General features: G+C 68.6%; 52 protein-coding genes, 5 tRNA genes and 1 pseudogene (1 of these 58 running past the window's edge). 32 read left to right on the top strand and 26 right to left on the bottom strand.

All coding sequences use genetic code 11. From position 1 onward, the window contains the following. Positions 1–120: 120 nt before the first annotated feature. Positions 121–747: a ParB-like protein gene (locus WT26_RS10970; protein ID WP_069272868.1), complete on the top strand. Its 627-nt coding sequence runs from the start codon at positions 121–123 to the stop codon at positions 745–747. A 7-nt stretch (positions 748–754) separates the two neighbouring features. Next, entirely contained in the window at positions 755–2,473 is a 1,719-nt protein-coding gene (locus tag WT26_RS10975) for a SulP family inorganic anion transporter (RefSeq protein WP_069272869.1), read from the top strand. Between the two features lie 5 nt (positions 2,474–2,478). Here WT26_RS10975 and WT26_RS10980 read toward each other — a convergent pair whose 3' ends face one another. The 12 genes and pseudogenes from WT26_RS10980 to WT26_RS11035 form a co-directional block, all read right to left on the bottom strand. Beyond that, positions 2,479–3,549, bottom strand: a complete 1,071-nt coding sequence (locus tag WT26_RS10980; protein WP_069270118.1) for a hypothetical protein — start codon at positions 3,547–3,549, stop codon at positions 2,479–2,481. 46 nt (positions 3,550–3,595) lie between these two features. After that, entirely contained in the window at positions 3,596–5,083 is a 1,488-nt protein-coding gene (gene zwf / locus WT26_RS10985) for a glucose-6-phosphate dehydrogenase (RefSeq protein ID WP_069270119.1), read from the bottom strand. Beyond that, entirely contained in the window at positions 5,080–6,018 is a 939-nt protein-coding gene (locus WT26_RS10990; RefSeq protein WP_069272870.1) for a carbohydrate kinase family protein, read from the bottom strand. The genes zwf and WT26_RS10990 overlap by 4 nt, the downstream gene beginning before the upstream one ends. Positions 6,019–6,130: 112 nt before the next feature. After that, the gene (locus WT26_RS10995; RefSeq protein ID WP_069272871.1) at positions 6,131–7,075 is read right to left on the bottom strand and encodes an ABC transporter substrate-binding protein; all 945 of its coding nucleotides are present in this window, start codon (positions 7,073–7,075) and stop codon (positions 6,131–6,133) included. 81 nt (positions 7,076–7,156) lie between these two features. Further along, positions 7,157–8,194: an ABC transporter permease subunit gene (locus WT26_RS11000; RefSeq protein ID WP_059526386.1), complete on the bottom strand. Its 1,038-nt coding sequence runs from the start codon at positions 8,192–8,194 to the stop codon at positions 7,157–7,159. A gap of 40 nt (positions 8,195–8,234) precedes the next feature. Further along, a complete protein-coding gene (locus tag WT26_RS11005) occupies positions 8,235–9,788 on the bottom strand; it encodes a sugar ABC transporter ATP-binding protein (RefSeq protein WP_059526383.1) in 1,554 nt (517 codons plus the stop codon). Beyond that, positions 9,775–11,023 (bottom strand): annotated as a pseudogene (locus tag WT26_RS11010) (ROK family protein). Before WT26_RS11010 ends, WT26_RS11005 begins: the two are co-directional and overlap by 14 nt. A gap of 467 nt (positions 11,024–11,490) precedes the next feature. Next, positions 11,491–11,577, bottom strand: a tRNA-Leu gene (locus tag WT26_RS11015). 60 nt (positions 11,578–11,637) lie between these two features. Continuing rightward, positions 11,638–12,471, bottom strand: a complete 834-nt coding sequence (locus tag WT26_RS11020) for an ABC transporter ATP-binding protein (RefSeq protein WP_069270122.1) — start codon at positions 12,469–12,471, stop codon at positions 11,638–11,640. Beyond that, positions 12,464–13,528 carry a FecCD family ABC transporter permease gene (locus WT26_RS11025; protein ID WP_059740180.1) on the bottom strand — a complete coding sequence of 355 codons (1,065 nt, stop codon included), beginning with the start codon at positions 13,526–13,528 and terminating at the stop codon, positions 12,464–12,466. The genes WT26_RS11020 and WT26_RS11025 overlap by 8 nt, the downstream gene beginning before the upstream one ends. Further along, positions 13,525–14,490: an alpha/beta hydrolase gene (locus WT26_RS11030; protein WP_230461619.1), complete on the bottom strand. Its 966-nt coding sequence runs from the start codon at positions 14,488–14,490 to the stop codon at positions 13,525–13,527. The genes WT26_RS11025 and WT26_RS11030 overlap by 4 nt, the downstream gene beginning before the upstream one ends. A gap of 1 nt (position 14,491) precedes the next feature. Further along, positions 14,492–15,613, bottom strand: coding sequence for an ABC transporter substrate-binding protein (locus tag WT26_RS11035; protein ID WP_060226797.1), 1,122 nt, complete (start codon positions 15,611–15,613; stop codon positions 14,492–14,494). Between the two features lie 231 nt (positions 15,614–15,844). Between WT26_RS11035 and WT26_RS11040 the strand changes: the two genes are divergently transcribed. From WT26_RS11040 to WT26_RS11085, 11 genes are all read left to right on the top strand, one after another. Next, entirely contained in the window at positions 15,845–16,765 is a 921-nt protein-coding gene (locus WT26_RS11040) for a helix-turn-helix transcriptional regulator (RefSeq protein ID WP_080402377.1), read from the top strand. A 146-nt stretch (positions 16,766–16,911) separates the two neighbouring features. Next, positions 16,912–19,059: a TonB-dependent receptor domain-containing protein gene (locus WT26_RS11045; protein WP_059804192.1), complete on the top strand. Its 2,148-nt coding sequence runs from the start codon at positions 16,912–16,914 to the stop codon at positions 19,057–19,059. Positions 19,060–19,118: 59 nt separating this feature from the next. Beyond that, complete coding sequence (locus WT26_RS38400) at positions 19,119–19,301, top strand: hypothetical protein (RefSeq protein ID WP_230461620.1); 183 nt, start codon at positions 19,119–19,121, stop codon at positions 19,299–19,301. 86 nt (positions 19,302–19,387) lie between these two features. Then, positions 19,388–20,215, top strand: a complete 828-nt coding sequence (locus tag WT26_RS11050) for an isochorismate synthase (RefSeq protein ID WP_230461621.1) — start codon at positions 19,388–19,390, stop codon at positions 20,213–20,215. After that, positions 20,215–21,828: a (2,3-dihydroxybenzoyl)adenylate synthase gene (locus tag WT26_RS11055; protein ID WP_069273733.1), complete on the top strand. Its 1,614-nt coding sequence runs from the start codon at positions 20,215–20,217 to the stop codon at positions 21,826–21,828. Before WT26_RS11050 ends, WT26_RS11055 begins: the two co-directional genes overlap by 1 nt. 57 nt (positions 21,829–21,885) lie before the next feature. Next, positions 21,886–22,770: an isochorismatase family protein gene (locus tag WT26_RS11060; RefSeq protein ID WP_155123096.1), complete on the top strand. Its 885-nt coding sequence runs from the start codon at positions 21,886–21,888 to the stop codon at positions 22,768–22,770. Then, positions 22,767–23,087: a DUF2218 domain-containing protein gene (locus tag WT26_RS11065; RefSeq protein WP_059531134.1), complete on the top strand. Its 321-nt coding sequence runs from the start codon at positions 22,767–22,769 to the stop codon at positions 23,085–23,087. The genes WT26_RS11060 and WT26_RS11065 overlap by 4 nt, the downstream gene beginning before the upstream one ends. A 70-nt stretch (positions 23,088–23,157) precedes the next feature. Beyond that, positions 23,158–27,048 (top strand): non-ribosomal peptide synthetase, encoded by a 3,891-nt coding sequence (locus tag WT26_RS11070; protein ID WP_230461622.1) that lies wholly within the window; start codon positions 23,158–23,160, stop codon positions 27,046–27,048. A 31-nt stretch (positions 27,049–27,079) separates the two neighbouring features. Continuing rightward, positions 27,080–27,856, top strand: coding sequence for a 2,3-dihydro-2,3-dihydroxybenzoate dehydrogenase (locus WT26_RS11075; RefSeq protein WP_069270124.1), 777 nt, complete (start codon positions 27,080–27,082; stop codon positions 27,854–27,856). 34 nt (positions 27,857–27,890) lie between these two features. Beyond that, complete coding sequence (locus WT26_RS11080; RefSeq protein WP_080420472.1) at positions 27,891–28,994, top strand: 3-deoxy-7-phosphoheptulonate synthase; 1,104 nt, start codon at positions 27,891–27,893, stop codon at positions 28,992–28,994. A gap of 52 nt (positions 28,995–29,046) precedes the next feature. Beyond that, entirely contained in the window at positions 29,047–30,276 is a 1,230-nt protein-coding gene (locus tag WT26_RS11085; protein ID WP_069270676.1) for an MFS transporter, read from the top strand. A 105-nt stretch (positions 30,277–30,381) separates the two neighbouring features. On the opposite strand, the gene WT26_RS11090 is transcribed toward WT26_RS11085, so the two are convergent. After that, positions 30,382–30,468, bottom strand: a tRNA-Leu gene (locus WT26_RS11090). A gap of 226 nt (positions 30,469–30,694) precedes the next feature. Between WT26_RS11090 and WT26_RS37255 the strand changes: the two genes are divergently transcribed. Then, positions 30,695–31,255 (top strand): hypothetical protein, encoded by a 561-nt coding sequence (locus WT26_RS37255; RefSeq protein WP_155123097.1) that lies wholly within the window; start codon positions 30,695–30,697, stop codon positions 31,253–31,255. 74 nt (positions 31,256–31,329) lie between these two features. Here the strand turns inward: WT26_RS37255 and WT26_RS11100 are convergent. Next, positions 31,330–31,416 (bottom strand) — tRNA-Leu (locus tag WT26_RS11100). Between the two features lie 244 nt (positions 31,417–31,660). Here WT26_RS11100 and rnr point away from each other — a divergent pair. Beyond that, positions 31,661–34,114 (top strand): ribonuclease R, encoded by a 2,454-nt coding sequence (gene rnr, locus WT26_RS11105; protein ID WP_069272872.1) that lies wholly within the window; start codon positions 31,661–31,663, stop codon positions 34,112–34,114. Between the two features lie 148 nt (positions 34,115–34,262). Then, entirely contained in the window at positions 34,263–35,006 is a 744-nt protein-coding gene (gene rlmB / locus WT26_RS11110; protein ID WP_069272873.1) for a 23S rRNA (guanosine(2251)-2'-O)-methyltransferase RlmB, read from the top strand. A gap of 139 nt (positions 35,007–35,145) precedes the next feature. Here the strand turns inward: rlmB and WT26_RS11115 are convergent, their stop codons facing one another. Continuing rightward, positions 35,146–36,831, bottom strand: a complete 1,686-nt coding sequence (locus WT26_RS11115) for a long-chain-fatty-acid--CoA ligase (RefSeq protein ID WP_069270126.1) — start codon at positions 36,829–36,831, stop codon at positions 35,146–35,148. A 225-nt stretch (positions 36,832–37,056) separates the two neighbouring features. Here WT26_RS11115 and WT26_RS11120 point away from each other — a divergent pair, with 225 nt between their 5' ends. From WT26_RS11120 to WT26_RS11135, 4 genes are all read left to right on the top strand, one after another. Then, entirely contained in the window at positions 37,057–37,929 is an 873-nt protein-coding gene (locus tag WT26_RS11120) for an N-acetylmuramoyl-L-alanine amidase (RefSeq protein ID WP_069272874.1), read from the top strand. An 84-nt stretch (positions 37,930–38,013) separates the two neighbouring features. Continuing rightward, positions 38,014–38,718: a ribose-5-phosphate isomerase RpiA gene (rpiA, locus tag WT26_RS11125; RefSeq protein WP_069272875.1), complete on the top strand. Its 705-nt coding sequence runs from the start codon at positions 38,014–38,016 to the stop codon at positions 38,716–38,718. Between the two features lie 252 nt (positions 38,719–38,970). Beyond that, complete coding sequence (locus WT26_RS11130; RefSeq protein WP_059526363.1) at positions 38,971–39,687, top strand: FadR/GntR family transcriptional regulator; 717 nt, start codon at positions 38,971–38,973, stop codon at positions 39,685–39,687. A gap of 101 nt (positions 39,688–39,788) precedes the next feature. After that, the gene (locus WT26_RS11135) at positions 39,789–40,775 is read left to right on the top strand and encodes a Gfo/Idh/MocA family protein (RefSeq protein WP_069272876.1); all 987 of its coding nucleotides are present in this window, start codon (positions 39,789–39,791) and stop codon (positions 40,773–40,775) included. A gap of 23 nt (positions 40,776–40,798) precedes the next feature. Here WT26_RS11135 and WT26_RS11140 read toward each other — a convergent pair whose 3' ends face one another. From WT26_RS11140 to WT26_RS11170, 7 genes are all read right to left on the bottom strand, one after another. Further along, positions 40,799–41,491, bottom strand: a complete 693-nt coding sequence (locus tag WT26_RS11140) for an amino acid ABC transporter permease (protein ID WP_006484207.1) — start codon at positions 41,489–41,491, stop codon at positions 40,799–40,801. A gap of 122 nt (positions 41,492–41,613) precedes the next feature. Continuing rightward, positions 41,614–42,408 (bottom strand): cystine ABC transporter substrate-binding protein, encoded by a 795-nt coding sequence (locus WT26_RS11145; protein WP_059526357.1) that lies wholly within the window; start codon positions 42,406–42,408, stop codon positions 41,614–41,616. A 92-nt stretch (positions 42,409–42,500) separates the two neighbouring features. Further along, positions 42,501–43,538, bottom strand: coding sequence for a quinone-dependent dihydroorotate dehydrogenase (locus WT26_RS11150; RefSeq protein ID WP_069272877.1), 1,038 nt, complete (start codon positions 43,536–43,538; stop codon positions 42,501–42,503). A gap of 98 nt (positions 43,539–43,636) precedes the next feature. Continuing rightward, a complete protein-coding gene (locus tag WT26_RS11155; protein ID WP_059663948.1) occupies positions 43,637–44,467 on the bottom strand; it encodes an arginyltransferase in 831 nt (276 codons plus the stop codon). 33 nt (positions 44,468–44,500) lie between these two features. Next, complete coding sequence (gene aat / locus WT26_RS11160; RefSeq protein WP_059901559.1) at positions 44,501–45,265, bottom strand: leucyl/phenylalanyl-tRNA--protein transferase; 765 nt, start codon at positions 45,263–45,265, stop codon at positions 44,501–44,503. Between the two features lie 11 nt (positions 45,266–45,276). Further along, positions 45,277–45,822 (bottom strand): NUDIX hydrolase, encoded by a 546-nt coding sequence (locus tag WT26_RS11165; protein ID WP_021161562.1) that lies wholly within the window; start codon positions 45,820–45,822, stop codon positions 45,277–45,279. Between the two features lie 156 nt (positions 45,823–45,978). Next, positions 45,979–46,055: transfer RNA gene (locus WT26_RS11170), tRNA-Met, on the bottom strand. Between the two features lie 197 nt (positions 46,056–46,252). Between WT26_RS11170 and WT26_RS11175 the strand changes: the two genes are divergently transcribed. From WT26_RS11175 to WT26_RS11185, 3 genes are read left to right on the top strand one after another with little or no spacing between them, the layout of a single operon-like run. Further along, a complete protein-coding gene (locus tag WT26_RS11175; RefSeq protein ID WP_069272878.1) occupies positions 46,253–46,750 on the top strand; it encodes a heme-degrading domain-containing protein in 498 nt (165 codons plus the stop codon). A gap of 3 nt (positions 46,751–46,753) precedes the next feature. Beyond that, a complete protein-coding gene (locus WT26_RS11180) occupies positions 46,754–47,092 on the top strand; it encodes a DMT family transporter (protein WP_021161565.1) in 339 nt (112 codons plus the stop codon). A 29-nt stretch (positions 47,093–47,121) separates the two neighbouring features. After that, positions 47,122–48,264 carry an enoyl-CoA hydratase/isomerase family protein gene (locus WT26_RS11185; protein ID WP_069272879.1) on the top strand — a complete coding sequence of 381 codons (1,143 nt, stop codon included), beginning with the start codon at positions 47,122–47,124 and terminating at the stop codon, positions 48,262–48,264. A gap of 96 nt (positions 48,265–48,360) precedes the next feature. Here WT26_RS11185 and WT26_RS11190 read toward each other — a convergent pair whose 3' ends face one another. After that, positions 48,361–48,789: a hypothetical protein gene (locus WT26_RS11190; protein ID WP_069272880.1), complete on the bottom strand. Its 429-nt coding sequence runs from the start codon at positions 48,787–48,789 to the stop codon at positions 48,361–48,363. A gap of 340 nt (positions 48,790–49,129) precedes the next feature. Between WT26_RS11190 and ssuD the strand changes: the two genes are divergently transcribed. From ssuD to WT26_RS11230, 8 genes are all read left to right on the top strand, one after another. After that, positions 49,130–50,287, top strand: coding sequence for an FMNH2-dependent alkanesulfonate monooxygenase (gene ssuD, locus WT26_RS11195; RefSeq protein ID WP_069273734.1), 1,158 nt, complete (start codon positions 49,130–49,132; stop codon positions 50,285–50,287). 17 nt (positions 50,288–50,304) lie between these two features. After that, the gene (gene ssuC, locus WT26_RS11200; protein ID WP_069272881.1) at positions 50,305–51,117 is read left to right on the top strand and encodes an aliphatic sulfonate ABC transporter permease SsuC; all 813 of its coding nucleotides are present in this window, start codon (positions 50,305–50,307) and stop codon (positions 51,115–51,117) included. Continuing rightward, a complete protein-coding gene (locus tag WT26_RS11205) occupies positions 51,114–52,079 on the top strand; it encodes an ATP-binding cassette domain-containing protein (RefSeq protein ID WP_069272882.1) in 966 nt (321 codons plus the stop codon). Before ssuC ends, WT26_RS11205 begins: the two co-directional genes overlap by 4 nt. A 55-nt stretch (positions 52,080–52,134) precedes the next feature. After that, positions 52,135–52,350 carry a TOBE domain-containing protein gene (locus WT26_RS11210; protein WP_006476104.1) on the top strand — a complete coding sequence of 72 codons (216 nt, stop codon included), beginning with the start codon at positions 52,135–52,137 and terminating at the stop codon, positions 52,348–52,350. 141 nt (positions 52,351–52,491) lie between these two features. Next, entirely contained in the window at positions 52,492–52,689 is a 198-nt protein-coding gene (locus tag WT26_RS11215; protein WP_027787628.1) for a hypothetical protein, read from the top strand. Between the two features lie 38 nt (positions 52,690–52,727). Then, on the top strand, positions 52,728–52,982 hold the full coding sequence (locus tag WT26_RS11220) for a hypothetical protein (protein ID WP_069272883.1): 255 nt from the start codon (positions 52,728–52,730) through the stop codon (positions 52,980–52,982). Positions 52,983–53,102: 120 nt separating this feature from the next. Beyond that, positions 53,103–54,074 carry a tRNA dihydrouridine(20/20a) synthase DusA gene (gene dusA / locus WT26_RS11225; protein WP_069272884.1) on the top strand — a complete coding sequence of 324 codons (972 nt, stop codon included), beginning with the start codon at positions 53,103–53,105 and terminating at the stop codon, positions 54,072–54,074. 75 nt (positions 54,075–54,149) lie between these two features. Continuing rightward, positions 54,150–54,225, top strand: a tRNA-His gene (locus tag WT26_RS11230). Between the two features lie 86 nt (positions 54,226–54,311). Here the strand turns inward: WT26_RS11230 and WT26_RS11235 are convergent. After that, positions 54,312–54,614 (bottom strand): hypothetical protein, encoded by a 303-nt coding sequence (locus tag WT26_RS11235; RefSeq protein ID WP_069270128.1) that lies wholly within the window; start codon positions 54,612–54,614, stop codon positions 54,312–54,314. Positions 54,615–54,636: 22 nt separating this feature from the next. Next, the gene (locus tag WT26_RS11240; protein WP_069270129.1) at positions 54,637–54,999 is read right to left on the bottom strand and encodes a hypothetical protein; all 363 of its coding nucleotides are present in this window, start codon (positions 54,997–54,999) and stop codon (positions 54,637–54,639) included. Here WT26_RS11240 and WT26_RS11245 point away from each other — a divergent pair. Further along, positions 54,998–55,825: a patatin-like phospholipase family protein gene (locus tag WT26_RS11245; RefSeq protein WP_069270130.1), complete on the top strand. Its 828-nt coding sequence runs from the start codon at positions 54,998–55,000 to the stop codon at positions 55,823–55,825. The two genes, WT26_RS11240 and WT26_RS11245, sit on opposite strands and share 2 nt — an antisense overlap. On the opposite strand, the gene WT26_RS11250 is transcribed toward WT26_RS11245, so the two are convergent. Beyond that, on the bottom strand, positions 55,789–56,246 hold the final stretch of the coding sequence (locus WT26_RS11250) for an acyltransferase family protein (RefSeq protein WP_069270131.1). 652 nt of this gene lie beyond the right edge of the window; only the last 458 of its 1,110 coding nucleotides appear in the window; its start codon lies beyond the right edge, outside the window; it ends in the stop codon at positions 55,789–55,791. The two genes, WT26_RS11245 and WT26_RS11250, sit on opposite strands and share 37 nt — an antisense overlap.

Here is a 56,246-nt window from a genome sequence, read left to right on the forward strand (position 1 = left end):
CGAGCATCGGCGTGCGGTTGTCATGGATCGTCAAATCCGGGCAGGCGAGGGATGCGCGGTATTAACGCCGTGCAGGATCAGGAGTATCGTTGCCGGAATTTGTCGACAGAGGGCTCGATCATGTCACTCGGCCGCGATGTTCACCTGATTCCCGTCAAGCTGGAAGAACTGCGTCCCACGCAGATGACGGTCGGCTATCGCGAAGTCAAGGCGAAGCGCAAGCACTGGAAGGGGCTCAGCAAGCGCGCGCGCAAGACCGCGATCGAATCGCACTGGTTCCCGGCCGTGCTCGGCCCGGGCGGGCTGCACTACATCACCGATCATCATCATCTCGGCCTCGCGCTGATCGAGGAGGGCGAGGCGCGCGTGAACGCGATGCTGCTGAAGGACCTGTCGTGGCTCGACGACACGATCTTCTGGCGGATGATGGAACACAACCAGTGGGTGCATCCGTTCGGCGCGGACGGCACGCGCCGCGACTACACGAACCTGCCGAAGGCGCTGACGGGGCTCGTGGACGATCCGTACCGCAGCCTCGCCGGCGAACTGCGCACCGCGGGCGGCTACGCGAAGGACGCGACGCCGTTCAGCGAATTCCTGTGGGCCGACTACCTGCGCCAGCACGTGTCGCTCGACCAGATCCGCAAGAACTTCGCGAAGGCGCTCGATATCGCGCTGCATCGCGCGCACGAGCAGGATGCCCGCTATCTGCCCGGCTGGTCAGGCGTCATCGCCGTCAGGCCCTGAGCACCTCATGACGACCGCCCCGATCCGCCCCGATGCCGGCCCGCAGCATGCCGAGCATTTCTCCGCGCTCGACGCGGCCTCGCCGCCGCCGACGCGGCGCATCGGCCTCGACGCGCTGGCCGGCCTGTCGATCGCGGGCCTGCTGATACCCGAGGCGGTCGCGTACGCGGGGCTGGCCAACCTGCCGCCGCAGGCCGGTCTCATCGCGTTGCTGTCGGGGCTCGTCGTCTATGCGCTCACCGGCAGCAGCCGTTTCGCGATCGTGTCGTCGACGTCGTCGTCGGCCGCCGTGCTCGCGGCGACCGTGCTCGCGGAGTCGGGAATGGCGCTTGCCGCGCAGCTCGCGCTCGCGGCGGCGCTCGTCGCGATGACGGGCGTGCTGTTCATCCTGGCGGGTGCCGCGCGGCTCGGCGGCATGTCGGATTTCGTCGCGCGGCCGGTACTGCGCGGCTTCACGTTCGGCCTCGCGCTGACGATCGTCATCAAGCAGTTGCCGAAGATTCTCGCGATTTCCGTGCAGCACAGCGATGCACCGCATGTCGCGCTCGACCTGATCACCGGCGCGCCGCACGCGAATCTCGCGAGCGTCGTGCTCGGTGCGACCGCGCTGGCGTTGCTGTTCGCACTCGGACGGAGCTCGCGGGTGCCCGCGACGCTCGTCGTGATCGTGCTGTCGATCGCGGCCGGTTATGCGATCGACTGGCAGCGGTACGGCATTGCGATCGTCGGCCATATCGACTTCAGGCATATCGAGTTCGGCCTGCCGACCCTCGACCGCAACGCGTGGATGCAGACCATCGAGCTTGCGTTCGCGCTGATGCTGATCCTGTATGCGGAGTCGTACGGGTCGATCCGCAACTTCGCACTGAAGCATGGCGACAGCGTGTCGCCGAACCGCGACCTCGTCGCGCTCGGCTGCGCGAATCTCGTGTCGGGCCTGCTGCACGGGATGCCGGTCGGCGCCGGCTATTCGGCGACCTCGGCGAACGAAGCGGCCGGCGCGCAGTCGCGCTTCGCGGGCCTGTGGGCGGCGGGCGTGGTCGCGCTGATCGTGTGGCTGCTGCTGCCGCAGCTCGCGCGCACGCCGGAGCCCGTGCTCGCGGCGATCGTGATCTTCGCGGTCAGCCACTCGCTGCATCCGTCGGTATTCCGGCCGTACTGGGCGTGGCATCGCGACCGGCTCGTCGTGATCGCCGCGCTGCTCGCGGTGCTCGTGCTCGGTGTGCTGCACGGGCTGCTCGCGGCCATCGGCGTGAGCCTGCTGCTGACGCTGCGCAAGTTGTCCGAGCCGAACGTCAGCGTGCTCGGCAGGCTGCGCGACAGCCATGATTTCGTCGACGTCGCGAGCCACGCCGACGCGAAGCCGGTGCCGGGCGTGCTGATCGTGCGGCCCGAGGCGCAGCTGTTCTTCGCGAATGCGGACCGGATGTTGAACCGTGTGCGCGCGTTGATGAAGGCCGCGCCGGACACGCATACCGTGATGCTGAGCCTCGAGGAAACACCGGATGTCGACGGCACGACGATCGAGTCGTTGCGCACCTTTGCGGCCGAATGCGCGGCGCGCGGCCAGCGCTTGGCGATGGTGCGGCTCAAGGTGCATGCGCTGCATGCGTTGCGTCGCGCGGCGGACGATACGCTGCACGACGATGCGATGTCGGAGCTGAGCGTCGACGAGAGCCTGCAACTGCTGCAGGCGTCGGGCCGCACGGCGACGGCCGACGCCTGACGGGGTCAGCGCGCATCAGGCACGTCGAGCACGTCGAGCAAGTCGAAGCGATACGCGATCTCGAGCGGCCGCGCCGGATCGAGCGTGACGGCGGTCGCGACGCCGCGCGCGTTGATCGGGTTCGGCGCGAGCGATGCCGCGCAACCCAGCTCGAATGCGCTCGCAACCGGCTCGACGCCGACGCAGAGATTGCGCCCGTTCCACGGCGCATGGGTCCTGCCGCGATTGCTGATCCACAGCAGCAGCGACGGCAGCACGGCGGCATCCCACGTCAGGCGGCAGGCCGTGCCGGCCACCTCGTCATGCAGCGTCACGCCGCCGTCGATCCCGCACAGCTGCACGATTTCCTCGGTCGCGTCCGCGAACGGCAGCCGGTCGAACGCGCGATGGCCGCCGTCGGCGAGCGGCACCCGGTCGAGGGTCTCGAACGTCGCGCCGGGGCGGCCGCGCGACACGCCGGGCTCCGGTCCGCCCGGATGCACGACGCCGAAGCGGAACGCGTCCGGCTCGATGCGAAACGCGCCCGCGAGCGCCGGCAGCGCGAGATTCGGATGCAGGCCGATGGGGCGGCGTGCACCGGCGCGCGCATCGATCCGCAGCACGACGTCGAGCGCGGGACGGTGCGGGTCGGCGCGGATCGTGCGCGTGAGCCGCGCGATCGGCGAGCTGGCCGGATAGTCGAGCGCGATCTCGATGTCGAGCGCGCCGCGCCGCACGCAGGTCCATTGGCCGATGCAGCCGTAGCCGTGCTGCAGGTCGTCGCTCGGGTCGAGCGGCGCGTCGTGCGCGGCGACGGGCGTCGCAACCGCGTCGCGCCAGCCGTCGGCGAGGCCGTCCACCGACGGCTCGGCGTCCGCATATGGCACGCCGAACGGCACGCACGCGAATTCGCTGCGCATCACGCCGAGCAGGCCGTCGGGCCGGGGCGCGGGTTCGTCGAGCCACGGCGGCTCGTAAAACGGCCGGACGATGCGATCGCCGACGACGAACGCGACGCCGCCGAGCATGCCGCCTTGCGCATGCACGTCGAAGGCGCCGTGCGCCCATTCGAGATGCCAGACAGATTCGGATTCCATGAGATCGATGCGTGAATGCTGAGAGCGTTGAAGGCGGCGCGGCCGGTCAGTTTTCTTCCTCGCGCCAGCACGTGCCGTGCCGCGCGAGCAGCGCGCTCGCCGGCGCGGGGCCCCAGCTGCCGGCCGCGTAAGGCTTCGGTGCGGGCGCGCGCTGCGCGGCGTCGGCGAGGATCGGCGCGACCCAGCGCCATGCGGCTTCCTGTTCGTCGCGGCGCACGAACAGCGCGAGGCGTCCCGCGATCACGTCGAGCAGCAGGCGCTGATAGGCTTCCATCCGGTTTTGCTGGAAGAAGCGGTCGAACGCGAGATCGAGATGCACGCCCTGCAGCGACATGCCGAGCCCCGGCTGCTTCGCGAGCGTGCTGAGCCGGATCGCTTCGTCGGGCTGCAGGCGGATCGTCAGCCGGTTCGAGCCGGGCCGCAGCGCCGCGGCGCCGAGCGCCGAATGCGGCACCGGCCGGAAGTTGACGACGATCTCGGCCACGCGATCGGCGAGCCGCTTGCCGGTGCGCAGGAAGAACGGCACGCCGGCCCAGCGCCAGTTGTCGACCTCGGCCTTCAGCGCGATGAAGGTCTCGGTGGCGCTGTCGGCCGCGATGCCCGGCTCGTCCCGGTAGGCCGGCACGGCCGCGCCGCGCACCGCGCCCGCGCGATACTGGCCGCGCACGACGCTGCGGGCAATGTCGTCGCCGGCGAGCGGCTTCAGCGCACGCAGCACGCGCAGCTTCTCGTCGCGCACCGCGTCCGCGTCCATCGATTGCGGCGGCTCCATCGCGATGATCGCGAGCAGTTGCAGCAGGTGGTTCTGCACCATGTCGCGCAGCGCGCCGGTCTGGTCGTAGAACGCGCCGCGCCCGCCGACGCCGAGTTCTTCCGCGACGGTGATCTGGATGTTCTCGATCCATTCGCGCCGCCACAGCGGCTCGAACATCACGTTGCCGAAGCGCAGCGCGAACAGGTTCTGCACCGCCTCCTTGCCGAGGTAGTGATCGATCCGGTAGATCTGCTCCTCGCTGAAGATCGTGCCGACCGCATCGTTGATCGCGGCCGACGACGCGAGATCGTAGCCGAGCGGCTTCTCGAGCACGACGCGCGAAGACGGCGGCGCGAGGCCCGCCGCCGCGAGCGAGCGGCAGATCGGCACGAACAGCGACGGCCCGGTCGCGAGATAGAAGATGCGCCGGCCCGGCATCGGCTCGAGCGCGTCGCGCAGGCGCGCGAACGCGTCCGGACGGCTCGCGTCGAGTTCGACGTAGGCGAGCCGTTCGACGAAGCCGCGCCATGACGCCGTGTCGAACAACGCGGCATCGACGTGCGGGCGCACGGACGCATCGACCCAGCGCAGGTAGCCGGCATGGTCGAACGGATTCTGCGCGACCGCGACGATGCGTCCGGCGCTCGCGAGCAGGCCGTCGCGATGCGCGGCGTACAGCGCCGGCAGGATCTTGCGCATCGCGAGGTCGCCGGTGCCGCCGAACAGCACAAACGCGAACGCGGACGGGTCGCGCGATGCGGATGCGTGGGCGGCGTTCATCGCGGCAGACTCGCGGCAATGCCCGACGCGTCGAGCTGTTCGGCCACTTCGGCCGCCGTCGGCGCATAGGCGCCTGCATGCGCACAGGCGACCGCCGCGCACGCGGCCGCGTAGCGCAGATGCTCGGCGGCCGGCGCGTCGGGGCGCGTGAGCAGGCTCGCCATCCAGCCGCCGATGCTCGCATCGCCGCAGCCGACGGTGTCGGCCACCTCGGTCGGGAACGCGGGCTGGAACAGCGTGTCGCCGCCGTGGAACAGCTGCATGCCGGCCGCGCCGCGCGTGACGAGCATCGTTGCGTCGGGCGCCCACGTGCGCAGTTGCGCGAGTGCGGCAGCTTCATCGAGTTCGGGAAACAGCCCGCGCAGATCCTCGTCGGACACCTTGATCCAGTCCGCGAGCCCGGCCAGCCGGCGCAGCGTGTCGCGATACGACTGCGCGGCCATCGGCGCACGGAAGTTCGGGTCGAACGAGATGCGCTTGCCGGCCGTCCGCGCGGCCTGCGCGACTTCGATCAGGCGCGCCGCGAGCGGCTCGCGCACGACGCCGAGCGAGCCGACGTGCACGATCTCGGCCGCATCGAGCGCACCGGGGGGCAGGTCCGCCGGATCGAACGCGAGATCGGCGCTGTTCTCGCCGATGAAGAAATAGTGGGGCGGCTGCTTCGACACGACCATCGCGAGCAGCGGCGCACGATCGACCTGCCGGATGAAGCGCAGGTCGAGCCCGGCGTCGGCACTCTTGCGCATCAGCTCGTCGCCGAAGATGTCGCGGCTGACCGTGCCGGCGAAGGCCGTCGGCACGCCGAGCCGGGCGCCGACGCGCGCGACGTTCCAGCATGAGCCGCCGGCGATGCTGTGCCAGTGCTGCGCGTCGTCGCGGATGAAATCGGTCAGCGCTTCGCCGAATACGATCAGGCGGGGGAACGTCGTCGTCATGTCTGGGCGTCACGCCGCGAGGTCGCGCCGTGCCTTGTTGCGGTTGTTCGGTTGACGGGAGCCGTCGTGCGGCCCGGCCGGCGCGGGCGCGGTGCGGCCCGCGCCGGGCGGGTCAGTGCGGCGTGCTCCACCCCTTGTAGGTCTTCACGTTGTCGCGCGTGATGAGCGTCGGCTCGATCAGGATCATCGGATTGGCCGGCTTCTGGCCGTTCATGATCCCGTAGCCGACGTTGACCGCCTGCTGCGCCATTGCCCAGGGGTCCTGGCTCGACGATGCCTGCACGAGCGTGTTGGACTTGAGCGCGACCTCGATGTCGGGTGCGCCGTCGACCGACGTGATCACGATGCCCGGACGGTTCAGCTGCTTCGCGGCGAGGTCGCTGCCGATCGCCTGCGGGTCGTTGATCGTGAACACCGCGTCGAGCTTCGGAAAGCGCGTCAGGTAGCCCTGCATCGCGTTCATTCCGCCTTCGCGCGAACCCTTGCCGTCCTGGTCGCTCGACAGCAGCTTGATGCCGGCGTTTTTCGCGAGCACGGTCTTGCAGCCGTTGACGCGATCGATCACGGCCGACACCTGCGGGCCATTCTCGATGATCACGTTGCCCTTGCCGTTGAGCTTCTTCGCGATGTAGTCGCACGCGAGTTCGCCGGCCTTCACGTTGTTGGTCTGCACGGTCGCGTTTGCGCCGGCCGCGGCGACGTCGACCGCGACGACCGTGATGCCGGCCGCCTGGGCCTTCTTCACCGCCGGCTCGATCGCCTTCGGGTCCGTCGCGTTGAGCAGGATCATGTCGACGTGCGCGGAGATGAAGTTGTCGATCTGCGTGAACTGCTTGTTCAGGTCGTAGTCGGCCGAGACGGCCGTGACCTTCGCATTCGGATTGAGCTGCCTGGCGCGTGCTTCGGCACCCTTGACGATCGTGACGAAGTACGGATTGCCGAGCGATCCGACCGTGACGCCGATCGATTTGAGCGGCTTGTCGGCCGCGTGTGCGGCGGAAGCGCCGAAGGCGAGGGCGCAGGCGACGGCGGTCAGGGCGGCTTTGTGCTTGAACATGTCGTTGTGTCTCCGAGAGGTCTGTTGGTGAACGGGCGCGGGCGAACCGGCCTGCGCCGCAAGGTTGATTCGACGGGAAGGTCAGGTGCGCGCCGAGTCGCGCTGGCGATAGCGATCGAGCGCAACGGCGCCGATGATCACGAGCCCCTTGATGATGTACTGCCAGATGTCGGACACGCCGAGCAGTACGAGGCCGTTCGTCAGTACCGCGATGATCAGCGCACCGATCAGCGTGCCGACGATCGAGCCGACGCCGCCGACGAAGCTCGTGCCGCCGAGGATCACCGCGGCGATCGCGTCGAGTTCGTACGACTGGCCGAGCTGCAGGCCGTTTGCCGCATAAAGCCGCGCGGCCGACATCACCGCGCCGAGCCCGGCGAGCAGGCCCGACGCCGCATAGACGAACATCTGGACCGCCCGCACGTTGATGCCCGACAGGCGCGCGGCTTCCGGATTGCCGCCCACCGAATAGATGCGCATCCCGAGCACCGTGCGGCGCAGGATGAACCACGAGATCGCGATCACCGCGCACGCGATGACGACGAGCCAGGGCACGCCGAGGATCGTGCCGTTGCCGATGAACGCGAACGGCAACTGCGGATTGAACACGGTGGTGTCGTTGCCGATCAGGCGCGCGACGCCGCGCACGGCCGTCATCGCGCCGAGCGTGACGATGAACGGCGGCAGGCGCAGGAACGAGATCAGGCCGCCGTTGATCGCGCCGAACACGAGGCCGACGACGAGCGCGAACGGCACGCCGAGCCAGCCCCAGCCCGGAATGGTCGACGCGAGCAGCGCCGCGACGGCCGCGGCGGCGAGCACCGAGCCGACCGACAGGTCGATGCCGCCCGTCAGGATCACGAAGGTCATGCCGGCGGCGAGCACGATGTTGATCGACGCCTGCTGCGTGACGATCGACAGGTTCTGCAGCGTGAAGAAGCCGTCGGTCAGGAAGCCGAAGCCGATGCACAGAACCAGCAGCACCGGCAGCATGCCGGCGGTGCGGATCAGCGACTGCATGCGGGCGCGGTGATCGGCGCCGCGCAACAGCGGCGTACGGTTGCCCACCGGATGGGCCGTCGCGGAAGCGAGGTTCCGCTGCTTGGTCGGGTTGATCATTTCGGTAACCTGAATGTAAGAGTGAACTGAAAGGGCGGGCTCAGTGCGCGTCGGCAAGTTCGGCCTGCGAGCCGGTGGCGAGCGCGATGATGGCTTCCTGCGTGATGGGCGTATGCGTGTGGCCGCCGAGTTCGCCCGCGATCTCGCCTTCGCGCATCACGAGCACCCGGTCGGCGACGCCGATGATCTCCGGCAGTTCGCTCGAGATCACGATCACACCGACGCCGGCTCGGGCCAGTTCGTTGATGATCCGGTAGATCTCGGATTTCGCGCCGATATCGACGCCGCGTGTCGGTTCGTCGAGGATCAGCACGCGCGGCTTCGTTTCGAGCAGGCGCGACAGCAGCACTTTCTGCTGGTTGCCGCCTGACAGCGCGCCGACGTTGACGTTCGCGTGGGGGACGCGGATCGACAGCGATGCAATGGCGTCGCGTGCACGTTCGGCGCCGCGCGCGAGGTCGAGCGCACCGAGCCGCGCATCGCGGTTGCAGACCGAGATGTTGATGTTGTCGCGTACGCTCATGTCGAGGAACAGGCCCTGGCGCTTGCGGTCTTCGGTCAGGTAGACGAGGCCGGCGTCGATCGCGTCACGCGGCGAATGCGCGCCGAACGTGCGGTCGCCCACCTTCACGTCGCCGCGCACGCGCGGTTCGGCACCGAAGATCAGCCGCGCGAGCTCGGTGCGGCCCGCGCCGACGAGCCCCGCGATGCCGAGCACTTCGCCGGCATGCAGGTCGAGGCTGCAGCCGCGCACGCGCGCGCCGTCGGCGATGTCGCGTACCGACAGCAGCAGGTGGCCGGGGTCGTACGGCGCGTGTTCCTTCTTGTAAAAGCCGGAGATGTCGCGGCCGACCATCATCGCGACAAGACGCTCGGCCGACAGCGATGCGCGCTCGAGCGTGCCGACATACGTGCCGTCGCGCAGCACCGACACACGGTCGGACAGCTCGTAGATCTCCGCCATCCGGTGGCTGATGTAGATGATTGCGAGACCTTCCTCGCGCAACTGGCGGATCAGGCGGAACAGGTGTTCGGTCTCGCGCGACGACAGCGGCGTGGTCGGCTCGTCCATCACGAGGATGCGTGCGCGGGTGTGCACGGCGCGCGCGATCTCGACGAGCTGCTGTTCCGCGATCGACAGCGTGCCGACCAGCGTGTCGGGCCCGAACGATGCGCCCAGGCGCGCGAGCACGTCCTCGCAGCCGCGTGCCATTGCCGCGCGGTCGATCGTGCCCCAGCGCCGGTTGCCGCGCCGCAATTCGCGGCCGATGTAGATGTTTTCCGCGACGCTCAGGTTCGGCGACAGGCACAGCTCCTGGTAGATCACCGCGACGCCCGCATCGCGCGCGGCGAGCGGGCCGTCGATGTCGATGCGCGCGCCGTCGATCAGGATCTCGCCGCCGGCGTCGGCGCGGTATGCGCCCGACAGGATCTTCATCAGCGTCGATTTGCCCGCGCCGTTTTCGCCCATCAGCGAGTGGATCTCGCCGGGATAGACGGTCAGGCTCACGTTGTCGAGCGCGCGCACGGCCGGGAACGTCTTGCTGATCCCGCGCATCTCGAGCAGCGGGCGGGGCGACTCAGATCGCGACATGGTTCACCTCCTGCGAGTCGGTGCGGGCGCCCTTGAGGATGCCGGCCCGCGGGGAAAAGTTGAAATACATCGGCAGCGTGGCTGCGCCGATCGCGCCGGCGTCGGCGCCGAACGTGCCGCGTACGAGCACCGGCGTGCCGCGCGCTTCGGGCGCGGTGGCCACGAGCGCGGCACGCAGGCGCGTTGTCACCGCATCGAGCAGGCCCGCGTCGGTATCGGCATCGAGCACGACCACCGGCGCATCGACCACACACAGCACCGCGCGCAACGCGGGGGCGAGCGCGTCGACGCAATCGTCGATCCATTCGTCGACGGCGGGTACGCCGCGAGCGATGCAGGCTTCAAGATCGGCCCGGTTGTCGACCGTCTCGCCGCGATGGCGCAGATGGCGCACGAGCGCATGCAGCGACGCGCGCGCGAGCAGGATGTCCCACGGGCCGCGCGGCGGCGGCGCGGACGCGAGCCGGCTCGGCGGCACGGGAATCACGGCGATGTCGCCCGCGTTGCCGGTCACGCCGCGCAGGCAGTCGCCGTCGATCGCGATGCCGCCGCCAATGGCCGGCCCGATGAACAGGTAGACGAAGTCGTCGCACTGCCGGCCGTAGCCGTAGAACAGCTCGGCGATCGCGGCCGAATTGCCGTCGTTTTCGCCGAATACCGGAAGCGACTGCGTGCGGCCGAGGTCGCTTGCGAAATCGACGTCTTCCCACGCGCGGAACGTGTCGGGTGCGAGGCCGAGTTCGCGCATCCAGGCGCCGAGGTTGTACGGCTGCGCGACGCCGATGCCGGTCAGGCGGGCGCGTTCGTGGTCGGGGAGCAGGGCCTGCATCGTTTCGATGTCGTGGCGGACGATCTCGAGCACGTCGGCGGGCGGAGGCAGCAGCGTGTCGTGCGAGCGGCGGCCGAGCACGTCGCCCGCGAAGTTGACGAGCGCCGTTTCGATGCGCATCCGGTCGAGATGGACGCCGATGCCGAACGCACCGCGCGGGTCGAGGCGAATCAGCGAAGCCGGCTGACCGCGCTGGCCTTCGGTTGCGGCCCGCGAATTCGATCAGCTTCGCGTCGGCGAGCGACGTGATGATGCTGCCGACCGCCGTGCCCGTCATGTTCGCAAGGCGGGCGAGGTCGGCCTTTGACGCGCTGCCTGCGCGGCGCAGCGTCTTCAGCAGCAGGCGCTCGTTGTAACGGCGCACGTTGGCCGAATTGCTGCCCTGGCCGAAGTGCGGGCTTCTCATGGCGTCTCCTTCCATGGTGCGCCGTGCGGCGGCGCATTAAATAAATCACGTTGATTTATTTAACCGCGTGAGCGCCGGCATGTCAGCCTAGGGAAATCCCGGGCATGGGGAGGGCGCGGCGGCGACAGGAAACTGCGTGGAGAAGATCGGCCCGTACGCGAAGATGGCGCGAGACGGTGTGCGAGATGAAGGAGGCCGGCATGCAGCCGGTTTTTCAGGGGGAGAGGGCTAGGACAAAGAGCGCGCAGGCGCTTTGCTTCCTGGGCTGAAAATGAAAAAAGGCCAGCTTGCGCTGACCTTTTTTGAAATCAAGTGGTGCCCAGGAGAGGACTCGGTCACACATGCGCGACCCCGGCTGCGCTTGCAAGCGCAGCCTTTCGAGTCCTCGCGCAAAGCGCGCAGGCGCTTTGCTTCCTGGGCCAGAAATGAAAAAGGCCGGCTCGAAGCCGACCTTTTCTAAAAACAGATGGTGCCCAGGAGAGGACTCGAACCTCCACGATGTTGCCACCGCTAGGACCTGAACCTAGTGCGTCTACCAATTCCGCCACCTGGGCACGTTTCGCTTGGTGCTGCATTCGCGAAAGACCGCAATTATAGAGCAGTTGCGAAGGCTGTCAACAGGTTTTTTGCACCCGCTCAAAAACCTCGGCGCGCGCGTCGGACGACGTCGCGCGTTCGGCGAGCGTCACGTAGTCGCCCGACACCGTGCGCTCGACACGCGCGTCGACGCGGTATGCGCGTCGCAGGTTCGCGGGCGTCAGCACGTCGGCGACGCCGCCATCGGCCACCACGCCTTCATGGCCGAGCAGCACGAGACGATCGCAGAAGCGGGCCGCGAGATTCAGGTCGTGCATCGCGACGAGCGCAATCGCACCGCGTCGCGTGACCGCATCCCGCATGGCCTCCAGCGCGAGCAACTGCCAGCGCAGGTCGAGCGCGCTCGTCGGCTCGTCCAGCAGGAGCAGCGGCGTGTCGCGCACCAGCACCTGCGCGAGCCCAACCATCTGGCGCTGTCCGCCCGACAGCCGGTCGAGCGGCGTCGTCGCGAGCGCATGCAGGTTCAGCTGCGCGAACACGCGTTCGAGGCGGGCATCCTGCCCGTCGGCCGACAAGCCGCCGCAGGTCGCGCGCAGCGCGCCGCGCACCGCCTCGTAGACGAGCAGCGACGTCGGCTGCGGCAGCGTCTGCGGCAGGTAGCCGACGCGGCGCATGTGGTCGCGGCGCGCGCCGCGCAGCAGGTCGTGCCGGTCGAGCGTCGCGGCGCCGCGCGCGGTGACGAGGCGGGCGAGCGCGCGCAGCAGCGTCGATTTGCCCACGCCGTTCGGGCCAAGCAGCGCGACGGCGCTGCCGGGCGGCACCGGCCGCAGCGACAGCCGCGCGAGGATCGTGCGCGCGCCGTACGCGACGTCGAGCCCGTCGATGCGCAGCGCGTGTGGCAGCTTATCCATCGAGCCTCCTGCGGCGGCTGATCAGCGTCATGAAGAGCGGCACGCCGACGAGCGCGGTGATGATGCCGATCGGCAGCACGACGCCCTCGACGAGCGTCTTGCTGAGCACCGATGCGGCCGACAGCATGATCGCGCCGGCGAGCGCCGCGCCGGGCAGGTAGTGGCGGTGGTCGTCGCCGACGAGCAGCCGCGCGACGTGCGGGCCGACCAGGCCGACGAAGCCGATCGTGCCGACGAACGACAGCGCGGTCGCCGACAGCAGGCTGATGCGCACGAGCGTGACGAGCCGCAGCCGCTCGACCGCGATGCCCATGCTGCGGGCCTGTTCCTCGCCGGCGCGCAGCGCGGTCATCGACGCGACGCCCGGCGCGCTCCACAGCATGCTGGCCGCGAGCACGCACGCGAGGATTGCGATCTTGCTCCAGGTCGCCCGCGCGAGGCTGCCCATGCTCCAGAACACGATCTGCTGGAGCGCGTTCGCATCGGCGATGAACTGCAGCAGCCACAGCAGCGCCTCGAAGCTGAACATCAGGCCGATGCCGAACAGCACGACGGTTTCGGTCGTCGCGCCGTGCCGCCACGCGAGCCAGACGATCAGGAGCGTCGCGGACAGCGCGCAGCCGAACGCGCCGAGCGACAGCGCGAGGTTTTCGTTCCACAGCACGAGGTGCCAGCCGGAGATCACGACCAGCGACGCGCCGACGCTCCCCGCCGCGGCGATGCCGAGCGTGAACGGGCTCGCGAGCGGGTTGTTCAGCACGGTCTGCATCTCGGCGCCGGCGAGCCCGAGCGCCGCGCCGACCAGCACCGCCATCAGCGCGTAGGGCAGGCGCACGTTCCACAGGATCACGCGCTGTTCGAGCGGCAGCCCATCCGGACGGAACAGCCCGGTCACGATATCCGCGACCGGAAACGACGACGGGCCGGTCGCGATGTCGACGACCAGCAGCGCGACGAGCACGCAGGCCAGCATCGCGAGCGCGCCGACGCGCCGCGCGGCGATCGCCCGGTAGCGGACCCGCAGCGAAGCGGACGGGACGGGGGCGGCTGCGCTCATGCGGCATCCTCGCGCTGGACCGGCGCGCACGCGACGCGCACCGCGAGCGCGGCGCTCGGCATCACGACGCCGCCATGATCCTCGCCGTCGATCAGCCTGAACGTCGCGGCGAGCCCCTGGCGGCGGCCCACGCGCTGCACGAAGTCGCGGGCCGAGCTGACCTGCTTGCGCGCCTGTTGCCGGCGCATGCGCTCGGGGTCCGGGTTCGGCGCGCCTTCCTCGAGGCTGCCCGCGGTCACGACGACGCGCAGCGCCGGGTCGAGCGGCGCCGCCTGCGCGGCGAAGCGGTCGGCATACGGCAGCAGCGCGCGCTCGCCCCACCAGATCGACGGGCTCGCGGCGACGTAGCGCCGGAACAGGTGCGGGCGCGTCAGCAGCGCATACAGCGTCAGCAGGCCGCCGTACGAGTGGCCGAACAGCGTCTGCCGGCCGGCGTCGATCGGCCACTGGCGCGCGAGCCACGGCTGCACGTCGTGCTCGATGAAGTCGAGAAAGCGGTCCGCGGCGAGACCCTGTCCGTCCGGCAGCGGCGCGAGCGTGTAGTCGTCGGCGCGCGCCTGCATGTCGTACGGCGCGTCGGTCGGATAGCCGATGCCGATCACGATCGGCGCGGGTTCGCGCGCGGCGTCCGGCCGCGCCGCGCGATTGCGCGCGAGCGGCGCGGCGAGCGGGAACAGCGCGTTGCCGTCGAGCAGGACCAGCACCGGATGCGGCCCGCTCGCCGAGCGCTCGGCCGGCAGCGCGACGAACAGGCGCCGGCTTCGGCCGGCGACCGTCACGTCGAACTGGTGGCTGGCGGGGAGCCGGACGAGCGGCGCGTCGGCGGCGGCCGGCCATGCCGACGCATGCAACACCTTTGATGCGGCGCCGGCGCACGCGCCGCGGGTCGCGAGCGCGCCCGCGAGGCCGGCGAACAGCAGGCCGCGACGCATGGGAAGCACGGGGGAGGGATGCCCGCTCATGTCACGATCCTTCCTGAATCCAGTACTCGCCGTTCAGCGCAACCGGCTGGAAGCGGCGCACCATCGTGTCGAACGTGCGACGCGGATCGAGATCCGCGAACAGGTCCGGATGCAGCCACTTCGCCATCGCCTGCACCGCGACGACATTGAACGGCGAGTTGTAGAAGTGATGCCAGATCGCATACGCGCGACGTTCGCGCACCGCGCGCAGCGGCGCGATCGTCGGGCGCTGGAGCGCGCGGTCGAACGAGCGCACGGCCGCGTCCCGCGACACGCCGGCGCCGAGCGCGATGCGCTGTGGTGCGCTCTGCAGCGTGCGGGCCGAGCCGATCCCGGTGCCGATGTAGAAATCGGGCTGGCGGCTCAGCAGGTATTCCGGGTTCAGCGTGCCGTGCTCGCCCGGCACGCGGCCCTTCGCGACGTTGTCGCCGCCGGCCGCGTCGAGCAGCTTGCCGAGCATGCCCGTCATCGTTTCGCAGCAGTCGCTCGACAGGCCGACGCGGCTTTCGAGGAACACCGTCGGCGCGGCGGGGCGGGCCGTCTTCAGGCGGGTGCGGACGAGGTCGAGCTGTTCCTGCCAGGACGCGTTGAAGTCAGCCGCGCGTTGCGGCGCGCCGAACACCTGGCCGAGCACCGCGATGCTGCGCGGCGTGTTGACGAGCGGATCGTGGCGAAAATCGACGAACACGATCGCGACGCCCGCGGCTTCGAGCCGCGCCAGCGTCTCGCGATCGCGCTCGCCGGGCCCGTGGCCGCCGCCGAGCCCGAAGATCGCGACCTGCGGCCGCAGCGCGAGCGCGCGTTCGTCGCTGAAACTGCCGGCCTGCGAGCGTCCGATGCGCGGGACGTCCTTCAGCCGCGGAAAGCGCTCGAGCCATTGCGCGTAGCTCGCCGGATCGAGCTGCTCGAAGTCGCCCATCATGCCGACGAGGCGGCGCGCCGGATCGCCGGCGTCGACGATCGCGAGCGCGGGCAGCAGCCGTCCTTCGCCGAGCAGCACGCGCTCGACGCGCGCGGGAACCCGCACCTGCCGGCCCGCGAGGTCGGTGACGGTCGTCGTGTCCGCATGCGCGGCGTGCATCAAGAGCCAGCCGCACAGCCAGATGCCGAGCGTGGCCCACATTCCGCTTGTCTTTCTCACGCTACTCCCGATACGATATAAATGAGAACGATTCTCATTTAATTGTAACCGAGAGACGGGGCCGGAGCGGACGCTGTCCGTTTGACCAAACGACTAAATAGTTTGCGCGAGCACCGACCGCGCACGGGGGTATCCGAGATGACTGCATGGGCGCCAGGCGCTTTCCCTTCCGATTGCCATCGACACGACGCGCATATTGCGCGGGTCCGCGAAGTGCGGCCCGGCCTGCGCGTGCACGCGGACGACGCGACCGACGAATTCGACGCGGTGATGTCGGGCCAGTGCACGCCGGGCCTGCATCTCGTGCTGCTGCTGGAAGGGGCGCTCGACGTGTCGTACGGCGACCGGCGCGTGCTGCTGACGACGGACGGCCGCAGCGCGTGCCGCGATGCCGCGGCCCGGCCCAATGCGACCCGATCGAGCGCGGCGCGGCCGCATGTGCGGATGCAGTCGTTCCTGCTCAATGCGCTGCAGCCCGACACGTTCCGCCGACGCCTGAGCAAGGGCGGCTATGCGCGGCGGCTCAGTCTCGCGATGTCCGACGAATGGCTCGCGCATCTGCAGGCCGCGAGCCGCGCGGCATTGCCGGAGCGGCTCGATTCGATGCTGTCCGCGCATCTCGCGATCCGCTTCTGGCAACCGACGCCGCGCGCGACCGCGCTCGCCGAGCAGATCGTGCGGCCGCCGTCCTACCAGCCGATGCTGCAGGCGATCTACCTCGAAAGCCGCGTGCTCGAACTGCTCGCCGAGGCGTTCGCGCCGCTCGAGGCGGAGGCGGCGCAGGCGTCGGATGCGGCGCTCGGCTCGCGCGACTATCGGCGGATGGCGGAGCTGCGCGCGTTTCTCGCGAGCGACGCCGCGCAGGACCTGTCGCTCGACGACATCGCGCGCCACGCCGGGATGAGCGCGAACGCGATGCAGCGCCAGTTCCGCGCCGCATACGGCACGACGGTGTTCGACTTCATTCGCGAGCATCACCTGCAGCGCGCGCGGCTCGCGCTCGAGCGCGACGCGGTGAGCGTCAAGCAGGCCGCGGCGCTCGCCGGCTACACGAGCGCCGCGAATTTCGCGACCGCGTACAAGCGCCGCTTCGGCGTGACGCCGACGCTCGCGCGGCGCAGCGATCGGCGCTGACCGGTGCTGATCGGTGCTGATCGGTGCCGATCCGCATCGCGGCGGCGCTCAAACAAGATCGAAGCTTTCGCAAAGATTTCAGCGTATGACAGGTTCCATAATGCAAATGAGAATCAATCACATTGTGGAGCAGCGAAAGCGTCATCATGTCGAGTCACGTTGCGAAGTTTGCGTTGAAGCCGGCCGTGGTCGCCGGCCTGTATCTGATGGGGGCATCCTGCGCGTGGGCGCAGCAGACGCCTGACAAGCAGGGCGATGCTGCTGCGTCGGCTGCGTCGGCCGCGTCCGGCGACCCGGCGGCGATGAAGGAAATCGTCGTGACGGCGAGCCGCCGCGAGCAGGCGATCAAGGAGGCCCCCGCCAGCATCTCGGTGATCACCCGCGACGAGATCGAGGCGAAGCCCTACACATCGGTCGCCGAGATCGTCGGCAAGGTCGAGGGCGTGAGCGTCGTCGGCGGGTCGCCGAACGATCAGGACATCTCGATTCGCGGAATGCCCGGCGAATACACGCTGTTCCTCGTCGACGGCCGCCGGCAGAACACCCGCGAAACGATGAACCGCGGCACCGCGGGCGTGCAGTCCAACCTGCTGCCGCCGCTTTCCGCGATCGAGCGGATCGAGGTCGTGCGCGGGCCGATGTCGTCGCTGTACGGCGCCGACGCGATGGGCGGCGTGGTCAACGTGATCACGCGCAAGGTGCCGAAGCGCTGGGGCGGCACGCTCACCGCGAGCAGCGTATGGCAGCTCGAGTCGAACCAGGGCGATACGCAGAGCGTCGATTTCTGGCTCGGCGGCCCGCTGAAGTCCGACGTGCTCGGGCTGCAGGCATCCGGGCGCCTGCTGCACCGGGGCGAGGACAGCCTCTACTACCCGGCGAGCGGGGCCAGCGGCGCGAACGGGCAGCGCATCGGCAGCTTCGACGTGAAGCTCGCCGCGAAGCCGACCCGCGACCAGGACATCAGCGTGAACGTTGGCCGCGAGCAGCTCACCTATCTCAGCACGCCGGGCAAGAGCGAGGCGCCGCTCACGCCGCGCACCGCGACCTCCGCGATCACCGAGACGCGTCACGTCCGCGACTACTGGGGCATCACGCACGACGGCCGTTGGGGCTTCGGCAACACGACGCTGTCGCTGTACGGCGAGCGCGGCGTGCAGGACCAGTGGACGCCGGTGGGGCGCTCGCCGGTGAAGCCCGCGCTGACGGATACGATCCTCGAGGGCAAGGTCGAGGTGCCGTGGTGGGGCGAGCGCAACATCCTGACCGTCGGCGGCCAGCACATCTGGTCGAGGCTGTCGGGCGTCGGCAGCCAGGACGCGGTGCCGAAGGGCCACGCGATCAATTCGGACCGCATCTCGCGCAACGCTTGGGCGCTGTTCGGCGAGAACGAGTACTTCTTCAACGACCGCTTCACGCTGACGACCGGCGTGCGGCTCGATCACGACGAGCGCTACGGCAGCCACGTGAGCCCGCGCGTCTACGGCGTGTACAAGCTCACCCAGGCGTGGACGGTGCGCGGCGGCGTGTCGACCGGCTTCCGGCCGCCGTCGCTGCGCCAGAGCACGGGTGGCTACTGCATGACATCGGGCGGCGCGGCGGGGGCGGTGCCCGGCACGCTGTGCGGCAACCCGGACCTGAAGCCCGAGACCAGCGTGACCGAAGAGCTCGGCGTGCGCTACGACATGGGTGACACGTACGCGGGCCTGACGCTGTTCAACAACCTGTTCAGGAACAAGGTCACGAGCTACGACACGGGCGTAGCCGACCCGCGCTCGCCGGGCCGCAACATCTACAAGTACGACAACATCGACCGGGTCAAGCTGTACGGGCTCGAGCTCGGCGCGGGCACGCGCGTGACGCGCACGGTGAGGGTGTCGGGCGCGTACACGCTGACGCAGTCGCGCCGCGAAGGCAACGGCGAGAAGGCATTCAACGGCGGCTCGCTCGACGGCCAGCCGCTCGACAAGACGCCGAAGCACAAATTCAACGTGCAGGTCGACTGGGCGCCGACGCCGAAGCTCGACCTGTATGCGACGGCCAACTACATCGGCAGCGAATACTGGGCGGCGTTCCGCAACGGCGCGCAGGGCGTGCGCGAGCGGCCGTCGACGACGACCTTCGACCTCGGCGGCCGTTACCGGATCGACAAGCGCTTTTCGGTCAATTTCGCGGTGCTGAACGTGACCAACAAGATGGTTCCGGTCGACGACCGCACCCGCGCGAACGGCCTGAGCGGCAACTGGCTCGTCGACCAGGGCCGCCGCATCGCAGTGAGCGTCACGGCCGAAATGTGAAGGCGCGGCCGGCGCCGCACCGACATGCCGCCGGCCCATTCAATCTGGAGGTCAATCTCATGAACATGGTTTCCCGTCCCGCGACACTATTGGCACCCCGAAACATCTGGGAGGTCTATCGTCCCGATACGCCGCTGTTTCTCGCGACGCCGGCTCATGCGCTGCTCGCGACCGACGCGGCGGATATTGTTCCGCACGCCGATGCGCCGCTCGCGTCGCGCGTCGCGGATGCGCTGCGCTGAGGGTTGCGCGCACGCTGCTGCGCGCCGGCCCGCTCGGTGCGCTGCGCGCCCCGGCGCTCGCCGCGACGCGCCATGCGACGCGCACGGTGCCGTCGGCGGACGTCTACGGGAACGCGGTCGCGCAGGCCGCCGCCCGCATCCGCGCGGGCGAGCTCGCCAAGGTCGTGCTGGCGCGCACGCTCGAGATCACCGGCGAACGGCCGGTCGACGTCGCGCCGCTGGTCGCACGGCTCGCGGCCCGCAATCCGCATGGCTATACGTTCTCCGTCGACCTGGGCGCCGGCCGCACGCTGCTCGGCGCGAGCCCGGAGCTGCTCGTGAGCCGCTTCGGCGGCATCGTGCGCGCCAATCCGCTCGCGGGCTCGGCGCCGCGCAGCCCCGATCCGGTCGAGGATCGCCGCCGCGCGGACGCGCTGCTCGCATCCGTGAAGGATCGCGACGAGCATCGGGTCGTCGTCGACGCGGTGCGCGACGCGCTCGCGCCGTTGTGCCGGCATCTCGACGTGCCCGTGCGTCCGTCGCTGATCCACACCGCGACGATGTGGCACCTGTCCACCGAAGTGCGCGGCGAAACCGACGCCGACGCGCTGACGCTCGCGCTCGCGCTGCATCCGACGCCGGCCGTCTGCGGCGCGCCGCGCGCGGCCGCCCGTGCGTGCATTCGCGACGCGGAGCCGTTCGATCGCGGCTTCTACGCGGGGATGCTCGGCTGGGTCGATACGCAAGGCGACGGCGAATGGGTGGTGACGATCCGTTGCGCGGAGGCACACGATCGCACGCTGCGGCTCTACGCGGGCGCGGGCGTCGTCGGCGAATCGACGCCCGAAGGCGAGTGCGCGGAGACCGCCGCGAAATTCCGGACGATGCTCGACGCGCTCGGCGTGAGCCACGACGTCGCGCCGGAGGCCGCATGATGCGCGCGCACGGCACGCCGTGGCCGGACGCGTTCGCCGACGCGTACCGTGCGAAAGGCTACTGGCGCGGGCAATCGTTCGCGCAATGGCTCGACGAGCGCGTCGAGTGGCATGGCGAGCGCATCGCGCTCGTGCAGGACGACATCCGCTGGTCGTATCGCACGCTCGCCGACGAAGCGGCGCGCGTCGCCCGCGCGTTGACCGCGCGGGGCATCGCGCCGGGCGAGCGCGTCGTCGTGCAGTTGCCGAACTGCGTCGCGTTCTTCGCGGTGACGTTCGCGCTGTTCCAGCTCGGGGTGCGGCCGGTGCTCGCGCTGCCCGCGCATCGGCGGCGCGAGATCGGCTTCTTCTGCCGGCACGCGCAGGCGGTCGCGTACGTCGCGGCCGAGCGGCACGACGGTTTCGATTACCGGGCGCTCGCGCGCGACGTGCAGGCCGACGCGCCGACGCTGCGACACCTGCTGTTCACGGCGCCCGGGAACGCGAACCTCGCGCTGGCCGACGCGCCGGCGCACGTCGCGCTGCCGCCTGAACCGGCCGCGGGCGAGGTCGCGTTCCTGCAACTGTCGGGCGGCACGACCGGCACGCCGAAGCTGATCCCGCGCACCCACGACGACTACCTGTACAGCGTGCGCGAAAGCGCGCGCATCTGCGCTCTGAGCGAGCGCAGCGTCTATCTCGCCGCGCTGCCGGCCGCGCACAACTACGCGCTCAGCTCGCCGGGCTCGTTCGGCGTGCTGCACGCGGGCGGCACGGTCGTGCTGTGCGACGGCGCGAGCCCGGATGCCGCGTTCCCGCTGATCGAGCGCGAGCGCGTGACGGTCGTCGCGCTCGTGCCGCCGCTGGTGCCGGTGTGGCTCGCAGCCGTGGCGCGGCGGCGGGAGGCGCTCGCGAGCCTCGAGCTCGTGCAGGTCGGCGGCGCGCGCTTCGACCCGGCGCTCGCGGCGCGCGCGGCGGACGGTTTCGGCGCGCAGCTCCAGCAGGTGTTCGGGATGGCCGAAGGGCTCATCTGCTGCACGCGGCTCGACGATCCGCGCGAGCTGGTGACCGGCACGCAGGGGCGGCCGATCTCGCCGGACGACGAGATCCGCATCGTCGACGACGACGACCGTCCGGTCGTGCCGGGCGAGGTCGGCCATCTGCTGACGCGCGGCCCGTACACGATACGCGGCTACTACGAGGCGCACGCGCACAACGCGCGCGCATTCACCGCGGACGGCTTCTATCGCACCGGCGATCGCGTGCGGGTCACGGCCACCGGGCATCTGATCGTCGAAGGGCGCGCGAAGGACCAGATCAATCGCGGCGGCGAGAAGGTCTCCGCCGAGGAAGTGGAGAACCTGCTGCTCGCGCACCCGGGCGTCGTCGATGCGGCGCTCGTGCCGATGCCCGATCCGTATCTCGGCGAGCGCAGTTGCGCGTACGTGATCCGCGGCACGCCTGCGCCGGGCGCGGCGGAACTGATCCGGTTCGTGCGCGAGCAGGGCGTCGCCGCGTTCAAGGTGCCGGACCGGATCGAATTCGTCGACGTATTCCCGAAGACACCCGTCGGCAAGATCGACAAGCGCGCGCTGCGCGAGCGCATCGCGTCGCAGTTGAGCGCAGCGGCATGACCCAAGCGCGGGCGGCACGCATCGCCCGGGCATCGATATTTTCAACAGCACTCCATCATGGCCATTCCGAAGATTCCTTCCTACCCGATGCCGGCCGAGCTGCCGGCAAACCGCGTGACGTGGGGTTTCGAGCCGCAACGCGCCGCGTTGCTCGTGCACGACATGCAGGACTATTTCCTCGATTTCTACGATCGCGACGCGGCGCCCGTGCCGGCGCTGCTGGCGAACGTGCGGCGCCTGATCGACTTCGCGCACGCGAGCGGGATGCCGGTCTGCTACACCGCGCAATCGGCGGCGCAGACGCCCGAGCAGCGCGCGCTGCTGACCGACATGTGGGGGCCCGGGCTCACCGCGCAGCCGTCGCGCGAAGCGATCTGCGACGCGCTCGCGCCGGCGCCGGCCGACACGGTGCTCGACAAGTGGCGCTACAGCGCATTCCAGCGCTCGGATCTCGACATCCTGTTGAAAGAGCAGGGGCGCGACCAGCTCGTGATCTGCGGGATCTACGCGCACATCGGCTGCCTGATGACCGCGTGCGACGCGTTCATGCGGGACATCCGGCCGTTCTTCGTCGCCGATGCGCTCGCGGATTTCTCCGAGCGCGAGCACCGGATGGCGCTCGACTACGTGGCGGGGCGCTGCGGCAAGGTCGCGACCACCGGCGAGCTGGTCGGCGCGGCCGCGGGCGACGCCGCGCAGAGCGCGCCCGCGACGCTCGCGCAGGTCGCCGCGCAGGTCGCGCACAGCCTGGGGGTGCCGGTCGCCGATCTGCGCGCGGGCGACAACCTGCTCGACTGCGGGCTCGATTCGGTGCGCCTGATGATGCTCGTGGAAACCTGGCGGGCCGCCGGACACGACGTCACGTTCGTGCAGCTCGCGGAGCAGCCGACGCTCGACGCGTGGACGCACCTGCTGCAGCGCCCGGCGCAGGTGGCCGCATGACGGCGCGCCCGATCCCGGACGCGCAGCCGGCGCCGTTCGTCAGCACCGCCGAGCTCTCGTTGCCGCAGGCCGACCGCGTGCTGTTCAAGCTCTGCAAGCACTACGCGATCAAGGTGCCGGTCGTGTTCGACGCGCATCGCGCGACGGTCGATTTCCCGTACGGCGTCTGCCGGATGGCGCGCGCCGACGACGTGCTGAGCCTGCGCTGCGAGGCCGACGCCGCGGACAAGCTCGAACAGATCCAGTACGTGATGGACGAGCATCTGGCGCTGATGTCGCGCAATCCGCAGCTCGTCGTCGCGTGGCGCCGCGCGTGACGCGCGCGGCCCGTTTCCCGTTCAACGATTTCTCGTGGCAAGCCCCTTCATGCAACTCGAAGACCGACCGATGCGCGCAACGTCCGCGCAATACGGAATCTGGGTCGCGCAGCAGGTGGATCCGGACGATCCGGGCTACCTGACCGCCGAGGCGATCGAACTCGACGGCCCGCTCGACGTCGCGGCGCTGACCGACAGCGTCGAGACGGTGCTCGATCACGCGGATGCGCTGCACATGCGCTTCGCGTGGACCGACGACATGCTGTGGCAGCAACGCGTGCCGCCGTGCGCGCGGCTGCCGCTCGTCGATTTCGCCGCGGAACCCGATCCCGCGCAGGCCGCGCGCGCATGGATGCGTGCGTCGCTGTCGATCAGCTGCGACGTGACGGCTGATCCGCTGTACCGCACCGCGCTGCTGCGGCTGTCGCCGACGCGGCACTGGTGGTATCTGCAGGTTCACCACATCGCGCTCGACGGTTTCGGCTACAGCCTGCTCCAGCAGGCGGTCGCCGCCCGCTACAACGCCCGCGTCGCGGGCGCGGCGCCGCCGGCGCTGCCGGACTGGCGCGTCGATCGCGTCGTCGACGCGGAGGCGCGCTACCGCGCGAGCGGCGGATTCGACGCCGATCGCGCGTTCTGGCGCGCGCATCTGCATGACGTGCCGGCGCCGCTCGTCCTCGCGCCGCAGCAGGAGGTCGGCGCGGACGCGTTGCGCGAGACGCTCGCGCTCGACGGCGCGCGCGTGCATGCGCTGCGCGAAGCCGCCGAGCGGCTCGACGTCGACTGGAACGCGTGGCTGCTGGGCGCGATCGGCATCTGGCTCGCGAAGCAGGGCGGCCAGCGCGACCTGACGCTCGGCCTGCCGGTGATGAACCGTCTCGGCACGCCGGCGCTCGGCGTGCCGTGCATGGCGATGAACATCGTGCCGTTGCACGTGCACGTCGACGCCGACCGGTCGCCGCGCGCGCTCGCGGCCGAGACGGCCGGGCGGCTGCGCGCGATCCGTCCGCACCTGTACTACCGGTACGGCTGGATTCGCGGCGACCTCGGCCTGCTGGAGCGCAACGCGTTCCTGTTCAACCAGGCGGTCAACGTGATGCCGTTCGAGCGGCAGGTCGCGTTCGACGGGCTCGCGAGCAATACGTGCGCGGTCAGCGGCGGCCCCGTGAAGGATTTGAACGTGACGGTCGCGGTGCGCGCCGGCGCGTGGCACGTCACGCTCGAGGGCAATCCGAACGCCTACGACGCGACGCGGCTCGCCGCGTATGCGCGCAGCCTCGCGCGCTGGCTGGACGCGTTTGCCGGGCACGCGCCGGACGCGCCCGTGGCGCCGCTGCTCGGTGATCTGCCGCCGCCGTCGATCCTGCGCGGCGCGCCGCTCGCCGGGCCATACCCCGACGTGCTCGCGCGCGTCGCCCGCATCGCGCGGGAAGCGCCGACGCGCACCGCGATCGAGGCGGGCGCGCGGCGCATCGACTACCGCACGCTGCTCGCCGACGTCGATGCGCTTGCGGCGGCGCTCGCCCGACATGGCGTGACGCGCGGCTGCCGCGTGGCGCTCGCCGCGCCGCGCGCGCCGGACGTGATCGCGGCGATGCTCGCGGTGCTGCAGGCCGGCGCGGTGCTCGTCCCGCTCGACCCGGACGGCCCGCCGCAGCGGACCGCGGCGATGCTCGCCGACGCCGCGCCCGCGCTCGTGATCACGCGCGGCGCGTATCGCGCGTGCGCGGGCAGCCTGCCGACGCTCGATCTCGACGCGCATCGCGCGCCCGCGGCACGCGGCGCAGGCGACGGAATCGACGCTGCACGGCATGCCGACGCCGGCCAGCCCGCATACCTGCTCTACACGTCCGGTTCGACGGGCCGCCCGAACGGCGTGCTGGTCGGGCGCGGCGCGCTTGCGCAGTTCGTCGCGAGCACGCGTGCGCTCTATCGCGTCGGGCCCGACGACAAGGTGCTGCAGTTCGCGCCGCTGCACTTCGACGCGAGCTTCGAGGAGATCTTCGTCACGCTGTGCGGCGGCGCGACGCTCGTGCTGCGCGACGACGCGATGCTCGACTCCGTCGACGCGTTCGCGGCCGAGGTCGAGCGGCGCGGCATCACGGTGCTCGATCTGCCCACCGCGTACTGGCATGTGCTCGCACATGCGCTCGACGCGCGCCACGCGGAGCAGCTTCGACACGTGCGCCTGACCATCATCGGCGGCGAGGCGGCGCTGCCCGAGCGGATCCGGCGCTGGCGCGAGCGGCTGCCGGATCAGGCGTTGCTGAACACCTATGGGCCGACCGAAGCGACGATCATCGCGACCGCCGCGTGCGTCGGCGGCCCGGGCGCGGTCTGGCAGGACGGCGAGCCGGTGCCGATCGGCACGCCGCGCGCGGGCGTCGATGCGCGGATCGTCGACGCACGCGGGTATCCGGTCGCAGTGGGCGGCTCGGGGGAACTCGTGCTGAGCGGCGATGCGCTCGCGCTCGCGTATCTCGACAATCCGGCGCTGACGGCGGAGCGCTTCGTGACACTGCCCGGCAGCGGCGTTCGCGCATACCGGACCGGCGATCTCGCGACGCTGCGCGACGGCCGGCTCTGCTTCGACGGTCGCATCGATCATCAGGTGAAGATCAGCGGCGTGCGCATCGACCCGCGCGAGATCGAGGACTGGCTGCTGCGCTCGCCGGACGTGCGCGAGGCGGCGGTCGTCGCACTGCGCAGCGATGCGGGCGCGACGACGCTCGCGGCGTTCGTCGCCGGGACCGACGACGCCGCCGCGCTGCGCGCGCGGCTGGCTGACGCGCTGCCGGCCGCCGCGATTCCCGATGTGTGGCGCGTGCTCGACGGCCTGCCGCGCAACGCGAACGGCAAGACCGACCGCAACGCGCTGCTGCGGCTCGCCGCGCAACGGGATGCGGCGCCGGACGACGATGCGCAGGCCGGCGAACTGGCGCGGTGCGTGATGCGCATCTGGCGCGAGGTGCTGGGCGAGGTCGCGCTCACGCCGGCGTCCAATTTCTTCGACGTCGGCGGGAAGTCGCTGCAGGCGATCCAGGCGAGCGCACGGCTCGCGACCGAGCTCAAGCGCGACGTGCCGGTGTCGATGCTGTTCCGGCATGTGACGGTCGACGCGCTGGCGGCCGCGCTGCAAGCGCCGCTCGCGTACCGGCCACGCACCGCGCACGACGCGTTCGCGCCGCATCTCGCGATCCACGCGGGGCGCGCCGGCGGCGCGCGGCTCATCTGCCTCCATCCGGCCGACGGCCTCGCATGGAGCTATCTGCGGCTCGCCGCGCATCTGCCGGACGTCGTGCTCGACGGCCTGCAACTGTCGGTCGAGGACACCCGGCGCGCCGCGGACTTCGACGCGCTCGTCGCCAGCTACGTGCGGCGCGTGCGCGCGCTGCAGCCGGACGGGCCGTACCACCTGCTCGGCTGGTCGCTCGGCGGCGCGCTCGCGCACGCGGTCGCCGCGGCGCTTGCGCGCGACGGCCAGGCGGTCGGCCTGCTCGCGCTGATGGACAGCTATCCGGCGTCCGCATGGGCGGCGCAGCCGCAGCCGGCGCCGGGCGACGCGCTGCGCATCCTGCTCACGGTGAACGGCGACTTCGATACGGCCGATCTGTCCGACGACGCGCTGCGCCAGCGGCTGTTGCGGGCGAACAGCCCGTTCGCGGCGCTCGGCGCGGCGGGGCTCGATGCGTTCGCCGACGCGACGCTGCGGCAGATACACCTGTTCCGCGCGGCGCGCACGCCGCGCTACGACGGCGCGCTGCTGCTGTTCAACGCTGCGCGCAAGCGGCCGGGCCTGCCGGTGCCCGACAGCTGGCGCGCCCATCTGGCGGCCGACGCATTGACGTGCGTCGCGCTCGACTGTTCGCACGACGGGATGTCCGATCCCGAACCGATGGCGGCGATCGGCGCCGCGCTGGCGGAACGGCTCGCCGCGGCGACCGCCGTTGGCTCTTTTTGAGGAATTCGAATCGATGAATGCACAGGCAGGAATGAGTTTCCCGGGTACGGTCGCCGTCGTGAGCGGCGCGGCCCAGGGTATCGGCGCGGCTGTCGCGCGCGCGCTCGCCGCGCGCGGGATCGAGGTCGCCGCGTTCGACGTCGACGACGACGCGCTGGCGCGTCACGCGGCCGATAGCACGGCGTTCGGCGCGCGGATCCATCCGTTCACGGTCGATGTCGCGGACGCGGCGGCCGTTCAACGTGCGGTTGCGCGCGTGGAGGAGACGGTCGGTCCGATCGGGATGCTCGCGAACGTCGCGGGCGTGTTGCGGCTCGCGGCGGCGACGTCGCTGAGCGATGCCGATTGGGCGCACTGTTTCGCGGTGAATGCGCACGGCGTGTTTCATCTGTCGCGTGCGGTCGCGCAGCGGATGGTCGCGCGCCGTGCCGGCAGCATCGTCACGGTCGGCTCGAACGCGGCGCTGGTGCCGCGCATGCAGATGACCGCGTATGCGGCGTCGAAGGCGGCCGCGCACCAGTTCACCCGCTGTCTCGGGCTCGAGCTGGCCGGGCACGGCATCCGCTGCAACATCGTCGCGCCGGGCTCGACGGACACGCCGATGCAGCGCCAGCTGTGGGACGGCCCGGCCGGCCCGGCGGGCGTGATCGCCGGTTCGCTCGACACGTATCGCACGGGCATTCCGCTCGGCCGGATCGCGGCGCCGGACGACGTCGCCGAAACAGTGCTGTTCCTGCTGTCCGACGCGTCGCGTCATGTCACGCTGCACAGCCTGTGCGTCGACGGCGGCGCGACGCTCGGCGTCTGACGGTGTTCCGCTTCCTTTCTTCGGAACTTCAGTGATGAAACAGATCTCCGCCGAAATCGAACAGGGCGCAGCCGGCGCCTTTGCCGAGCCGCTCCGCGACGAACGGCTGTGCGTCGGCATGCGGCTGCCGGCGCCGGACGCGCTGCGCCGCGACCTGCCGGCGTCGGTCGCCGCGCGCGCGACCGTGGCCGCCGGCCGCCGGCAACTGCGCGCGATCCTCGAGCGCCGCGATGCGCGCCGCATCGTCGTCGTCGGTCCGTGCTCGATCCACGACCCGCAGGCGGCGCTCGACTACGCGCGGCGGCTTGCGAGGCTCGCGCAGGCCGTGCGCGACGCGTTCTGCGTCGTGATGCGCGTGTATTTCGAGAAACCGCGCACGACGGTCGGCTGGAAAGGCCTGATCAACGACCCGGGCCTCGACGGCAGTCACCGCGTGCTGGACGGGCTGCATGCCGCGCGCCGGCTGCTCGCCGACATCAATGCGCTCGGTCTGCCTGCGGCGATCGAGGCGCTCGACGTCGTCACGCCGCATTACCTGTGCGATCTCGTGAGCTGGGCCGCGATCGGCGCGCGCACGACCGAGTCGCAGGTGCATCGCGAGCTGGCGTCGGGGCTCGCGATGCCGGTCGGCTTCAAGAACGGCACCGACGGTCAGGTCGACGTGGCCGCGCACGCGATGCTGGCCAGCATGCGGCCGCATACCTTCATCGGCATCGACGGTGCCGGCGGTCCGGCGCTGCTGCACAGCGACGGCAATCCGCATGCGCACCTGGTGCTGCGCGGCGGCCGGCACGGGCCGAACTACGACGCGGCATCGGTGGCGGCCGCGGTCGAGACGCTGCGCGCGCAGCGCCTGCCGGCGAACGTGCTGATCGACTGCTCGCACGCGAACTGCGGCAAGCAGGCCGACCGGCAGCTCGCGGTGCTCGACGACGTCGTCGAGCAGATGTGCGCCGGCAGCGACGCGATTCGCGGCGTGATGCTCGAGAGTTTTCTCGAAGCGGGGGCACAGCCGCTCGGCGGCCCGCTGCGCTACGGCTGCTCGATCACCGACCCGTGCCTCGGCTGGGACGCGACCGAGGATGCGCTGCTGCGCGCGCGCAGCCGCTGGCTCGCGCGGGATGGCCGCGCCGGCTGACGCCGGCGTCGGCGCGCGCCGCGCGCCTTCTTAAACCCACTACGGAATGGACATGTCGACGACTTCCGCCGAACCCCTGCAAGCGCCGGCCGACGCCGGCTCCCGCTACCTGCCGCTGCTGCTCGCGAACCTCGCGATGGTGGCCGGCACCTACGCATTCGTTGCGATCGCCGGCCCGCTGGCGCGCCGGATGAATCTTGAACCGCTGCATATCGGCGCGGTCATCGCGAGCGTCGGGCTCGTCTGGATCGCCGCCGCGCCGCGCTGGGGGCGCGCGGCGGACGCACGCGGGCGGCTGCCGGCGATGCGTGCGTCGATCGTCGGATTCGTCGCCAGCTTTCTGCTGCTGGCCGGCTACGTCGGCTGGGCGCTGCATCGCGACGGGGCCGCCATGCCGCCGGTCTGGGCGAGCTTCGTCGCGCTGCTGGCGACGCGCGCGGCGATGGGCGGCTGCTATGCCGGCCTGCCGGTCGCGGCGACCGCGTGGATCGCGGACCGGACCGCGACCACCGGGCGCGCGGCGGCGCTCGCGCGGTTCGGCGCGGCGGGGGCGGTCGGGATGGTGATCGCGCCGCCGCTCGCCGGCTGGCTTGCCGGTTACGACATGACGCTTGCGTTCGCGGTGTTCGCGCTGCTGCCGCTCGCGGGCCTGCCGGGGCTGCGCCGCTTGCGCGACGACGGGCCGCGGCTTGCGAGGCGCGCGCCGACGCGGCTGAGGCCGACCGATCCGCGGCTGCGCCTGCCGTGGTGGAGCGCGTTCGCGCTGTACGGCGTCGTGATGATCGCGAACAGTGCGCTCGGCTTCTACGTGATCGACCGGCTGCAGGTCGGCGCGCGCGACGCGTCGGCGGTGGTCGGCTATGCGCTCGGCAGCGCGGGCGTCGGCCTGATCGCGATGCAGTCGCTCGTCGGGCGGCTGCGGCGGGTCGCGCCGCGGCAGTGGCTGCGATGGGGGGCGCTCGTCGGCGCTGTCGGCTTCGTGTCGGTGCTGGCGGTCGAGCCTGCGCAGCCGTTGCTGATGTGTGCGAGCTATCTGGTGGCGGCCTGCGGAATGGGCGCGGCGTTTCCCGCGGTCGCGGCGCTCGCGAGCACGCGGGTCGAGCCGCACGAGCAGGGGGCGTGCGCGGGTGCGATGTCGGTCGCGCAGGGGCTCAGCATGGTGGTGGCGCCGCTCGTCGGCAACGGGCTCTACGAACTGCATCCGGCTGCGCCGTTCGCGGCGATCGGGGTGGTGCTGGCGGGAGTGTTCGTCGGGACGTGGAGGGGCGCGTCTGGGCAGTAGCGCTGCGCGTCGGTGGGAAACGAACGCGCCCGCTTGTGCGGGCGCTTTGCTTCCTGGGCCAGAAATGAAAAAGGCCGGCTAGAAGCCGACCTTTTTGAAAACAGATGGTGCCCAGGAGAGGACTCGAACCTCCACGATGTTGCCACCGCTAGGACCTGAACCTAGTGCGTCTACCAATTCCGCCACCTGGGCACGTTTCGCTTGGTGCTGCATTCGCGAAAGAAGGCAATTATAGCGGGTCAGTAGGGGCTGTCAACACTATTTTGCTGCGGACCAGAAAATATCTGCGCGCGGATCGAGAATTGAATTCAGCGGCGGCGCTGATGCAACGCGACGCCTGCGGAAGCGACACGCGCTGCCTTGCTGGCCAGCCGCTACCACGAGCGGCTGTTGGCGCTCGGCAACGTTACGCGACCGCTTGGAGCAAACCTGGTCGCTCGATACTGGAAGCGCCACGTCCGGAGGACGGCTGACATTTACCGGCACGCCACCAACCCTTCATTTCACGATTGGCGCGAATGCCGGCGCTCACACTGGAGAACTGGAGGGCGACGTGTGTTGCATGGCGAGCGTGCCACGTTCCAGGAAGACAAGTGCCAACTCGACTTTCGGCGCCGAGGTGCGCGGATTCAGGTCACGCAAACGGGCAATGACGGCGACTGCGGCGCGAGCGTTGCTCGGCAAGGACTGCGTAACGCTCGTCGACATGATCGACGTCCGGCGCAAGGGTGACGACGAAGACGCGCTGGGTGCAAACGTGAACGAGGACTTCGTGCATGGTATTGCGAACACGAACGCCGCCATCGCGATGAGCCGGGGCGACCGGCTGTGGATCGGGATGCTGGTGTTCGATGCGCGCAATCAAGTGCGTATGCGCTACTACACCAATGTGCCGGCGTGGAAGAAGCGGGTGTCCATGACGATCCAGGCATGGCGCGACCGCATCGACAGTCAGCTTCCGATCGACCTGATGCGATGAGGCATCGGCGGGCGCCGGGATGGGGCGCGGAAATGAAAAAAGGCCAGCTTGCGCTGACCTTTTTTGAAATCAAGTGGTGCCCAGGAGAGGACTCGAACCTCCACGATGTTGCCACCGCTAGGACCTGAACCTAGTGCGTCTACCAATTCCGCCACCTGGGCACGTTTCGCTTGGTGCTGCATCGCGAAAGAACGCAATTATAGCGCCCCATTTATTCATGTCAACATTTTTTTGCAATGCATCGAACCGGGCCGGCCGGCGGGCGAACGCAACGCGTCCGCATCGTTCGCGACACGGCCGGATGTTAGAATGGCCGCCAACAATATAGACATGTCTAAATCGGCATGGTCGTATTGATGCCGTGCACCATCAGTCAACGCAACGAGAACAATCATCGACAAACCCTTGAGCAAATATCCGTACCCCATTCCGAGCCGTGAAGAGATTCTCGGCGTGCTGCGTACGAGCGACGCGCCGCTGGCCGCCAACGACATCGCCGAAGCACTGTCGATCAAGCGTCAGGAGCGCGAGGGGTTCTTCCGGCGTGTCGCCGCGATGGAGCGCGACGGCCAGATCCGCCTCGACAAGCGTGGCCACTACCAGTTGACCCATCCGTCGAACTTCGTCGCCGGGCGCGTGCAAGGGCATCGCGACGGTTACGGGTTCGTGATCCGCGACGACGGCCAGGACGACCTGTTCCTGCCGAACGGCGAAATGCAGAAGGTGATGCACAACGATCGCGTGCTCGCGCGGATTGTCGGCTACGATCGCCGCGGCCGCCCGGAAGGGCACGTCGTCGAAGTCACCGAGCGCGCGAACAAGCGCGTGATCGGCCGCCTGCTCAACGAGAACGGCGCGCTGATCGTCGCACCGGAAGACAAGCGCATCGGCCACGACATCCTGATCACGCAGAACGTGAAGAAGGCGAAGGTCGGGCAGGTCGTCGTCGTCGAGCTGACCGATTTTCCGAGCCGCCATTCGCAGCCGCTCGGCCGGGTCGTCGAGGTGCTCGGCGACATCGACGATCCGGGCATGGAAATCGAAATCGCGGTGCGCAAGTACGGCGTGCCGCACGAATTCAGCCAGCCGGCACTCGACGAAGCCGCCGCGCTGCCCGACAAGGTGCGGCCGACCGACCTGCGTTTCCGCGTCGACCTGCGCGACGTGCCGCTCGTGACGATCGACGGCGAGGACGCGCGCGACTTCGACGATGCCGTCTACTGCGAGCCGGTGAAGGTCGGCCGCGGCGACGGCTACCGGCTGATCGTCGCGATCGCCGACGTGTCGCACTACGTACAGCCGGGCAGCGCGCTCGATGCCGACGCGCTCGAGCGCAGCACGTCGGTCTACTTCCCGCGCCGCGTGATTCCGATGCTGCCGGAGAAGCTGTCGAACGGCCTGTGCTCGCTGAATCCGCAGGTCGACCGTTGCGTACTCGCGTGCGACATGGTGATCACCGGGCGCGGCGAGATCAAGGCGTACCAGTTCTACCCGGCCGTCATTCATTCGGCTGCGCGCCTCACGTACACCGAAGTCGCGGCCGTGCTGTCGAACACGAAGGGGCCGGAGGCCGCGCGCCGCGCCGACCTGCTGCCGCACCTGCAGGATCTGTACGGCGTCTACAAGTCGCTGTTCGCCGCACGGCAGAAGCGCGGCGCGATCGACTTCGACACGACCGAGACGTACATCGTCTGCAACTCGCAGGGCAAGATCGAACAGATCGTGCCGCGCCAGCGTAACGACGCGCACAAGCTGATCGAGGAATGCATGCTGGCCGCAAACGTCTGCGCGGCCGATTTCCTGAAGCGCAACAAGCATCCGGGCCTGTACCGCGTGCACGCGGGGCCGACGCCGGAGAAGCTCGAGAACCTGCGCGCGTTCCTGCGCGGCATGGGCCTGTCGCTCGGCGGCGGCGACAAGCCGCATGCGAGCGACTACGCGGCGCTGATGGCGCAGATCCGCGACCGGCCCGATGCGCAGATGCTGCAGCCGATGCTGCTGCGCTCGATGCAGCAGGCCGTCTACAGCCCGGACAACATCGGTCACTTCGGTCTCGCGTATGAGGCGTACGCGCACTTCACGAGCCCGATCCGCCGTTATCCGGACCTGCTCACGCACCGCGCGATCTACGCGATCCTGTCCGGCAGGAAATACGTGCCGAAGGCGCCGGATGGCTTCGAGCTGAACACCGCGCTGTCGCCGCGGGCCCGCGCGATGCAGCAGGCCGACGACGAAACGCGCGGCCGCTCGCGCCCGAACACGGCGATCTGGGAAGAGCTCGGGCTGCACTGCTCGGCGAACGAGCGCCGCGCGGACGAAGCGTCGCGCGACGTCGAGGCCTGGCTCAAGTGCTACTTCATGCGCGACAAGCTCGGCGAGGAGTACGGCGGGATGGTGAACGGCGTCACGTCGTTCGGCATCTTCGTGCAGCTCGACACGCTTTTCATCGAAGGGCTCGTGCACGTCACCGAGCTCGGCTCGGACTACTTCCAGTACGACGAAATCAAGAACGAGCTGCGCGGCGAACGGACGGGCATCCGCTATCGCCTGTCGGATCGCGTGCGCGTGCAGGTGAGCCGTGTCGATCTCGACGCGCGCAAGATCGACTTCCGCCTCGTGCGCGACACGCCGGTGAAGGCGCCGCGTCCGGCGGCGGCACCCGTGGCCGCCGGCGCGGATCGCGGCGGCCCGCGCGTGCGCGCGCTGCCGCCGGCCGACGAGCCGGCGCGCCGCAAGAAGGCCGCGAGCGCGCCGAGCGTCGCGGTGAAGGACGCGCGCGCCGCGCGTGCCGCGGCGAAGAAGAAGGGCGCATCGGCGAAGCCGACCGCGAAGAAGGCCCGCGCCCGCAAGAAGTACTGAACGACGGGGCGGCGCGCGAGCGCCGCACCGGCGGCATCGAGAGACGCCGCGTCACCGGTCATCGGCCGGCACGCGGCGCTTTCCTTTTCCATGGATCGCGGCTGCGCGCGTCGCGCGGCCGCACGTTTGATCGAAGGTTGTTCCAGTCATGTCACGTCTGAAGGTTCTTTACGGTTTTCATGCGGTGACCGCACGTTTGCGGCACGATGCATCGACGGTTGCGGAGGTGCTGTACGACCAGACGCGCCGCGACCGCCGCATGCAGGACTTCCTGCACGCCGCGAAGGAAGCGGGCGTGCGGCTGATCGCGGCGGACGAAACGCGCCTGTGGGGCCTCGCGCATACCGAGCGCCACCAGGGCGTCGTCGCGCGTGTCGAGGACATCCCGCTCGCGCAGAACCTGTCCGAGCTGCTCGACGGCATCCAGGGCCCCGCACTGCTGCTGGTGCTCGACGGCGTCACCGATCCGCACAACCTCGGCGCGTGCCTGCGTGTCGCCGATTCGGCCGGTGCGCACGCGGTGATCGCGCCGCGCGACCGTGCGGTCGGCCTGAACGCGACCGCCGCCAAGGTGGCGAGCGGCGCGGCCGATACGGTGCCGTACATCACGGTGACGAACCTCGCCCGCGCGCTGCGCGAGCTGAAGGACGCCGGCGTGTGGATCATCGGCACGTCGGACGAGGCCTCGGCAACGCTCTACGAAACGAAGCTCGACGGCCCCGTCGCGCTGGTGATGGGTGCGGAAGGCGAAGGCATGCGCCGGCTCACGCGCGACACCTGCGACGAAGTGATGAGCATTCCGATGGCCGGCAGCGTCGAAAGCCTGAACGTGTCGGTCGCAAGCGGCGTGTGCCTGTACGAAGCCGTGCGCCAGCGGCGCGTGAAGGCGTGACGTGCTGACGTCCTCGCGTCGACCGCCGGTCGACGTGGCCGGACGACGGGCCTGGAGCGGGCGGCATCGGTGACGATGCCGCCTTTTTTGATGGTCATCCGGAAGGGCCGGTCCGTGTCCGGAGCGGGCCCCTGCGCAATTACGCAGTCTGACCGTGCTCGTCCCGCAGCTCCCGCCGCAGGATCTTGCCGATATTGGACTTCGGCAAGCTGTCGCGGAACTCGATGTACTTCGGCTTCTTGTAGCCCGTGAATTCCTTCTTGCAATAAGCCATCAACGCTTCCGTGGTGAGCGCCGGATCGCGTCGCACGACGAACAGCTTCACCGCTTCGCCCGAATTCGAATCCGGCACGCCGACGCACGCGCATTCGATCACGTCCGGATGCGCGGCGACGACGCTTTCGATCTCGTTCGGATACACGTTGAAGCCCGACACGAGGATCATGTCCTTCTTGCGATCGACGATGCGCACGAAGCCGTGCTCGTCCATCACGCCGACGTCGCCCGACTTGAAGAAGCCGTCGGGCGTCATCACCTTCGCGGTTTCGTCGGGGCGGTTCCAGTAGCCGGCCATCACTTGCGGGCCGCGGATCGCGATCTCGCCGGGCTGCCCTTGCGCAACGGGTTCGTCGTTCTCGCCGAGGAGCGCGATGTCGGTCGACGGCACCGGCAGGCCGATCGTGCCGGTGAACGCGCCGAGCGTCGGGGGACTCAGTGTCACGCTGGGCGACGTCTCCGACAGGCCGTAGCCTTCGAGGATCGGGCAGCCGGTCGTCTTCATCCAGCGCGTGCTGACGACCTCCTGCACGGCCATCCCGCCGCCGAGCGTGATCCGCAGTCCGGAAAAATCGAGCGCGGCGAACCCGGAATGGTTGAGCAGCGCGTTGAACAGCGTGTTCACGCCCGGGAAGAAATTCACGCGATGCCGCGACAGTTCCTTGACGAACCCGTCGACGTCGCGCGGATTCGGAATCAGCAGGTTCATCGCGCCCCAGCGCGCGCCCATCAGCATGCACGCGTTCAGCGCGAGGATGTGATAGAGCGGCAGCGCGCAGACGGTCACGAGCGCGTCGATCTGCGGCGCCTTGCGCAGCGCCGGCTGGCTCCACGCGTCGTTCTGCAGGATGTTCGCGATCACGTTGCGATGCGTGAGCGTCGCGCCTTTCGACACGCCGGTCGTGCCGCCCGTGTATTGCAGGAACGCGACGTCGTCGTGATTCAGCGCGGCGGGCTGGAACGGCTGCCGTGCGCCGTCCCGCAGCGCCGTGCGAAACGGCGTCGCGCCGGGCAGGCGGTACGGCGGCACCAGCTTCTTCACGCGGCGGGCGACGAAGTTGACGACCATGCCCCGGACCGGGCCGAGCAGGTCGCCCAGCGACGCGACGACGACGTGCCGGACGTCGGTTCGCGCGATCACCTGCTGCAGCGTCGTCGCGAAGTTCTCGAGCACGACGATCGCCTCCGCGCCCGAATCGCGGAGCTGGTGCTCGAGTTCGCGCGGTGTGTAGAGCGGATTGACGTTGACGACGGTAAAGCCTGCGCGCAGCGCCGCGGCGACCGCGACCGGATACTGCAGCACGTTCGGCATCATCACCGCGACACGCGCGCCTTTGCGCAGCCCGCGCAGTTGAAGCCATGCGCCGAGATGGCGCGAGTACGTGTCGAGTTCCGCGTAGGTCATCGTGCGCCCCATGCACGCATACGCGTTGCGCGCCGCGAACGTCGCGAACGACTCGTCGAGCAGGTGCGCGAGCGATGGGTAGCGATCGGGGTCGACGGTCGCGGGAACGCCCTCGGGGTAGGACTTCAGCCAGATTCTTTCCATCGTGGTTCTCTCAGTGTCGCGACGCTCGCGCGTATCGCTTTGTCGGTGTCGGGAGCGCGTTGCTGCGCGTCGGCGGACGCCGATTGTCGCGGGAACGCCTGCCGATGACAAGTCGATGACCTGATCCGGTTCCGTTGACGGGACGCGGCGCGTCTCGTCCGGGACGGCGACTGCGCGCGGCGGACTCGATAGAATGGCGCACGCCGTTCCTCCGGATGCCGATCCATGAGACTTTTCATTCGCGGCGCATTCTGCGCCGGCCTCTGCCTGCTGGCCGCGTGCACGTCCCCGTCGCTCGTCGGGCGCGGCACGTACTTCGCCGATACGAGCCATCACGCGCAGGGCGCCGATTCGCGGATCCGCTTTCTCGTGATGCATTACACCGAAAGCGACGAGGCGAAATCGCTGCGCACGCTCACCGGCGATTCGGTCAGCGTGCACTACGTCGTGCCGGCGCAGCCGCGCATCGAATGGGGCAAGCCGGTCGTCTACCAGCTCGTTCCGGAAACCGAGCGCGCATGGCACGCGGGCGTCAGCGAATGGCAGGGCACGACCGAGCTGAACGCGGTGTCGATCGGCATCGAGAACGTGAACCGCGGCCCGCTCGACCCGCAGAACCGCACCTGGCAGCCGTATCCGCCCGAGCAGGTCGCGGCGCTGACCCGGTTGTCGAAGGACATCGTCGCGCGCTACGCGATTCCGCCGACGCGTGTGGTCGGGCACAGCGACATCGCGCCACAACGCAAGATCGATCCGGGGCCGCTGTTCCCGTGGCATGCGTTGGCGCAGGCCGGTGTCGGTGCGTGGCCGGACGACGCGACGGTCGCCGCGCGTCTGGCCGGCCGCGATCCGCATGCGCCGGTCGACGTGCGCGAACTGCAGCTCAAGCTCGCGCGCTACGGCTACGACGTGGCCGCCGATGGCGTGCTCGACGAACGTACGCGACGCGTGTTCGCGGCGTTTCAGATGCATTTCAGGCCGGCCGACTACGCGGGTAATCCGGACGCCGAAACCGATGCGATCGCGCAGGCGTTGCTCGACAAATACTTTCCGGGCCAGGCGCCGGCGGAAGACGGCGCGGCTTCCGGCGCACCCTGAGCGCGTCGCGGCCCGAAACGCGCGAATAGGCGCCCGACTCCGGTAAACTGGCGGTTTTCCGCAATCCCGCAGCTTTACCACTCCATGACTCAAGACGAACTCAAACGCCTCGTCGGCCAGGCCGCTGCCGACTACGTGATCCAGAACGTGCCGGAAGGCGCCGTGATCGGTGTCGGCACCGGCTCGACCGCCAACTGCTTCATCGACGCGCTCGCCGTCGTCAAGGCGCGCTATCGCGGCGCCGTGTCGAGCTCCGTCGCCACGACCGAACGCCTGAAATCGCACGGCATCAAGGTGTTCGACCTGAACGAGGTCGACTCGCTGCAGGTGTACGTCGACGGCGCTGACGAGATCGACGCGGGCGGCGCGATGATCAAGGGCGGCGGCGGTGCGCTCACGCGCGAGAAGATCGTCGCATCGGTGGCCGACACGTTCGTCTGCATCGCCGACGCCAGCAAGCGCGTGCCGGTGCTCGGCGCGTTCCCGCTGCCGATCGAAGTCGTGCCGATGGCGCGCACCGCGATCGGCCGGCGCGTGACCGCACTCGGCGGCGTGCCCGTGCTGCGCGTGACGAAGGATGGTGCGCCGTACATCACCGACAACGGTAACGAGATCATCGACGTGAAGGGGCTGCAGATCGCTGACCCGCGCGGCTTCGAAGCGCAGGTGAACGCATGGCCGGGCGTCGTGACGGTCGGCCTGTTCGCCGAGCGCGGCGCGAATCTGTGCTTGCTCGGCACGGAAAACGGCGTTGAGACTATCGTTTATCCCGACGTTTGTAAGAAATGAAAAGCAGTGCGTAATGCACTGCATGTTTAAATCTTGTTTAAAATCGCGGCCCGGCAAGCGCAGAGCGCTTCCCGGGCTTTTTTGGATGCCTTATAAATCCCCCCCGAAACCAAGAGGGATAACCCTGTCAGGTGTTTACCAGATAGCGAAATGTCCTCGAACTCATCAACTTATAGATCATAAGAACAGTCGTAACCAGGGCCGGCGGAACTGCGGAGCAGGTGTTCGCAAATCGACGCACGGGGAGGTGTCATGGAGCAGGGCAAAGACCGGTCACTGGTCGCCAAAGTGATGGATGGGCTTGTCTCGGGTATCGTCGAGGACAAGTACGGCGGCATCTTGCCGCCGCAGGACGTGCTGTCGAAAGAGTTCGATGTGAGTCGCACCGTGATGCGGGAAGCGTTGTCGATGTTGCTTGCGCGCGACATGCTCGACGTGCGTCCGAAGGTCGGCACGCGCGTGCGGCCGATGCGCGACTGGCGCATGATCGACGAAGACGTGGTGAGCTGGCGCTTCCGGGCGAAACCCGATCCGCAGTTCATGCGCGACGTCATCGAATTCCGGATGCTGATCGAACCGCGCGCGACCGCGCAGGCGGCGGTGCGTGCAACGGCGGCGGACATCGCGGGTATCCGCGAAGCGTTCGATGCGTTCAAGGTGCTGCAGCCGGGCGACCCCGGCTACGACACGGCGGACGAGTCGCTGCATACGCGGATCGTCCAGGCGAGCGGCAACCAGTTTTTCCAGCAGATGGCGGCGATCGTGCGCGGCGCGGTGCGCCTCGTGAATCCGCGTGTCGTGCAGAAGGAGGGGGCGCACGACGTCGTGGTGAAGGCGCACGCACGTGTGGTCGACGCGATCGAGCGGCGCGATCCGCGCGAAGCCGAAGCCGCTTCTCTCGCGCTGATCGATTTCAGCGCCGACGAGATCTCGCGCGATTTCTCCGTCGACGTGCCCATGCGCGCCTGACGCGGCGCATTCCGTTCATCCGGTCGGCGGCTTGCCGTTTATCATGACGTCCGGCCGGCATGACGTCGGCCATCGTCTCACGACCGACACGGAAGATCAGGATGAACGACAACGAACACCGCCCGGTGCGCTTCGGCATCGTCGGCGCAGGCAGCATTGCGCGCCGCTTCGCGCAAAGCCTCGCGCATGTGCCGGGCGCCACGCTCGCCGGTGCCTGGGCCCGCCGCGCAGACGCCGCGGCAGCCTTCTGCGCCACCCATGGCGGCACGCCCGCCGCCAGTCTCGACGCGCTCCTCGCGAGCGATATCGACGCGGTCTACATCGCGACGCTCCATGACAGTCACGCGCAGTACACGCTGGCCGCGCTTGCCGCCGGCAAGGCCGTGCTGTGCGAAAAACCCGCGACGCTGAACGCGGCGCAGCTCGACACCGTGCTGCAAGCGGCACGCGACGCCGGGCGGCTTTTCATGGAGGCGATGAAGCCGCCGTTCTTTCCGCTGTACCGCCAGTTGCGCGCGCACCTGCAGGACGATCCGATCGGCGAGATCCGGCTCGTGCGGGCAGGGTGTGCGTCGTCGTCGGTACCCGGCGACCATTCCGTCTATCGCCTCGATCGCGCGGGCGGTGCGCTGCTCGATATCGGGATCTACGAGGCCTTTCTCGCGGTCGACTGGCTCGGTGCGGCGCTCGACGTACAGACGCTCGGCCGCGTCGGCGCGACGGGTGTCGACCTGTTCGCGAGCCTGAACAGCGTGCACGCGCACGGCGGGATCGCGCAGCTTTTCTGCGGGCTCGACGTGATGGGGCGTGGCGACGCGCTGATCGCCGCAGCCGGCGGCCATGTGACGATTCACGAGAAGTGGTGGAACCCGGTGCGCGCGACGATCCGCTATGCGGACGGCCGGGTGGTCGAGCTCGACGCGCCGTTCGACGGCGGCGGCCTCAACTACGAGACCGCGCACTTCTGCGACCTGCTGCGCGCGGGCAGGATCGAAAGCCCGATCATGACGCACGACCATTCGCGGCAGATGATCGCGATGACCGATGCCGCGCGAGCGGCGCTCGGCGTACGTTACCCGGGGGAGTAAGGCGGCGTCCGGCGCGTGATGCGTCAGTGACGCGACGGCAGCGACAGGCGTTTTTCGTACCAGCGCTGCACCCATTCGAGGATCTGGCACAGGATCCAGTACACGGCCGCGGCGGCGAGATAAAGCGGCAGCGGCTGATAGGTCGCCGCGATCACTTCCTGCGCGCTGCGCAGCAGTTCGGTCACGGTGATCACGGACACGAGCGACGTGTCCTTGATCAGGCTGATCAGGCTGTTCGACAGGCTCGGCACCGCGATGCGCAGCGCCTGCGGACCGATCACGTAGCGCAGCGTTTGCCCCCACGACAGCCCGAGGCTGTACGCGGCGAGCCATTGGCCGCGCGCGATCCCGTTGATCGCACCGCGCATGCTTTCCGACATGTAAGCCGCGACGTTCGCGGACAGCGCGATGACGCCGGCGGGCGTCGGGTCGAGCGAGATGCCGAGGCTCGGCAGCCCGTAATAGATGACGAAGATCTGCACGAGCAGCGGCGTGCCGCGCATCAGGCTCACGTACGCGCGTGCCAGCCACGCGAGCGCGTTGACCCAGATGCGTTCGAAGCCGTCGAGCGCTTCGCTTTGCCGGATGCCCATCATCGCGAGCACGACGGCGCCAAGCAGGCCGAACACCATCGACAGCACGGCGAACTTGACGGTCAGCACGGCACCCTGGGCGAGCACCGGCAGCGATTGGACGAGCAGGGACGTTGTCGACATGGAATACGAATCGAATGCGTGCGCGAAAGCGCAATCATAAACCGGACGAATAAAACAAAGGGCGGCATCGTCACGGATGCCGCCCTTTCCGGCCCGCCGTCAGGCGGGAAATGCAGGCGTGCTTACTTGATCGGTTTCGTCACGTCGATGCCGAACCATTTGTCCGAGATCTTCGTGAACGTGCCGTCGGCCTGGAGTTGTGCCATCGCGTCGTCGATCGCCTTCTGGAACTTCGGGTTGCCCTTCTTGAACGGGATGCCCGACGGGTTCGCCGAGCCGACGTTCGCGCCCGGGCGCAGCGGCAGCTGCGAGTTCTTCGTCAGGTACGCGAGCATCAGGCGGTCGTTCAGCGCGGCGTCGAGGCGGCCGGCCGCGAGATCGCGCAGGTACTCGGGCGCGCCCGGGTACGTCTTCACGTCGATGCCGGGCACCGACTTCGCCATGTCCATGTAGTTCGTGCCGAGCGCGACGCCGAGCTTCTTGCCCTTCAGGTCATCCAGCGACTTGAACTCGCGCGTGTCGTCCTTGCGCTGGATCAGCTGCGCGGACGAGAACGTGTAAGGCGGCGAGAAGTCGAGCGTTTCCTTGCGCTTGTCGGTGATGCCGACCTGGTTGGCGATCACGTCGAACTTGCCGGCCTGCAGGCCCGCGATGATGCCGCTCCATTCGGTCGTCACGAATTCCGCCTTCACGCCGAGCTTCGCGGCCACGGCTTTCGCGATGTCGACGTCGAAGCCGACGAGTTCGCCTTGCGGGTTCTTCGAGTTGAACGGCGGGAACGTGCCTTCGAGGCCGACGCGCAGCGTGCCGCGCTGCTTGACCTGATCGAGGAGGTCGGCCGCATGCGCGGTGGCGGCAGCGAACGACGTGCCGATCAGGCCGGCAACCAGCAGCTTCTTCAGCAGCGAAAATTTCATCGTGTATGTCCTTGCCCTGTCCGGGTCATTGATTCGGATCGATGATAGCGATAACGCTATCAATAGCGAAATATAGTTTGCTTATGCCTATATTACGACGCTCGAGCGCCGGCGACGGCCTTCACGCATTCCGCGACGAGCGCGGGGCCGCGGTAGATGAAGCCCGTATAGAGCTGCACGAGCGCCGCGCCGGCCGCGAGCTTCGCACGGGCGTCCTCGCCCGAGAAAATGCCGCCGACGCCGATGATCGGCACCTCGCTGCCGACTTCGGCGTGCAGCTTGCGGATCACTTCGTTCGACGCGTCGAACACGGGGCGGCCCGACAGGCCGCCGGCTTCGTCCGCATGCGGCAGGCCCTGGACGGCCGCGCGCGACAGCGTCGTGTTGGTGGCGATGACCGCCTCGATCTTGTGGCGCAGCAACGTGTCGCCGATTTCCTTGACCTGTTCGTCGTCGAGATCGGGGGCGATCTTCAGCGCAAGCGGCACGAGCTTGCCGTGCAGGTCGGCGAGGCGCTGCTGCTTGTCCTTCAGCGCCGCGAGCAGCGCGTCGAGCTCGCCCGCGCCCTGCAGCTGGCGCAGGTTCTTCGTGTTCGGCGACGAGATGTTGATCGTTACGTAGCTCGCGAACGGGTACACGCGCTCGAGGCAGTACAGGTAGTCCTCTGCGGCGCGCTCGATCGGCGTATCGGCGTTCTTGCCGATGTTCAGGCCGAGGATGCCTCGATAGCGGGCGGCCTGGACGTTCTTCACGAACTGGTCGACACCGTGATTGTTGAAGCCCATCCGGTTGATCAGTGCCTCGGCTTGCGGCAGGCGGAACATCCGCGGGCGCGGGTTGCCGGGCTGCGGGCGCGGCGTGACCGTACCGACCTCGATGAAGCCGAAGCCGAGTGCCGCAAGGCCGTCGATGGCCGCGCCGTCCTTGTCGAGGCCTGCCGCGAGGCCGACCGGGTTGCGGAACGTGAGCCCCATCACGGTGCGCGGCGCGTCGGGCACGCGGGCCGACAGCGCGCAGGCGAGGCCCGTGCGGCCGGCCGCGCCGAGCGCGCGCAGCGTGAGGTGGTGAGCGTCTTCCGCATCCATCTTGAACAGGGATGCACGGGCCAGCGGATAAAGGGAACTGAACACGGGAATAGGGCGGACAGCCGGAATGAATGACAACCCGCTATTTTACCGGGAGTTGAGCGGCAGGGGCGCGCTTCGCGTCCTCGCCCCCGCGGCGCGTGTCAGCCCGAGCCGGAATGCCCGCCCGGCAATGGCGCGCGGGCCAGTGCCGCATCGACGGGCGGCAGGTCGATCCGATCCGGATCGAGTATCTTCCAGCGGCCGTCGATCAGCCCTTCGAGCGGGTGGAAGTTCGCCTTGTAGGCCATCTTCGGGCTCTCGCGGATCCAGTATCCGAGATACACGTAGGGCAGGCCGAGGCTCCTGGCCTGCTCGATCTGCCACAGGATGTTGTAGGTGCCGTAACTCGTGTGCTGGTCGTCGGGCTCGAAGAACGTGTATACGGACGACAGCCCGTCGCCGAGGATGTCGATCATGCTGACCATGCGCAGCTTGCCGGGCTCGCCGCCCGGTGCGTCGAGGTCGCGGAATTCGACGAGGCGCGAATTGATCCGGCTCTGCAGCAGGAATTGCTCGTACTGGTCGCGGCTGTCGCGATCCATGCCGCCGCCCGCGTGGCGGGCGGACTGGTAGCGCATGTAGAGCGCGTAGTGCTCTTCGTCGTAGTGCAGCGGCGAAACCGTCGCGACGAGCGTGCGGTGCCGCTTCCACATCCGGCGCTGCGTGCGCGACGGTGCGAACGCGTCGACGGGGACGCGCACCGGCACGCAGGCACGGCAGCCGTCGCAATACGGACGGTATGTGAAGACGCCCGAGCGCCGGAAGCCGGCCTTCACGAGCTCGGTATAGATGTCGGAATTGATCAGGTGGCTCGGCGTCGCGACTTGCGAGCGCGCGACGCGGCCGTCCAGATAGCTGCACGGATAGGGCGCCGTTGCATAGAATTGCAGCGCCGAAAGCGGTGAAAGCGGCAGCTCAGTCGGGTGAGTCATGGGCAGCTCTCGTTGCAGGGAGGGAGTGCCGCGCTAGCGCTCGATCCCGGAAGGGGGCACCGGTTCGGCGCGGCCCGTCAGCGCGGCGAGCACGCGCTTGTCGAACTGCCACGGAATCGGCGGTGCGGCTACCGCGCTGCGCACGTGAGCGACAAAGGCCTTGCGTGCGATCTCGCGGCCGCCGAGCGACGCTAGATGCGACGTATTCTGCTGGCAGTCTATCATTTCCAGCCCCTGCTCGCGAAGGTGCGCGACGAGCGTGGCCAGCGCGATTTTCGATGCGTCGGTCGTGTCTGCATACATCGATTCGCCGAAAAACATCCGCCCGAACGACACGCCGTACAGGCCGCCGACGCGTCGCCCATCGTGCCAGGTCTCGATGCTGTGCGCGTTGCCGGACCGGTAGAGCGACGTGTAGGCATCGATGATCTCGGCCGTGATCCACGTGCCGCGCTGCCCGCGGCGCGGCGCTTGCGCGCAGGCGCGCATCACGCCCGGAAAGTCGTGGTCGACGCGCACTTCCCATTCGGGCTCGCGCAGCACGCGCTTCAGCGTCTTGCGCAGCGAGGGCGACACCTTGAACTCGGCCGGCACGAGGATCATGCGTGGGTCGGGGCTCCACCACAGCACGGGCTGGCCGTCCGAATACCACGGGAAGATGCCGCGCAGGTATGCGTCGATGAGGCGCGACGGCAGCAGGTCGGCGCTCGCGGCGAGTAGCCCCGGCGCGCCGGTCGCAGGGCCGAGCGCGCGTTCGATGGGCGGAAACGGATCGTCCGGGCCGAGCCAGGGAACCATGGGGCGAGGGCTCAGCCGTTGCGCAGCGAGCGGAAGATATCGCCGGTGTGCACGCCGTAGTCGCCCGCGGCGCGATCGGCGAAGAAGAATCGCAGGGTCTGGCTGACGGTCGGGAACGCGATCTCGTCCCACGGGATGTCGGCTTCGTCGAACAGCTTCACTTCGAGGCTTTCCTCGCCGGCTTCGAAGCCCGGATCGGTGAGCCGCGCCAGGTAGAACAGGTGGACCTGGTGCACGTGCGGCACATTGAGCAGCGTGAACAGGTTCTGCACCTCGACGCGCGCGCCGGCTTCCTCGAGCGTTTCGCGCGCGGCGGCTTCGGCCGTCGTCTCGCCCATTTCCATGAAGCCCGCGGGCAGCGTCCAGAAGCCGTAGCGCGGTTCGATCGCGCGGCGGCACAGCAGGATCTGATCGCCCCAGACCGGGACCGTGCCGACGACGTTGCGCGGATTCTGGTAGTGGATCGTGCCGCAGTGATCGCAGACGAAGCGCTCGCGGTTGTCGCCCGGAGGAATGCGCGCGATGACTTCGTGACCGCAGACGGAGCAGAATTTCATGTCGAGTGGAAGGGACGAGGTGATGCGAGTGTATCACCGGGGCGGCGCATTCTCGAACGGCCGAATCGAGCGGAGGCCGGCGCGCGGGCGTGGCGCAAAGCGCACGCGGAAAACAAAAAGCCCGGCGCTAGGGCCGGGCTTCCTGCATCGGGACGTTGGTTGCGGGGGTAGGATTTGAACCTACGACCTTCGGGTTATGAGCCCGACGAGCTGCCAGACTGCTCCACCCCGCGTCCGTCGAAAAATAAGATTATAAGGAAGTGCTCCCGGCTGCGCAAGCATTTTCTGACAATCGGCTTATAGGGGCTTCCGGGGCCGGTACGTCGGGCGCGTGCGCTAGAATCGAACGGTTTGTGTCGACTCCCCGGCAGCGGCGCCGCACGCGATGGCAGCGGTCCTGGCTGCGCCTCCTTTTCGCTTTGACGGATTCATGGACATCGCTCACGATCTGCAATCGATCGGCGCGCAGGAACAGGCGCTCGTGTTTCCCCATTTCGACCCGGCCCGCGCGTGGGCGCTCGGCAACCGGATGCATGCGCTCGCGGCGTCTCGCGGGCATGCGGTCGCGCTCGACATCGTCACGTTCGGCCAGCCGCTGTTCTATGCGGCGCTCGCCGGAGCCACGCCCGACAACGCCGACTGGGTGCGCCGCAAGCGCAACGTCGTCGCGCATTTCCGCCGCAGTTCGTACGCCGTCGGCCTGCGCATGCAGCAGGCGGGCGCGACGCTGGCGGACAAGCACGGGCTGCCGATCGCCGAATATTCGCCGCACGGCGGGTCGTTTCCGCTGACCGTCGCCGGCGCCGGCGTGATCGGCTCGATCACCGCGTCCGGGCTGCCGCAGCGCGCGGATCACGAGCTGGTCGTCGAGGCGCTCTGCGCGGAACTGGGGCAGGACTACGCGGCGCTCGCGCTGGCGAGGAGCTGAGCGATGCAGCTTCCCGGTTACGCGTGGCTCGCGATCGCGATCGTCGCGGAAGTGGTGGGCACGTCCGCGCTGCGCGCGGCGGACGGCTTCACGCGTTTCTGGCCGTCGGCGCTCGTCGTCGCCGGCTACGGCATCGCGTTCTACTGCCTGTCGCTCACGTTGCGCACGATGCCCGTCGGCATCATCTATGCCGTCTGGTCGGGTGCCGGCATCGTGCTGATCACGCTCGTCGCGATGCTGCTCTATCGCCAGGTGCCGGACCTGCCGGCCGTGATCGGCCTCGGCCTGATCATCGCGGGCGTCGTGGTGCTGAACCTGTTTTCGAAGATGCAGGCGCACTGACCGCGCCTGCGACCAGCCGGATTGCTTTCATGATCGATTCCATCCCCGTCGCTTCCGACCAGCCCGACGTCCGCGCGTATGTCGCGAACCGTATCGGCTTTCTCGAACTGAACCGGCCGAAGGCGCTGAATGCGCTGTCGGTCGGCATGATCCGGCTGATGCAGCAGGCGCTCGACGCGTGGCGCGACGATCCCGAGGTCGTCGCGGTCGTCGTGCACAGCCCGCATCCGCGCGCGTTCTGCGCGGGCGGCGACGTGCGCTTCTTCCATGACGCATGGCGGCGCGGGGACCGCGATGCGGTCGATACGTTCTTCATCGACGAATACACGCTGAACCACGCGATCTTCACGTATCCGAAGCCTTACATCGCGCTGATGCACGGCGTCGTGATGGGCGGAGGCATGGGCATTTCGCAGGCGGCGCGGCATACGGGCGGCCTGCGTGTCGTGACCGACTCGACGAAGATGGCGATGCCGGAAACGCGTATCGGCCTGTTCCCGGACGTCGGGATGAGCTGGTTCCTCGCGCGCACACCCGGCGCGATCGGCCGCTATCTCGCCGTGACCGGCGCGACGCTCGACGCGGCCGGCGCGCTGTACGCGCAACTTGCCGACGTCTATCTGCCCGATGCCGCGCTGCCGGCATTGCTCGACGCATTGCGCCACGAATGCTTCGACAGCGGCGCGCAGGCCGTCGCGTGCGTGGCCGAAGCGGCCGCCGCACACAAGGTCGTGCCGACGCCCGACACGTCGGCGCTGGCCGACGCGCGCGCGGGGATCGACCGGCATTTCGCGCAGCCGGACATCGGCGCGATCCTCGTGTCGCTCGACGCCGAGCAGGATTGCGCGGCCGTCGACGGATGGGTCGAGAAGGCGTCCCATGCGATGCGCGAACAGTTGTCGCCGCTGTCGATGGCCGTGTCGCTGGAAGCCGTCGAACGTGCACGCGGCGCGACGATGGCCGATTGCCTGCGGCGCGATCTCGACCTCACGCGCTCGACGTTCGCGCGCGGCGACGTGATCGAAGGCGTGCGCGCGCTGATCGTCGACAAGGACCACCAGCCGGTCTGGCGCTTCAAGTCGATTGCGGACGTCGATCGTGCAGACGTGCTCGCGATGTTCGACAGCCCATGGACACCCGACACGCATCCGCTGCGGAACCTGCGCGACTGACGGTCTTTGGCACCATCGGATGAAACGAAAAGGCCGCCTGCACGTGCAGGCGGCCGATTCGTTTTCAGGCTCGATGCGGGCGGGCGCTTCGGCCCGTCATTCCTCTCGTGCGGCGTCCGACATGAACGCGCGCATGAACACGAGCGCGCCGAAGCCCCATACCGCGTTTGCCGCGAAGCCGGCCGCGAGCACGGGCATCATGTTGCCCGACGGCCAGATCCCGCGCAGCGGATCGATCGCGAACACGCGGGCGGCCGTCAGCACGATGCCGCCGAACACCAGCGCGCCGATCCACGATGCCTCGCGTTCCGGCGAGACGCGCAGCAGCCACGCCATCGGGATCGCGCAGCACGCGCTGATCAGCGCATTCGCGACAAATTCAGGAATGCCGAGCGGCGCGAACGGCTGCGTGGAGAAGCCGGTTGCGGCGATCAGGTCGGCCGTATGAAGGAGTGCGAGCGTGGCTTCGCGGAAGAACAGGGCGGCCAGGAAGCCGGACAGGAATGGCAGGATGACTTTCTGCATCGATGAGTGCACCGCGGGCGCGCACGGCCGGGGCTGTACGCGCGGAGTTATTCGGATAGGTGCGTCATTATAGGGCCCGCCCGCGGCGATATTCGCTCCAGCGTCGTGCTAATCACGAAAGCGGAAAACCTAAGCTCAAAAAAATCGTTCCAAAGCCCTGTACCGATCCCTAGACTGATTTCCCAGAAACAGCCGTGCAATCGCGTCCTCGCCCGCTGCACGGCCTGACCGGCGAACCATCCCGATTCGAACGCACACCATGCATGCGCCGCTGATCCGCGACGCGAGCAGGGCGGTGTTTTTTCAAATTCCGGCAAGGACAGTCAAGCAGGAGCAGCAGATGAATGTGTTCTGGTTTATCCCCACGCACGGCGACAGCCGCTATCTCGGTACGGCCGAAGGTGCACGCGCCGCGGATTACGATTACTTCAAGCAGGTCGCGGTTGCGGCCGACACGCTCGGCTACGAGGGCGTGCTGCTGCCGACCGGCCGTTCCTGCGAGGATGCGTGGGTCGTTGCGTCGAGCCTGATCCCGGCGACGCAGCGCCTGAAGTTCCTGGTCGCGATCCGCCCCGGTATCGCGTCGCCTGGGCTGTCGGCACGGATGGCCGCGACGTTCGACCGTCTGTCGGGCGGCCGCCTGCTGATCAACGTCGTGACGGGCGGCGATGCCGCCGAACTCGAGGGTGACGGCCTGTTCGCCGATCACGACACGCGCTACGAAATCACCGACGACTTCCTGAACATCTGGCGCGGACTGCTGTCCGCGTCGCACGACAACGGCGGCTTCGACTATATCGGCAAGCACCTGCAGTCGAAGGGCGGCAAGGCGCTGTATCCGCCCGTGCAGCGTCCGCATCCGCCGTTGTGGTTCGGCGGTTCGTCGCCGGCCGCGCACGAGATCGCGGCCGATCACATCGACACCTACCTGACCTGGGGCGAGCCGCCCGAGGCCGTCGCGAAGAAGATCGCCGATATTCGTGCGCGCGCGGAAGCCCGCGGCCGCAAGATCAAGTTCGGGATTCGCCTGCACGTGATCGTGCGCGAGACCGAGGACGAAGCATGGCGCGACGCGGAGCGCCTGATCAGCCGCCTCGACGACGAAACGATCGCCCGCGCGCAGAAGGCGTTCGCGAACATGGATTCGGAAGGCCAGCGCCGCATGGCCGCGCTGCACGGCGGCAAGCGCGGCGGCCGCGAGACGCTCGAGGTGTATCCGAACCTGTGGGCCGGTGTCGGCCTCGTGCGCGGCGGCGCGGGTACTGCGCTCGTCGGCAATCCGGAGCAGGTCGCGGAGCGCATGCGCGAATACGCGGATCTCGGCATCGAAACCTTCATCCTGTCCGGTTATCCGCATCTGGAGGAATCGTATCGCTTCGCCGAGCTTGTATTTCCGCTGATCAAGCGGCCGCGCGCGTCGAAGGCGACCGGCCCGCTGTCCGGCCCGTTCGGCGAGATCGTCGGCAACAGCTATCTGCCGAAGGCAGCCCAGAGCTGAGTGACGGGAGGCCTGCGATGACAACGAAACTGTCGACGGCGGGCGGCGGCATCGCCGCCCGCGCATGGCGCGGCGTCGCGCCGTGGCTCGTGCCGCTCGCGCTGCTGGTGGCATGGGAAGTCGGCGCCCGCATCGGCTGGCTGTCGACCCGCGTGCTGCCCGAACCCGTGGCGGTCGTGCGAGCGGCCTGGTCGCTCGTGACGTCGGGGGAAATGTGGGCGAACGTGAAAGTCAGCACATGGCGCGCACTGTTCGGTTTCGCGATCGGCGGCGGTGTCGGCCTCGCGCTGGGGCTCGCGACCGGCTTGTCGAAGGCGGCCGAGGTCGCGCTCGATTCGACGATCCAGATGATCCGCAACATCCCGGCGCTCGCGATGATTCCGCTCGTGATCCTGTGGTTCGGCATCGACGAGAAGGCGAAGCTGTTCCTCGTCGCGCTCGGGGTGTTCTTTCCGGTCTACATCAACACGTACCACGGGATCCGCTCGGTCGACGCCAACCTGATCGAGATGGCGAAGAGCTACGGCGTGCGCGGCTTTGCGCTGTACCGCGACGTGATCCTGCCCGGTGCGCTGCCGTCGATTCTCGTCGGCGTGCGCTTTGCGCTCGGGCTGATGTGGGTGATGCTGATCGTCGCGGAAACGATCTCGGCGCAATCGGGCATCGGCTACATGACGATGAACGCGCGTGAATTCCTGCAAACCGACGTGGTGGTGGTCGGCATCCTGCTGTACGCGGTGCTCGGCAAGCTGGCCGACGTGCTGGCGAAATGGCTCGAGCGCGTGACGCTGCGCTGGCACCCCGCTTATCAATCAGGAGCAAAGGCATGAATGCGACGACTTCGGCGGCCGCCTACGGCCCGCTTGCCGGCGCGGACCTCGAGGCGGAATTCACGCAGGCGCGCATCGCGGACGGCGACGCCCGCGATGCCGCGGTGCTCGAGCGCGACAGCGGCGCATCGGTCGTGCCGCTCGCGCGGCGTCATCGAGGCGGCGCGGCGGGCTCCGCGGCAGACGATGCGGTCACGCTGAGCGGCGTCGGCAAGCGCTTCGGCGCACGCACGGTGCTCGACGACGTCGAGCTCGGCATCGCGCGCGGCAGCTTCGTCGCGATTGTCGGACGCAGCGGCTGCGGCAAGTCGACCCTGCTGCGTCTGGTCGCCGGGCTCGAGCAGCCGAGCAGCGGCGCGCTCGTGACGCGCGGCGAAGGCGGTGGCGTGCTCGACACGCGGATCATGTACCAGGATGCGCGCCTGCTGCCATGGAAGACCGTGCTGCAGAACGTGATGCTGGGCCTCGGACGCGGCGCGCGCGACAAAGCGCGCGCGGTGCTCGACGAAGTCGGCCTGCTGGAGCGTGCGAACGACTGGCCCGCGCAACTGTCGGGCGGCCAGCGGCAGCGTGTGGCACTGGCCCGCGCGCTGGTTCACCGGCCGCAACTGCTGTTGCTCGATGAGCCGCTCGGCGCGCTCGACGCGCTGACCCGCATCGAGATGCATGCGCTGATCGAGCGGTTGTGGCGTGAGCATCGGTTCACCGCGCTGCTCGTCACGCACGACGTTCAGGAGGCCGTCGCGCTCGGCGACCGCATCCTGCTCATCGAGCAGGGGCGTGTGGCGCTGGATCAGCCGGTGCCGCTCGACCGGCCGCGCGCCCGCGCATCGGCCGCGTTTGCGGCGCTGGAGGACCGCGTGCTGAGGCGCGTGCTGGCGGGCGGGCCGGCCGCGGCCGCGCAACCTGCCCGCGACGCGCAGGCCGCCCGGCCCGCCGGGCGGATTCGCTGGGCCGTCTAACCGGGGCGGCGTCGGCCGCCCCTCTTGAAACCTATTCTTCGGAGCGATCAAGCTGATGAGCATCACTGCAATCAACGTACGTAACCAGTTCAAGGGCAAGGTGAAGGAGATCATTCGCGGATCCGTGGTCTCCGAGGTCGACGTCGAGACGCCGTTCGGCATCGTCACGTCGGTGATCACGACCCGTTCGGTCGACGAACTCGAACTGAAGGTCGGCGCGGAAGTCGTCGCGCTCGTGAAATCGACCGAAGTATCGATCGCACGCCTCTGAGCGCGACTGAAGGTGCGGAGGCCGTCGTCGGGCGCGGCAGCCCGCCGCGGTGTCCGGCGCCGCTCGTTGCGTGATCGCATCGGTGTTCGCCGTCTGGGCGAAGTGCTAGGATGGAGCGACACCGATGCCGGAGGCCAACGCATGACCCCCATCCTTTCCCCCGAAGCCATCGAGGCGCTGAAGTGGATCGACCAGTTCGGTGAAAGCCGGCCGGTTCCCGCTGCGTTCGACGACGTCGTCTACGCGTTGCTGAACGAGGGGCTGATCTATCAGGCGGCGGCCGACCGGGTCGACCTGACGGCCGACGGCAAATCCTTTTTATCCGACGAATACGACTGAGCGCCCCGTACGGGGCCTCGAGCATCGACGGGGGCGCGATGGAACCGAGAGGCAGCGACCTCGGCGATTTCAGCGAGCCGTACCGCGGCTTCGAGATCGAGGTGAAGACCGAGCAGGTCTGGGACGGCGAGCATGCGCATTACCGCGTGCTGCAGGGCGATGCCGTGCGGATCGACTGGCGGCTCGTCAAGGTCGACGGGATACTGCTGACCGAACGGCGCGTGATCGAACGCGTGCTCGACGAGGCGCGGCGGGCGGTCGATGCGGAGCTTGCCGGCGACGCGGGTGCATAGCGCCGGGCGGGCAGGGTGCGGGTTGCGGTAAAATCGCAGGTTGCTTCCTGCACCGCTCGTTGCCCGAAATCCATGTCCGTACCGTCCTCGCTTCCTCCCCGCCGCGTATCCGTCGCGCCCATGCTCGACTGGACCGACCGTCATTGCCGTTCGTTCCACCGGACGCTGACGCGCGATACGTGGCTGTATACGGAGATGATCACGACGGGCGCGCTGTTGTTCGGCGATGCCCGGCGGCATCTTGCGTTTACGCCGAACGAATCGCCGGTCGCGCTGCAGTTGGGCGGCAGCGAGCGCGACGATCTCGCGCGCGCGGCGAAGCTCGGCGAGCAGTGGGGCTACGACGAAATCAACCTGAATTGCGGATGCCCGTCCGAGCGTGTGCAGCGCGGCGCGTTCGGCGCGTGCCTGATGAACGAGCCGCAGCTCGTCGCGGACTGCGTGAAGGCGATGCGCGATGCGGTGTCGGTGCCGGTCACGGTCAAGCACCGGATCGGTGTCGACTCGGTCGAGGACTACGCATTCGTGCGCGACTTCGTCGGCACGGTGGCCGAGGCGGGCTGCGAAACGTTCGTCGTGCATGCACGCAATGCGATCCTGAAAGGCTTGTCGCCGAAAGAGAACCGCGAGATCCCGCCGCTCAAGTACGACTATGCGTATCGGTTGAAGCGCGATTTCCCGTCGCTCGAGATCGTCATCAACGGCGGCATCACGACGCTCGACGAGGTTGCGCAGCATCTCGAGCATGTCGACGGCGTGATGCTCGGCCGCGAGGCGTATCACAACCCGTACGTGCTCGCGGGCGTCGATGCGCGGTTCTATGGCGCGAACGACGCGGCGCCGACGCGCGAGGAAGCGGAAGCGCGGTTGATCGAATACTGCGCGGCCGAACTGAAGCGCGGCACTTACCTCGGCGCGATCGTACGGCATGCGCTCGGACTGTATCGCGGCGTTGCGGGGGCGCGCGGCTGGCGTCGTGTGCTGTCGGACAACAAGAAGCTCGCACGCGGCGATCTGGCCGTGTTCGACGAGGCGCGCGCGCATCTGAACGAGGCCGAAGAAGTTTTTGAAAAAAAAGCTTTGCAAGAATAAAAAAGCTCCATATAATCTCACTTCTTCGCTGCTGAACAACAAAGCGACGCAGCAAAGAAGCAAGCGGTATCAGTGGTGGCTGTAGCTCAGTTGGTAGAGTCCAGGATTGTGATTCCTGTCGTCGTGGGTTCGAGTCCCATCAGCCACCCCACCGAATGCATTAACAAAACAGGCGCTTAGGCGCCTGTTTTGCTTTCCACGATATGAATTTCGGAACGGAAAACCGGATTTCGGAATTCACTCCGTCGCGTTAGCTGCCTTTACCTTCCGTCTGTCGTAGTGTCGATGCGTCGTGCTCGGGTTCGCGTGCGCCGCGAAATCGTATGCATCGGCATCGCGATTCGTGAGCTTCGTCGTGATGGCAGCCGGGCGAATGTCCTGCAGCGAAAAGTAATCGGGATGCTTCGTCAACATCGTTTCCATTCCGCCCTTGACTGGCCGGTTGATACGGTTCGCGATGCGCTGCGCGGCCTCGCGCATCTTCTTCACCTCCTGCTCCCTCGCAATCTCCGGGTCGCGTGCGCCGATGAACGCGTACATCGCGTCCTGCCCACACTGACGCTCAGCCGCTCTTCGAGTACATCTGGCCTTTCCGGTTCGGAAACAGGAACAAGCTGTTCGTCTGGCGATCGCGCTTTGCCCGCTCGACGACGGCGCGCAACCGCGGCGACCAGTGGCGCAGCTTCACCGTCTGCGCCTCGCCTTTCTTCCGCTTCGCGACGATCACCTTCACACCTTCGTCGGTCAAGCCGCCCATATGGTACGGACGAACCTCGGCAGCGCGGAAGCCGGTGAGGTAGCAGAACATCGCGGCGACGCCCATCGTGCGATACGCCTGATCCTGCCGCAGTGACCAGACGTAGAAGCGCAACACCTGGTGCCGCTCGATTGCGCGAACGTCCTTCTCGGCCTTGTTCTGCATCATGCCGACGAACGGCTTCCGCCTTGGCGCGCACTTGGGCGCGCTGCAGGCGATCGCCGACGCCGGCTACACCATCGTGGAACTGGCCGGCACGTCCGGCGGATCGATCATCGCAAGCCTGTTCGCCAGCGGCATGCCGCTCGACGTGATGCGCCAGTTGCTGATGGAGATGGACTGGTCGCGGATGATGAGCTTCTCGCCGTGGGCGCTCATCCGCCACCAGGCGCTCTGCACCGGCGTCGCGCTGCTGCAGTACCTGCTCGGCACGACAAACGGCAAGACGTTCGCGCAGCTCGACGTCGACCTGAAGGTGATCGCGGCGAACCTGCTTACCGAGCGCGAGTTCCAGTTCTCGAAGGCGGCGACGCCGGATGTGCCGATCGCGCTGGCAGCGCGCACGAGCGTGTCAATTCCGATCGCATTCGCGACCGTCGCGATGGCCGGCGGCCTGATGGTTGATGGTGGCACATGCGACAACATGCCGGTCAGCGACCTGACGGTCGACGACGTGCCGCGCGTAGGCATCTACTTGGTGTCCGACGACGCGCCGCTGCCGCCCGGCTCATACGGGCTCGCGACACTCGCGCCGCGGATCATCGACCTGATGCTCGCTGCGTGCGAAGCGACGCATGTCGCGCTCGACAGCCGAAACGGCGCGACGATCATCCACGTGCCGGTTGGCTATGCGAGTTCGTTCGATCGGCACATGGCGATTGCTGCGTGCCAGCGCCTCTACGACGATGGATACGCAGCAACGGCGGCGACTCTGCCATTGATGGTCGAGCTTTCTTATCAATCTGCTGCAGTTCCGTTCGGCGCGGGCGCCTGAAATGCAGCTGCCGACCATGCGTTGAATTTCCTCCGGAACGGGATCTCGACTATCTGGTTCATCCGGTACGCGAGGGCGAACGAGGCCATCACGAACAGTATCCCTTCGACAAGGTGTGCGGATGGACTGGTTAGAATGTTGGCCGCTGCGCCGAGGAGTTTCAGAAAAATTGCGTGGCCGAGGTATAGAGAATAGGAGAGGGCACCGAGATATTGCGCGAAGCGCGTCTGAAATAGCCGAGCGACAGGACCGGTATCTCGAGCTAGGGATGCGATCAACACACAGAACACGATGGGTGCCAGAAACGCCGATCCGCGCATGAGATCCGCGAATAGGACGATTAGCACCGTGGCAACGAGCGCGATGGTTTGAACCGACGTGCGCGCCGCGGCGACAACACAGCGATGGTCACGATATTCCG

Origin of the sequence: Burkholderia cepacia, from assembly GCF_001718835.1 — a bacterium.
Taxonomy (GTDB): Bacteria; Pseudomonadota; Gammaproteobacteria; order Burkholderiales; family Burkholderiaceae; genus Burkholderia; species Burkholderia cepacia_F.

Bases quoted from the DNA above. Each gene is read 5' to 3' on its own strand.
- WT26_RS11065 (WP_059531134.1), top strand. From the start codon at position 22,767: ATGACGGCGCGCCCGATCCCGGACGCGCAGCCGGCGCCGTTCGTCAGC.
- rpiA (WP_069272875.1), top strand. From the start codon at position 38,014: ATGACTCAAGACGAACTCAAACGCCTCGTCGGCCAGGCCGCTGCCGAC.
- ssuC (WP_069272881.1), top strand. From the start codon at position 50,305: ATGACAACGAAACTGTCGACGGCGGGCGGCGGCATCGCCGCCCGCGCA.
- WT26_RS11240 (WP_069270129.1), bottom strand. From the start codon at position 54,999: ATGATGCAGAACAAGGCCGAGAAGGACGTTCGCGCAATCGAGCGGCAC.
- WT26_RS11140 (WP_006484207.1), bottom strand. From the start codon at position 41,491: ATGTCGACAACGTCCCTGCTCGTCCAATCGCTGCCGGTGCTCGCCCAG.
- WT26_RS11080 (WP_080420472.1), top strand. From the start codon at position 27,891: ATGAAACAGATCTCCGCCGAAATCGAACAGGGCGCAGCCGGCGCCTTT.
- WT26_RS11120 (WP_069272874.1), top strand. From the start codon at position 37,057: ATGAGACTTTTCATTCGCGGCGCATTCTGCGCCGGCCTCTGCCTGCTG.
- aat (WP_059901559.1), bottom strand. From the start codon at position 45,265: ATGGTTCCCTGGCTCGGCCCGGACGATCCGTTTCCGCCCATCGAACGC.
- WT26_RS11045 (WP_059804192.1), top strand. From the start codon at position 16,912: ATGTCGAGTCACGTTGCGAAGTTTGCGTTGAAGCCGGCCGTGGTCGCC.
- WT26_RS10990 (WP_069272870.1), bottom strand. From the start codon at position 6,018: ATGACGACGACGTTCCCCCGCCTGATCGTATTCGGCGAAGCGCTGACC.
- WT26_RS11025 (WP_059740180.1), bottom strand. From the start codon at position 13,528: ATGAGCGCAGCCGCCCCCGTCCCGTCCGCTTCGCTGCGGGTCCGCTAC.
- WT26_RS11000 (WP_059526386.1), bottom strand. From the start codon at position 8,194: ATGATCAACCCGACCAAGCAGCGGAACCTCGCTTCCGCGACGGCCCAT.
- WT26_RS10975 (WP_069272869.1), top strand. From the start codon at position 755: ATGACGACCGCCCCGATCCGCCCCGATGCCGGCCCGCAGCATGCCGAG.
- WT26_RS11220 (WP_069272883.1), top strand. From the start codon at position 52,728: ATGGAACCGAGAGGCAGCGACCTCGGCGATTTCAGCGAGCCGTACCGC.
- WT26_RS11210 (WP_006476104.1), top strand. From the start codon at position 52,135: ATGAGCATCACTGCAATCAACGTACGTAACCAGTTCAAGGGCAAGGTG.
- WT26_RS11060 (WP_155123096.1), top strand. From the start codon at position 21,886: ATGGCCATTCCGAAGATTCCTTCCTACCCGATGCCGGCCGAGCTGCCG.
- WT26_RS11135 (WP_069272876.1), top strand. From the start codon at position 39,789: ATGAACGACAACGAACACCGCCCGGTGCGCTTCGGCATCGTCGGCGCA.
- zwf (WP_069270119.1), bottom strand. From the start codon at position 5,083: ATGAACGCCGCCCACGCATCCGCATCGCGCGACCCGTCCGCGTTCGCG.
- WT26_RS11235 (WP_069270128.1), bottom strand. From the start codon at position 54,614: ATGTACGCGTTCATCGGCGCACGCGACCCGGAGATTGCGAGGGAGCAG.
- WT26_RS11215 (WP_027787628.1), top strand. From the start codon at position 52,492: ATGACCCCCATCCTTTCCCCCGAAGCCATCGAGGCGCTGAAGTGGATC.
- WT26_RS11145 (WP_059526357.1), bottom strand. From the start codon at position 42,408: ATGAAATTTTCGCTGCTGAAGAAGCTGCTGGTTGCCGGCCTGATCGGC.
- WT26_RS11155 (WP_059663948.1), bottom strand. From the start codon at position 44,467: ATGACTCACCCGACTGAGCTGCCGCTTTCACCGCTTTCGGCGCTGCAA.
- WT26_RS11055 (WP_069273733.1), top strand. From the start codon at position 20,215: ATGCGCGCGCACGGCACGCCGTGGCCGGACGCGTTCGCCGACGCGTAC.
- ssuD (WP_069273734.1), top strand. From the start codon at position 49,130: ATGAATGTGTTCTGGTTTATCCCCACGCACGGCGACAGCCGCTATCTC.
- WT26_RS11085 (WP_069270676.1), top strand. From the start codon at position 29,047: ATGTCGACGACTTCCGCCGAACCCCTGCAAGCGCCGGCCGACGCCGGC.
- WT26_RS11070 (WP_230461622.1), top strand. From the start codon at position 23,158: ATGCGCGCAACGTCCGCGCAATACGGAATCTGGGTCGCGCAGCAGGTG.
- WT26_RS11030 (WP_230461619.1), bottom strand. From the start codon at position 14,490: ATGAGCGGGCATCCCTCCCCCGTGCTTCCCATGCGTCGCGGCCTGCTG.
- WT26_RS11035 (WP_060226797.1), bottom strand. From the start codon at position 15,613: ATGTGGGCCACGCTCGGCATCTGGCTGTGCGGCTGGCTCTTGATGCAC.
- WT26_RS11005 (WP_059526383.1), bottom strand. From the start codon at position 9,788: ATGTCGCGATCTGAGTCGCCCCGCCCGCTGCTCGAGATGCGCGGGATC.
- WT26_RS11190 (WP_069272880.1), bottom strand. From the start codon at position 48,789: ATGCAGAAAGTCATCCTGCCATTCCTGTCCGGCTTCCTGGCCGCCCTG.
- dusA (WP_069272884.1), top strand. From the start codon at position 53,103: ATGCTCGACTGGACCGACCGTCATTGCCGTTCGTTCCACCGGACGCTG.
- WT26_RS10970 (WP_069272868.1), top strand. From the start codon at position 121: ATGTCACTCGGCCGCGATGTTCACCTGATTCCCGTCAAGCTGGAAGAA.
- WT26_RS11020 (WP_069270122.1), bottom strand. From the start codon at position 12,471: ATGGATAAGCTGCCACACGCGCTGCGCATCGACGGGCTCGACGTCGCG.
- WT26_RS11075 (WP_069270124.1), top strand. From the start codon at position 27,080: ATGAGTTTCCCGGGTACGGTCGCCGTCGTGAGCGGCGCGGCCCAGGGT.
- WT26_RS10995 (WP_069272871.1), bottom strand. From the start codon at position 7,075: ATGTTCAAGCACAAAGCCGCCCTGACCGCCGTCGCCTGCGCCCTCGCC.
- WT26_RS11165 (WP_021161562.1), bottom strand. From the start codon at position 45,822: ATGAAATTCTGCTCCGTCTGCGGTCACGAAGTCATCGCGCGCATTCCT.
- WT26_RS11130 (WP_059526363.1), top strand. From the start codon at position 38,971: ATGGAGCAGGGCAAAGACCGGTCACTGGTCGCCAAAGTGATGGATGGG.
- WT26_RS11245 (WP_069270130.1), top strand. From the start codon at position 54,998: ATGCCGACGAACGGCTTCCGCCTTGGCGCGCACTTGGGCGCGCTGCAG.
- rlmB (WP_069272873.1), top strand. From the start codon at position 34,263: ATGTCACGTCTGAAGGTTCTTTACGGTTTTCATGCGGTGACCGCACGT.
- WT26_RS38400 (WP_230461620.1), top strand. From the start codon at position 19,119: ATGAACATGGTTTCCCGTCCCGCGACACTATTGGCACCCCGAAACATC.
- WT26_RS10980 (WP_069270118.1), bottom strand. From the start codon at position 3,549: ATGGAATCCGAATCTGTCTGGCATCTCGAATGGGCGCACGGCGCCTTC.
- WT26_RS11175 (WP_069272878.1), top strand. From the start codon at position 46,253: ATGGACATCGCTCACGATCTGCAATCGATCGGCGCGCAGGAACAGGCG.
- WT26_RS11185 (WP_069272879.1), top strand. From the start codon at position 47,122: ATGATCGATTCCATCCCCGTCGCTTCCGACCAGCCCGACGTCCGCGCG.
- WT26_RS11115 (WP_069270126.1), bottom strand. From the start codon at position 36,831: ATGGAAAGAATCTGGCTGAAGTCCTACCCCGAGGGCGTTCCCGCGACC.
- WT26_RS11180 (WP_021161565.1), top strand. From the start codon at position 46,754: ATGCAGCTTCCCGGTTACGCGTGGCTCGCGATCGCGATCGTCGCGGAA.
- WT26_RS11205 (WP_069272882.1), top strand. From the start codon at position 51,114: ATGAATGCGACGACTTCGGCGGCCGCCTACGGCCCGCTTGCCGGCGCG.